Source organism: Paucihalobacter sp. (assembly GCF_036825875.1).
GTDB lineage: Bacteria > Bacteroidota > Bacteroidia > Flavobacteriales > Flavobacteriaceae > Paucihalobacter.
The window spans coordinates 1-57671 of record NZ_DAISXK010000002.1 but is presented as its reverse complement, the minus strand read 5'-3'; the positions used below and the strand labels follow the sequence as shown (position 1 = coordinate 57671).

Genomic DNA, 57671 nt, shown 5'->3' with positions numbered 1-57671 from the left:
AACGACTATTGCATTGCTTTCTCTTGGTATAGCGTTTCGCAGTCCACCACCTTTTATTTCGGAAATTCTCAGTCCAAAATTTTCAAAAGCATCAAATAATAAACGGTTCATAATTTTATTGGCATTCCCAAAACCCTTGTGAATATCCATTCCAGAGTGACCACCTTGTAGTCCTTTTACACTGATAGTATAGCCAATTTGAGAATTGTCCGTAGCTTCTTGTTGATAAGTTCTTTCGGCAGTTACGTCAATGCCACCAGCGCAACCAACCCCTATTTCATCATCTTCTTCCGTATCAAGATTTAGCAAAATACTTCCGTTGAGCAATCCGCCTTTTAAACCTTTTGCACCGGTCATACCGGTTTCTTCATCTATAGTCAACAAAGCTTCAATTGCAGGATGTACAATACTATCACTATCTAGAATTGCCATGATAGTCGCAACTCCCAAACCATTATCGGCACCTAAGGTGGTTCCCTTCGCCTTTACCCAATCGCCTTCGATGCGCATTTCAATCCCTTGCTTATCAAAATCAAAATTGGTATCGTTATTTTTTTGGTGCACCATATCTAAATGCGATTGTATCACAACGGTTGCACGATCTTCCATACCTTTGGTAGCTGGTTTTTTTATGATGACATTTCCAACACTGTCAACTATGGTTTCCAATCCTAAATTTTCTCCGAAAGACTTCATAAATGCAATAACGCGTTCTTCTTTTTTTGAAGGTCTTGGCACCGCATTTAAATCGGCAAATTTGTTCCAAAGTGCTTTGGGTTCTAGTTCTCTTACAGTCATGTGCTATTTGTTTTATTTGGTTTTACAAAGGTAAGTATTTGCCAATAGGTGACTGAATTAATCCTAGACATTTTATAAAACCAAATTAATTTTGACAAAGCTGTTTCATGTCGATTTATTTATTTTTACCAAAACTAAAACCGAGCGCAAAATCTAAAATGTTCACAAAAAAACAACTTTTAGCATTGTCATTAATTCTACAAATTTTTTTGGTGAAATTGCTCAGGTTTTATCCAGAATTTGTAGAATCTATTTACAGTAATGGTATTTTTAAAATCAGTTCAAAGTTATTGCATTGGGTTTTTGGTTGGATACCGTTTTCGGCTGGTGATGTGATGTACACCATATTGGGAATATTTGCGGTAAAGTGGTTATATCATAACAGACAGAAATTAATTATGAATCCCTTTGGTTGGCTTACTGATGTGGTCGCAACTTTAGCGGTTATTTATGCTGCATTTCATTTGTTGTGGGCATTTAATTATCATCGGCTTCCATTACACGAAAATCTCAGCCTTAATACAGATTATAGTACAGAGGAATTAATTGAAGTTACCAATTACCTCATCCAACAAACCAACTGTTACCAAGAACAACTTGCGCTTAACGACACACTTGCTGTTGATTTCACCATGTCAAAATCAACTTTATTGTCGATGGTTCCAGATGGGTTTGCGGCAATTAGAAAAACTTATCCACATTTAAAATATGAAGTTCCCAGTTTAAAAACTTCGTTATACAGTGTGCCACTCACTTATATGGGTTTTTCAGGCTATTTAAATCCGTTTACCAACGAAGCACAAGTAGATTATTTGTTGCCAAAGTTTAGATTTCCAACAACGGCAAGTCATGAGGTAGCGCATCAATTAGGCTATGCTGCCGAAAACGAGGCCAATTTTATCAGTTATCTAGCCACCACAAATCATCCTGATACTTATTTTAAATATTCGGGTTATGCATTTGCGCTTGGTCATTGTCTTAACGATTTGTTTTTAAGAAATCCCGATGCCTACGAAACTATCATTTCCAACTTAAATCGTGGCGTTCGAAAAAACTATCAAGAAGTACGCGATTTCTGGGATTCTTACAAAAATCCAACCGAAGCCTTATTTAAAAGTAGTTACAACCAATTTTTAAAGGCGAATAGCCAATCTAAAGGCATTGAATCCTACAGTTATGTGGTGGCCCTTATTGTGAACTACAATCAGACTTACATTTTAAAAACGTTAAAATAGCGTCAACAAATCCATGCTTTTGGTGGTTATTTCTATCTTTAAGCTTCTAACATTTAAACTAATTCAACACATGATGAAACAATTTTCATTTATCTTGTTGTTATGTTGCCATTTAACATTTTTCGGACAGGAATATTTCCCGAAGAATGACGGTGTAAGTAACAGCAATAACAATTACACAGCATTCACCAATGCCACCATTTACTTAAATGCCACTCAAAAAATTGAAAAAGGCACTTTACTAATTCGAGATGGCAGAGTCTTACAAGTTGGCGCTTCGGTTAATCTACCAGCCAACACTCAAGTAATAGACCTCGAAGGTCATTTTATTTATCCAGCATTTATAGACGCCTACAGCGATTTTGGAATCTCAAAACCGCAGCGTACCGCAGGCTTTGGACGTTCGCCTCAATATGATGCAACACGATCAGGTTATTATTGGAACGATCATATAATGACCGAGGTAAATGCAGTGGACCATTTCAAATTCGATTCAAAAAAAGCAAAAGAATTAATTGAAGCAGGATTTGCTGCGGTAGGCACGCATCACCACGATGGGATTGCCCGTGGATCGGGAATGGTAGTTACCTTAACTGAAGCGGGCACTGATAGCGAACGAATTTTGCAAAAAAAAGCCACTCAACATTTTTCTTTTTCAAGAAGTGTGGTAAAAAGCCAAGCTTACCCAAGTTCAACCATGGGAACACTGGCATTGCTGCGTCAAATGTATAATGATGCAAAGTGGTACGAACAAGGCAACGCCAAAACCAAGGATTTAGCTCTAGAAGCACTGAATGCAAATAAAGGTTTACCAACAATTTTTGAATCTAAAGATAAATTGAACAACCTGCGAGCCGATAAAATTGGAGACTTATTCAAAATTCAATATATTATAGTGGGTAGCGGCTTTGAATATGAAAACATCAAAGATGTAAAAGCTACCAACGCTACCTTTATCATTCCGCTAAATTTTCCTGACGCTTATGATGTGTCAAACCCATATCAAGCCGACTATGTTTCGCTATCTGATATGCGTCGTTGGAATCAAGCACCAAGCAACCCAAAAGTTTTGGCAGATAATGGTGTAAAGTTTGCGTTTACCGCACACGATTTAAAATCACCAAAAGAAATCATTGCTAAAATTCAAAAAGCCATTCTATATGGCTTAACCGAGCAACAAGCCTTAGAGGCCTTAACTTCGGTGCCTTCACAAATATTAAAAAATGACAAAATTGGTAATTTAAATGTGAATTCGCACGCTAATTTTCTCATCACCTCAGGATCTATTTTTGATAACAAAACCAGTATTTATGAAAACTGGGTTCAAGGCAATAAGCATGTTGTGAACGACAGAAATCAGAAAGATATACGAGGTACTTACAATTTATTAGTCGGTGGCACCAATTATAAAATGGATGTTTCAGGCGAAGTGGGCAAACCGAAAGTGGAAATTTCTCAAGACACTTTAAAATACAAATCGAATCTAGCCTACTCAAATAATTGGATAGAACTTGGATTTACAAAAGATGATGCTACGTACAGAATGACAGGCATTGTCACCAACGATTCTGAAAATATCAAAGGAAAACTTATCCTTCCAAATGGTACTGAAAGTAATTTTAGCGCAACTAAAACTGATAGTTTTGAAGCTAAAGACACTAAAAAAGAAGACAAGGATATTCCTGAAGTTATGCCACTCACCTATCCAAATTTACCATACGGAAATGCTTCACTGCCCAAACCAAAAGATATGCTATTTAAAAATGCAACTGTTTGGACTGGAGAAGCCAATGGTATTTTAGAAAACACCGATGTTTTGGTTAAAAACGGTAAAATATCTAAAATAGGCAAAAACCTTTCAGACGCAGGTGCAACTGTTGTCGATGCCACAGGACAGCATCTTACAGCTGGCATTATTGATGAGCACTCACATTTGGCTTTATCGTCTGTTAACGAAGGTGGTCATAATTCATCGGCTGAAGTAAAAATGGAAGATGTTGTAGACCCTGACGATATTGGTGTATATCGCGCACTTGCTGGTGGCGTTACCTCAGCGCAATTATTGCATGGTTCCGCTAATCCGATTGGTGGTCGTTCGGCAATTGTAAAATTTAAATGGGGCGAATCAGCGGATAATATGATTTATAAAAATTCACCAAAATTCATAAAGTTTGCCCTCGGTGAAAACGTAAAACAATCTAATTGGGGCAATACTGAAACCGTTCGGTTTCCTCAAACCAGAATGGGCGTTGAACAAGTTTATATAGATTATTTCCAACGCGCCAAAGAATACGAAGCACAAAAGAAAAGTGGTAAACCATTCCGTTTTGATGAAGAAATGGAAACTTTGGTTGAAATTTTAAATGGTGAAAGATATATTAGTTGCCATTCGTATGTACAAAGCGAAATAAACATGTTGATGAAAGTGGCTGAGTCTTTTAATTTCAAAGTCAATACATTCACGCATATTCTTGAAGGCTACAAGGTTGCTGATATTATGAAAGAACACGGCGTTGTTGGCGCTGGCACCTTCAGTGATTGGTGGGCTTATAAATATGAAGTAAATGATGCCATCCCTTACAATGCGGCCATTATGAATAATGTAGGCTTAACCGTTGCAATTAATAGCGACGATGGCGAAATGATTAGACGACTAAATCAAGAAGCCGCAAAAACAATTAAATATGGCAATGTTAGCGAAGAAGAGGCCTGGAAAATGGTCACTATCAATCCAGCAAAAATGCTTCATATTGACGATCGTGTAGGTAGTATTAAAGAAGGAAAGGATGCAGATTTGGTCCTTTGGAATGACAATCCATTGTCCTTGTATGCCAAGCCTCTTAAAACAATGATTGAAGGAGCAGTTTATTTTGATTTAGAGGAAGATTTGAAAAAACGTTCTGCAATTAAAGAAGAACGAAATACAATAATCAAGCAAATGCTAGACGCTAAAAATGGTGGCGGAAAAACCCAAGCACCCAATAAACGAGCCGAGAGAGATTTCCACTGTGATACAGATCATTTATTGGAAGGTTTTCATTTACACGACTAATTAAAACACATAAACAATGACATCAATAATTCATAAAATAATTATAACAGCGCTACTCATTGTTAGCTCGAGTCTTTTTGCTCAGCAAACACCAGCAGCCAAACAAGCTGACGCCATTTCCATAACAGGTGTAACCGCACATATCGGAAACGGTTCCGTAATTGAAAACGCCACCATCATTTTCGAAAATGGAATCATTACAGAAATTGGAACCAACATCTCAACTAAAGGAACCGTTATTAATGCGAATGGCAAACACGTTTATCCTGGCTTTATAGTGGTAAACAGCACACTTGGTTTAGGTGAAGTTGACGCAGTTCGTGCCAGTATGGACGTAAACGAATTGGGAAATATTTCACCAAACATCAGAAGTTTAATTGCCTACAATGCCGAAAGTCGGGTGGTTGAAAGTATGCGTCCAAACGGCGTTTTATTAGGGCAAATTGTGCCACGTGGTGGCAGATTGAGTGGCACTTCGTCGGTAGTTCAGTTTGATGCTTGGAACTGGGAAGATGCCGAAGTTAAAGTAGACGATGCCCTTCATATGAATTGGCCAAACGGGTTTACTCGCGGTCGTTGGTGGTTAGACGAGCCAAGCGGATTTCAACCTAACAAATCCTACGCTGAAGACATAGAGAAATTCAAGGAATTTTTTGTACAAGCACAAATCTTTGCCAAAGCAACACCAACTGAAAATAACCTAGCTTTTGAAGCGGTACAGGGTCTTTTTGACGGTTCTAAAAAATTATTTGTAAGTGCCGATAGCGAGAAAGAAATCATTGACGCCATTACTTTCATAAAAGAAATCGGGATTAAGAATGTCGTTTTAGTTGGTGGTTATCATGCTTACAAAATAATCGATTTTTTAAAATCAAATAATATTCCCGTTGTAGTTGGAAGAACGCAAAGCACACCCAATTTTGAAGATGACGACTACGATTTACCGTATAAATTACCAAAACTATTGCACGATGCTGGTCTATTGGTGACCATCGATCCAGGTGGCCGTATGGAACGTATGAACACAAGAAACTTGCCTTTTTACGCAGGTCAGGTAGTTGGTCAAGGCATGGAAAAAGAAGATGCTCTTAAAATGATAACCAGTAACGCCGCAAAAATTTTAGGAATTGATGACAAGTTTGGCACCCTAGAAGTTGGCAAAAGCGCCACACTTTTTATAGCAAATGGTGATGCCTTAGATATGCGTGGAAATATAATTTCACATGCTTTTATTGATGGTAGAGCTATTTCATTGGAGAGTCATCATACCACATTATATAAACGCTATTCCGATAAATTCAATTCGGAAAATTAGTTTAAAGGTGAATTAATTAGAAAGTCTGCTTTCAAATAGGAAGCAGACTTTTTTATTGTACGAATACACTGCCTTTAACAGGATGAAATAAACTTGGATTTGCGGTTTCGGAAGTAATACTAACATCAAAAAACTCCACTTTATTTTTAGGTTTTTGAGGTTTGTTATTTTTAGTTTCGTACCAAACTAGAGTCTTCGGCAATTTTAAACCGTTCGTGGTTTGCCAGTTTTCATATTTTATGAAGTGCCATTCTGTGCTTCTTTTCCTATCGAAATAGGTTACGGTATAACCCAACCATGCCATTTCAAATGTTTTCTTATTGTAGTAAATTATGTACTCGTCTTGTGGCGATGTTCCAACACTTCGGCTAAAACCAATATGTAGTGTGCCATAGGTTTCAAATTCTAAAGTAGTGTCTTTTCTTTCAGTATAAAAAACACCCGGATCTGAAATCACAAATGGCATCGCATAAAAATAAAACATCAAATTATAATAAAAACTTGCGTTGCCATTAAAATTGTCATTATCATCCTTAATCCAAGTATTTTCACCATCAAATCCAAGCGAATATTCCGAGCTTTCTACAATTGCTTTGCGCGATTTTAAGTCTGTTGTATGTGTTTCTGTGATATCAGATTTATCTATGGAAAATTTTACTGTATTCATAGAATTCCAAGTATTTAATCCACCATGTGAGTTAAAAATATTTTGAAGCACAGTTGGATATCTACTTGTTGACTCGGTTGAATTAGTTGCTGTAGTTTGGTTTTCTTTTGATTTTTCTTCACATGAAACAAAGCCAAGAAATAATAACAACATCACTAAATTTTTAATCATAATTGAAGAATCTGGGATTTTTTTATAAAGGTATTTATTAAGTTGGTGATTTCCTATTAACATTCAAAAGTTGTGAACAGGATAAAAATCGAAAACAATAAAATATCGCATGAATCAAATATCTTTGTACCTCATATAACGCAATTTTTTTAACAGCTATCAGTTTTAAACAAATATGATTAAAAAAATAACCAGTTCGCAAAACCCTTTTGTTAAATCCCTTATTCAATTAAAAGACAAGTCGAGAACACGCAAAAATACCGGTATGTTTTTAATTGAAGGAAAGCGTGAGTTATCACTGGCTATTCGCGGAGGTTATAAGATAAAGACATTACTGTTCAATCCTGATTTATTTTCAGAAGCTGAAGCTTTGTCTTTTCAACATTACCAAATAAATATCATTGAAATTACGAGTGAAGTATTTCAAAAAATTGCACATCGCGGAACTACTGAAGGCGTTTTGGCAATTGCCGAAATTAAACCACATACTTTAGATACAATTGAATTTAAAACAGATTCCCCGTTAATTTTGGTGGCCGAAGCACCTGAAAAACCAGGAAACATTGGCGCCTTACTGCGCACTGCCGATGCTGCTGCCGTTGATGCCGTTATTATAACCAATCCGAAAACCGATTTATACAATCCAAATATTGTAAGAAGCAGCGTTGGATGCCTTTTCACCAATCAGATTGCCACTGGCACGACACAAGAGGTTATAAGTTTTTTACAAAAACATCAAGTTTCAATTTTTTGTGCCGCTTTACAAACTTCGGAGTTGTATACCGATCAGGATTTTACCCAATCTTGCGCCATTATAGTTGGCACTGAAGATGAAGGTTTAAGTGATGATTGGCTACAGCATTCAACAAAAAATATTGTGATCCCCATGCAAGGTGAAATTGATTCCATGAACGTTTCCGTTGCTGCGGGAATTTTAATTTTTGAAGCCAAACGCCAACGTAATTTTAAATAATTTGTTATGACAGCAAATACGCTTTTCTATGTAATTATTGCCATTATTAGCATCAACTTTATCATTGATAAAATTTTAGATGCGCTAAATGCCAAACATTATAAAGATGAAATCCCACATGAACTAAAAGATGTTTACGAGCTAGATGCCTACGAAAAATCGATGGAATACAAATTGGTAAATTACAAATTTGGTGTTTGGAGCTCCTTATTTTCTTTTGTTTTAACCATAGCTTTTTTAGTTCTCGACGGATTTGAATATGTTGATAAAGTTGCCCGAAGTTACAGCGATAATGCTATTGTGGTTGCACTAATTTTCTTTGGGATTATTATGATAGCGAGTGATATTATTTCAACACCATTCAGCTATTACAGAACCTTTGTAATTGAAGAACGCTTTGGATTTAACAAAACCACCAAACGCACTTTTATTACCGATAAGTTAAAAAGTTTGCTAATGATGGTGGTTATAGGTGGCGGCATTCTAGCGTTAATCGTTTGGTTTTATCAAAGCACGCAAGAACATTTTTGGCTCTACACCTGGGCTGTTATTATAGCCTTTACCATTGTAATGAATATGTTTTACGCCAAACTAATTGTGCCGCTTTTCAACAAACAAACACCACTAGAAAATGGTAGTTTACGAGATAATATTTCGGATTACGCGGCTTCAGTTGGATTTAGTTTAAAAAATATTTTTGTTATTGATGGCTCAAAACGCAGTACCAAAGCCAATGCTTATTTCTCAGGTTTCGGCAGAGAAAAGCGAATTACCTTATACGATACCTTAGTTAATGATTTAAATGAAGAAGAAATTGTAGCCGTTTTAGCACATGAAGTTGGTCATTACAAACGAAAACACATCATTTTCAACCTTTTTACTTCAATTATTTTAACAGGACTAACCTTATATATTTTATCAATTTTTGTTTCAAATCCAATACTGTCAAATGCCATTGGTGTAAGTATTCCCAGTTTTCATGCTGGTTTAATCGCCTTTGGGTTATTGTACAGTCCAATATCTGAAATAACTGGATTAATAATGAATTACATATCTCGAGTATTTGAATACCAAGCCGATAACTATGCCAAGTCAACTTACAAAGCCGAACCGCTTATTTCGGGCTTAAAAAAACTATCAAAAAACAGTTTAAGCAATCTTACGCCACATCCGGCCTATGTTTTTATGCACTATTCCCATCCTACACTTTTAGAACGCGTTCAAAACCTCAAAAATTAAATAAAATAAGCACGTTGGCACATTTCAAAAACTTTAAAACTGTTGTGCATTAATTTTGTTTGCCGTACCTTAGATTTATGACCGAAGTTGATTTAGAACAAGAAAATGCCAAAATTGCAAAAGCCTACAAAGAGCTTTTAAAAGTTAGTTATCGCACACTTACTACCGACGATAAAAAACTTATTAGAGCAGCCTTTGATGTGGCTGTAGATGCACATAAAAATCAACGGCGCAAATCTGGCGAAGCCTATATTTTTCACCCAATAGCAGTTGCAAAAATTGTTGCCAAAGAAATTGGGCTGGATGCCATTTCAATTGCAGCCGCTTTGCTACATGATGTGGTTGAAGACAATGATGATTACAACCTATCGGATATTGAGCGACTTTTTGGTGAAACCGTCGCCAAAATCGTCGATGGACTTACAAAAATTTCGCGCTTAGACAAAGGTACAGATGTGTCGATGCAAGCAGAGAATTTTAGAAAAATGCTTCTCACGCTAAACGACGATGTTAGGGTAATTATCATCAAAATTGCCGACCGTTTGCACAACATGCAAACCATGGAGTCTATGCGCTCCGATAAGCAGGTAAAAATTGCTTCAGAAACACTGTATATATACGCACCTTTAGCCCACAAAATTGGACTTTACAATATTAAAATAGAACTTGAAGATTTAGGATTAAAATATACCGAACCAGAAGTATATTACGATATTCTAAATAGAATGCAAGAAAGCAAGGAGGAGCAAGATGCTTATATTCAAGATTTTTCACGCGTTATTGTGGATTCACTTAATAAAGAAGGATTGAACTACGAAATAAAAGGGCGTCCAAAATCCATTTATTCCATTCGGCAAAAAATGCTCAAGCAAGGTGTTTCTTTTGATGAAGTTTACGACAAATTCGCAGTGCGAATTATTTATAAATCTGATGCCTCAAACGAAAAATTTCTCGCTTGGAAAATCTATTCGATAGTCACCGATCATTTTACGCCAAACCCTGTGCGATTACGGGATTGGATTTCTTCGCCAAAATCAACCGGATATGAAGCATTACACATTACTGTAGTTGGTCCTAAAAGTCGTTGGGTCGAGGTACAAGTAAGAAGTGAACGTATGAACGAAATAGCCGAAAAAGGCTATGCTGCTCATTTCAAATACAAACAAGGTACCACGGGTAAACAAGAACAAGAGGAAGATGTTTTAGACAACTGGATTGACAAGCTTCAAGTTGCCTTAGAAAACAATGAAACCAATGCTGTTGATTTTGTTGAGCAATTTAAACTGAACTTATATTCCAAAGAGATATTTGTATTTTCGCCAAAAGGCGACTTAACGTCTTTGCCAAAGGGCGCGACACCTTTAGATTTTGCCTTTAGCGTTCACACAGAGGTTGGTTTAAAAACGCGCGGTGCCAAAGTAAATGGCAAGCTAGTACCGTTGAGTTATGTTTTACAAAGTGGCGACCGTGTAGAAATATTGACCTCAGAAAACGCCAAACCCAACGCCAACTGGTTAGATTATGCGACTACCGCTCGCGCTCGCAGCAAAATAAAATCTTCATTAAACGCCGATAAAAAAGATATTGCCGAAGATGGCAAAGAAATATTGCGCCGTAAACTTAAATCACTCAAAATTATTTTGAATGAAAAATCGGTGAACGAAATGGTGACGTATTTTAAATTGAGTACCTCGCAAGATTTATTTTACAGAGTTGGAAACGGCAGTATAGATAACACCATGCTAAAGTCATTTGTAGCATCACGTAGCAGTGCCTTTGTTAGTTATCTAAAAAGTAAAATATCCCGCAAGCCAGAAGTTCCAAAAGATATTGATAGAGATGAAATTACATCCAAATATGATATGCTTGTTTTTGGCAAGGATGAACAAAAATTAGACTATAAAATCGCTAATTGTTGTAACCCAATTCCTGGTGATGAAGTTTTTGGATTTTTAACCATCAACGAAGGTATAAAAGTTCATAAAAAAACTTGTCCAAATGCGCTAAGCCTGCAATCTAACTATGCCTATAGAATTATGCAGGCCAAATGGATTGATTCTTCTCAACAAGAATACACTTCACAAATAACACTTTCTGGTATTGATAATTTAGGGCTGGTTAATGAAATCACAAAATTGATTTCTCAAAACATGCATGTTAATATGAAAAGTTTAAGCTTCGACAGTGATGATGGCGTATTTAACGGTAAAATTACCGTGGTGGTAAAAAATATAAATATGCTTAAAAAACTAATCGATAATTTGAAAAAAATTAATGGAATTCATAAGGTAACACGCGTATAAAAAAAGTGTAAATTTGCACCACAATTATGAGTGAAAAAACAAAGCATAGCAATCAAGAAATAGTAAAAAATGTTTTTACCAAATTTCTAGAAGCCAACGGCCATCGGAAAACACCAGAACGTTACGCCATTCTTCAGGAGATATATGATAGTAATGAGCATTTTGATATAGAGTCACTCTACATCAATATGAAAAACAAAAACTATCGTGTAAGTCGTGCAACCCTTTACAACACCATAGAACTTCTTTTAGATTGCGCTTTAGTGCGAAAACATCAGTTTGGACAAAGTCAAGCGCATTACGAAAAATCATATTTCGATAAACAACACGACCATGTCATACTTACAGACACGGGCGAGGTAATGGAATTTTGCGACCCTCGTATTCAGTCGATCAAAAAAACCATAGAAGAAGTATTCGATATTGAAATCAACAACCATTCACTCTACTTTTACGGAACTAGAAAAACAACCAAATAACTTAAATTTAACATGGCAGTAGATTTACTACTAGGTTTACAATGGGGAGACGAAGGCAAAGGAAAAATTGTTGACGTTTTCACCTCTAAATACGATATTATCGCACGCTTTCAAGGCGGCCCAAATGCAGGTCACACCCTAGTCTTTAACGGACAAAAACACGTGCTACACACCATCCCTTCTGGAATATTTCACGACAATACCATCAATATTGTCGGCAATGGCGTAGTAATAGATCCTGTTATTTTCAAAAAAGAACTTGAAAAACTTGACGCACAAAAGGTACCCTATCAAAAGTCCTTGATGATTTCAAGAAAAGCCCACATTATTCTGCCTACGCATCGATTGCTAGATGCTGCTAGCGAAACCTCCAAAGGAAAGGCAAAAATAGGTTCAACTCTTAAAGGAATCGGTCCAACCTACATGGATAAAACAGGACGAAATGGTATAAGAGTTGGAGATTTAGAACTTGCCGATTGGAAGTTGAAATACCGTGCCTTAGCCAATAAGCACGAAGCTTTGATTGCATTCTACAATGTAGACGTACAATATAATTTAGACGAACTGGAAGCTGAGTTTTTTGAAGCAGTAAAAACATTAAAATCACTTCAATTCATAGACTCCGAAGAATATATTTACCAAGCCCAACAACAAGGGAAAAGCATTTTAGCCGAAGGCGCTCAGGGTTCGTTATTGGATATTGATTTTGGCACCTATCCATTTGTTACTTCATCTAATACGACAGCTGCAGGTGCTTGTACAGGGTTAGGTATACCGCCAAGTGCAATTGGTGACGTATTTGGAATTTTTAAAGCCTACACCACAAGAGTTGGTTCTGGCCCATTTCCTACCGAACTTTTTGACGAATATGGAGAAACCATGGGACGTGTTGGTAACGAATTTGGAGCTACCACAGGACGCGCGAGACGTTGCGGCTGGTTAGATTTAGTGGCTTTAAAATACGCTTGCCAAATTAATGGCGTTACCCAACTCATCATGATGAAAGGCGATGTGCTTTCTGGCTTTGACAAGTTGAAGGTTTGTACGGCTTATAAATACAAAGGTGACATCATTACCCATTTACCTTACAATATTGAAGCAGAAAACATCGAACCTATATACAGCGAATTTAAAGGTTGGCAAGCCGATCTTACTGGTATGAGCAAAGGAGAAGAGTTACCAAAAGAACTTAACGACTACATTGCCTTTTTGGAGCAAGAATTAAATATTCCGATAACCATTGTATCTGTAGGTCCAGACCGAAAACAAACCATTGTTAGGTAAGTAAATAACTGCAATAAGTCTGTTAAAAAATATGTTAATCTATAATTTTAGATACATATAGAAGTTATTCTAAAAAAAGTGCTGCTTTTGAAACACGTCAGAATTTTAATTTCCATTTTTTTATTGCTCGTTGTGTTCAAAACGAATGCACAAGAACAAAAGCGCATAAAAATTATGTATTCTGGTTTTGCGGTCACTAGTCCAGAGCTTGGCGAAGGCGTTCGAGAATTCCGAAGAGATAATTCACAGCAAGTTCATTTCATACACGAAGGTGTTAATTTATACTGCGACAAAGCCTTATATTACGAAAATGAAGATTTTATTGAAGCCTTCAGCAACGTAAATATGCAACAAGGCGACACGATAAATATGACTTCAAAATATGCCGAATACAGCGGTAAAACACAGCTGGCCTTTGCAAGAGGCGATGTTGTTTTAACCGAACCACAGTCGGTACTTACAACAGACAAGCTTTATTTTGACAGAACTAAGCAACAAGCTTATTACACAACTGGAGGAAGAGTGGTAAGAGATACCTCTGGAACCATAACTAGCACGATTGGTAGATACTATATGTCCACGAAAAAATATCAATTTGTGGACAATGTTGTTTTGGTAAATCCTGAATATGTTTTAAAAACAAACCGTTTAGATTTTTTTACTGAAAATGGTCATGCTTATATGTATGGTCCATCAACCATTGTTGGAGAAACTAGCACCATTTATTGCGAACGCGGCTTTTACAACACCAATAATGATACGGGTTATTTTATAAAAAACTCAAGAATAGATTACGATAACAGAGTGGTTGTAGGTGATAGTATTTATTTCAACAGAAATACGAGTTTTGCCTCTGCAACCAACAATATCACTGTAACAGATACCATCAACAACAGTATTGTTAGAGGACATTACGCCGAAGTTTTCAGAGAAAAAGATTCCGTCTTTATCACCAAACGTGCTTTGGCCATTTCGGTTCAGGAGAATGACTCCATTTACATGCGCAGTGACACGTTAATGCTTACCGGGCCTGAGGAGCATAGAATTACGCGTGCCTTTTACAATGTGAGAATTTTTAAGAGCGATCTTTCTGGCAAAGCCGATTCGGTTCATGTTGACCATAAAAAAGGATTAACTCAAATGATTAACCTTAAACGATTCTCATCAGGTGATGCATTTAGCACGGCGCGCAAACCTATTTTATGGAATATGGGAAACCAAATGACGGGCGACACCATTCATCTTATTTCAAATGTTGAAACCGAAAAACTAGATTCTTTAAAGGTGTTCAACAATGCGTTTTTGATTAGTAAAGACAGTTTAAGTGACGGTTATAATCAAATAAAAGGACAGATTCTGATTGGTTTATTTAGAGAGAATGAACTTTATAACGTTGATATTATTAAAAACGCTGAAGTAATTTATTACGCCTATAACGACGAAAATGAATTGGTTGGAATAGATAAGTCAAAATCCGCTACTATCAACATTCAAATTGAGGATAGTGAGATTACAGAAATAAGCAAGTTGAAACAAATTGATGGGATGATTTATCCAGAGGAAGATTTCCCCAAAAACGCGCGGATTTTTCGAGGATTTGACTGGCGAGGAGACGAACAACCCATGAGTGTTGAGGATTTATTTAAGGACGATCCACCTTTAATTTTACCAGTGATTCGAGGTTTAGATGAATATATTCCGCAGGAAGAATTTTTTGATGAAGCTTTAATGGAACGTGTTGAAGCCACCAAAAAAGATAAAGACGACACCACAAGCAAAGCAGCAAGGCATATACCTACAAAAGAAACAGATACTGTTTTAAAGCAGGAGAAAGTTCAGCCTAAGATAAGTAATAAAAAAGACTGATTTTAAGTTACAATGCAGCAAGATTTTTTTCAATACCAAGCACAAACTACGCCGCATCCGTTGGCCATGGAAATTTCCCATGCTGAAGGCTCTTATATTTATGACATTCACAACAATAAATATTTAGACTTTGTGGCTGGGGTTTCGGCTTGTAGCTTAGGCCATAAACATCCCAGAGTTGTAGAAGCCATTAAAGCTCAATTGGACAAATATTTACATGTGATGGTTTATGGTGAATATATACAAGAATCAGCTTTAAAGCTCAGCAAACTATTAGCCCAACACCTACCAAAAAACCTCAGCACAACCTACCTTACCAATTCAGGTACAGAAGCTATTGATGGTGCCATAAAACTAGCAAAACGTGTTACAGGTAGAGGCGAAATTATTGCGGCGCATCACGCTTACCACGGAAGTACCATCGGAGCCTTAAGTATTATGGGATTTGAAGAACGCAAACGCGCCTTTAGACCCTTAATGCCAGATGTTCGGTTTATCGGGTTTAATAATTTAGAAGATATTCAACAAATCACAAGCAAAACAGCAGGTGTTGTTTTAGAAACCATTCAAGGTGGTGCTGGTTTTATAGAACCTCAAAATGATTATCTCAACAAAGTGCAAGCGCAATGTAACAAAGTTGGCGCTTTACTTATTCTAGATGAAATTCAGCCGGGTATTGGGAGAACAGGAAAGTTATTTGGATTTGAACATTTTAATTGCATTCCAGATGTGGTTGTAACTGGCAAAGGACTTGGTGGCGGCATGCCTATTGGCGCCTTTACCGCTTCAAAAGAACATATGATGCAGTTAAGCAGTGAGCCTAAATTAGGTCATATTACAACCTTTGGTGGGCATCCAGTTATTGCAGCGGCAGCATTGGCAACCTTACAAGAAATTACAGAAACCAATCTAATCGAGCAGACTTTAGAAAAAGAGCAATTAATTAAAAAACATCTTGTACATCCGTTAATTTCGGAAATTAGAGGACGTGGATTAATGTTGGCTGCCATTACAAGTTCGGCGGACATAACCAATCAAATGGTATTAAAATGTCAGGACAAAGGACTCATTCTATTTTGGTTGTTGTACGAGCCAAAAGCCATTAGAATTACACCACCTTTAACTATATCAAACGATGAAATAATTGAAGGCTGTAACATAATGACATCAGTTTTAGATGAAATTTTTAACTCAAGTTCTTAATTAACTAGATTTAACTTCAGTATAGATCAATTTAAAATACTGTTTTTCAATATATAACACCTGTTAATTAAATTGTTGAAAACATTAACATTAGAAAAGCCTTTAATCGAAATAGAACCTTAATTTTATTTCAACCACAAATACAATGTGCTTATGGAGTTTGGTCACGAAGACGAACACTACAATTTATCGCTCAACAAATTTGAATCCATGCTTAAAACGAATAATGTTTTATTCTTTGATTCAGAGGAATTTGAAAACATTATTCACCATTACTTAGAATTAGGCAAAGTCGGTTTAGCCAAAAAAGCCTTAAAACTTGGTTTGGAACAACATCCAGCCTCTGTTAACCTGCAATTGTTTCAGGTAGAAATGTACGTGATGACCGATGATTTTGACAAAGCGAATAAGTTATTAGATAAGCTGTATGAATTAGAGCCCAATAACGAAGAAATCTTTATTCAAAAAGCCAATGTATTATCTAAACAAGATGAACATTTAAAGGCTATCGACGCATTAAAAATCGCTTTACAAATTACCGATGCTCCTGAAGAAAACATCGATCTTTACGGGCTTATAGGGATGGAATATCTTTTCCTAGACGATTATGATAATGCTCGGCATTATTTCACCCAATGCATTGCCTTAGATCCTGAAGATTATTCTGCACTATACAATATTATTTATTGTTACGACTTCGCCGAAAAAAGTGAAGAAGCTATTATATTTTTAAATACTTATTTAGATCAAAATCCTTACAGTGAAGTTGCTTGGCATCAGTTAGGGCGACAATATTTCAATAAAAAGGCTTACGTAAAAGCACTAGCAGCCTTTGATTTTGCCATAATTTCCGACGACACCTTTGTGGGTGCTTATTTAGAAAAGGGAAAAGTACTTGAAAAACAACGCAAATATCTCGAAGCTATTGAAAATTATAAATTTACACTAGCCTTAGACGAGCCATCATCTTTTGCATTATTGCGTATCGGTCACTGTTATCAAAAAATGGAGCAAAACGATTTAGCGCTCCATTACTTTTACAAAACGGTTCATGAAGACCCGCTATTAGATAAAGGCTGGATTGCCATTACAAAATACTATATCAAACTCAAAAATTATCAAAAAGCACTTTATTACATCAATAAAGCTGTAAATATCGATTCTGAAAATGTATTTTACTGGAAAGTTTATGCGCAAATTAACCACCGATTAAAATTCTATGAAGAAGCAGAACGCGGTTACAAACGCACACTAGAATTAGGCAATTACGAAATAGAAACATGGATTGCCCGCGCCGATATCTTAATTCAGTTAGGCGAATATGAGGCCTCCGTATACAACTTGGAACAAGCAGCCGAATTTTATCCAGAAAATGCTGAAATAAATTTTAGGATGGCAGGTTTATTTTTTACGCTTTCTGATTTTTACAAGGGCGAATACCACTTCAACAATGCCATAAAAGAAAATGCTGATTACCAATTTATTTTAGACGAGCTGTTTCCAAATCTATCTAATAATCCGTTAATCCGCGATATTATTTCAAAAACTAAAAAGGCTTAGTTGTAATTTATCTACCTTTATCGCAAAAGAAAACAGTTTTAAATGCACAGACGTTTAATTGATTATTTTGTGGTCACCCTTAAAGGTATTGCCATGGGAGCTGCCGACGTAGTTCCAGGAGTTTCTGGAGGCACAATTGCTTTTATTTCAGGAATATATGAAGAACTTATTGAAAGCATAGAGAAAGTCAATCTAGATGCTTTTAAAGTATTGCGACAATCGGGTTTTAAAGCAGCTTGGCATAGTCTTAATGGAAATTTTTTAGCCTCGCTTTTTTTAGGAATTGCTATTAGTATTTTTTCATTAGCCAAAATTATAAAGTGGCTTCTTCTTAACGAAGCTGTATTACTTTGGTCGTTCTTTTTTGGATTGGTAGTTGCCAGTATTATCTTTATTGGCAAACAAATTAAAGGCTCTAATATAGCAGTAATATTGGCAATTATGTCAAGCAGCATACTTTCTTACTATATCACCTTAGCCGAACCTTTTGCGTCTCCGGATAGCAATATTTACTTAATTTTTTGTGGCTTTCTGGCTATCATCGCGATGATCTTACCTGGAGTTTCAGGTGCCTTTATTTTATTAATTTTAGGAGCTTATCAAATTGCGATTGAAACCATAAATAATTTAATTGAAGGTATCGTCACATTTAATTCTGACCTATTTTTTGATGCTTTGGTAAAATTTCTAATGATTGGTTTAGGCGCCATTATTGGGTTAAAATTATTTTCAAAAGTCTTGAACTGGATGTTTAAACATCATAAAAACTTAACCTTAGCCATATTAACTGGGTTTATGATAGGTTCCTTAAATAAAATATGGCCCTGGAAAAACGTGCTGACATGGCGATTAAATTCCGACGGCATCAAGATACCTCTATTAGAAAAAAGTATAATGCCTAGTGAATTTGAAGGCGATTCAAAAATTGTTTTGGCCCTAATCTTTATGGTTATTGGATTTTTAACTATTTTCATCTTAGAAAAATTAGGTTCCAAACGTCCTTAAATATGCAACAAACACGGTCATTCTCAGATAAGCTATTTTTAGTGATTAAGGGGATTGCCATGGGTGCTGCCAACAAAGTTCCAGGGGTTTCAGGTGGTGTGGTGGCTTTTGTAGCTGGATTTTACGAAGAATTTATATACTCACTTCAAAAAGTAAATAAAAAGGCATTTAAATTATTGATTAACGGTCGATTTAAAAGCTTTTTTCAATACACTAACGGGCGATTCTTAGGGCTTTTATTTTTCGGTATGGTCGTGAGTTATTTTAGTGTATCAAAAGTTTTAGATTACTTCTTAATTCGTTACGAGCTTTATGTTTGGAGTTTATTTTTCGGAATGATTCTAGGCTCGATTCACTACATCAACAAAGAATTTAAAATTTGGTATTTAAAAACAAGAATTGCTCTTATTATTGGAATAGCCCTAGGAGTTGGTATTAGTTTTTTAAATCCTGCCACAGAAAACGATAATCTCATATTTGTGTTTTTCTGCGGTATTGTAAGTGTTTCTGGAATGACCTTACCTGGATTTTCAGGTTCTTTCATTCTAATCCTTTTAGGAAACTATGTTTTGCTGTTGGTAAACTCAGTCAATGCTTTATTTGATACCATGGCAGACATCGTGCAACTAGATTTCAATTTCTTAAACAATGCTGAGAGAATGCGGCTTTTGCAAGTATTAGTGGTTTTCACACTCGGTTCTGTTGCTGGTTTGGTAACGTTCTCGCATTTTTTAACTTACATTCTTAAACACTATCGTAAAATAACTTTAGCCACCATTATTGGTTTTATTGTTGGCTCATTAGGTGTGGTTTGGCCATGGAAAAAGACTATTTACAAAACCTCAGAAACGGGTGAATACATTTTGGATCCCGACGGTGCAAAAATTATTGAAAACTTCCAACGCTTTTTACCTGAATTAAATTTAGAAACTTTAATGGCGGTAGTATATATTATAATAGGAATATTAACGGTACTAACCTTAGAATGGTACGGCCAAAAAACCCTTAAAACACATGCCTGAATTTGGATTAATAGGTAAAAACATAGCCTATTCATTTTCGAAAACTTACTTTAATGAAAAATTCAAAACTGAAAATCTACCAGATGTTTATCTCAATTACGACATTCAGCATATAGAAGAAATAAACGCAATTGTAACAAACAATTCCAAGCTCAAAGGTTTAAATGTCACTATTCCTTACAAAGAGACGGTTATACCACATTTAGATAAACTGTCTAAAACAGCCTTAAAAATTGGCGCTGTAAACACCATCAAAATTTCCAAAAACGGAAAATTAAAAGGTTATAATACCGATTATTACGGCTTTAAAAAATCTCTAATATCAATTTTAAAACCGCAACATAACAAAGCCCTAATTTTAGGTACTGGTGGCGCTTCGAAAGCAATAGCTTATGCTTTGCACTCGCTGGAAATTCCTTACAGCTTTGTTTCCAGAAATTATTCGGAAAAAGTGAATTTTGTATATCAAAATTTAACACAGCAAATAATTGAACAACATACCATTATTATTAATTGTACGCCCTTGGGCACTCATCCGAATATTACGCAATGTCCAGATATACCGTACGAATTCATTTCTGAAAAACACTTACTCTTCGATTTAATCTACAATCCATCAGAAACATTATTCCTATCAAAAGGCAAAGAACATGGCGCTCAAATCATGAATGGATTACCGATGCTTCAATTTCAAGCAGAAAAAGCTTGGGAAATTTGGAATAAGTGATTATTTCGGGTTAATAAAAGCCTTTGTTTTGAAATTCAACAATCTAATAGTATCTTTATCAATTCAACATATAAACACATTGAAAAATGTTAGAGAATGACAACCTGCAAAATGCAGATGGACACAAAGAAGATAAGCTTAACGATTTGGTTCACACAGAAAAAGAATCGGTTGAAGAACCTATTCCTACTTCTGAATTAGTAGAAGAAACAAGTCCAGAAACTATTGAAAACTCCAAAGATAAAACAGTCGAAATTACTGAAGAAGTCGCTCCTATAATTTCGAATAACGACGATGAAATAACAGCTGAAAATCATGACGATGACGATGACCATGATCTAGATGGCGACAACGATGACGATGCCATAACCAACGCAAGCGACAAAGAATTAAACCATGTAGATTCTATTGAGGCATCTAATGCAGAAGATGCGGAAGACGAATCTAATAACGAACGTCACGAACTTCAAGAAAAAGATTACCATACACTTTCAATGGATGAATTGGTAAACGAATTTGAAGGATTAATTGCCAGCAGAAAAATTCAAACCATTAAAAAACATGTTGACGATATTCGTAATGAATTTAACCAAAAATATAAAGAGCTTTTTGAAGAAAAAAAGGAAGAATTTATAAACGATGGTGGTAACGAAATTGATTTTTACTACACTAGCGACGTTAAAAAACGTTTCAATTCGGTTTATAAAGACTACAAAAATAAGCTGAATGCTTATTACAAAACTTTAGAAAACAATCTTAAGGCCAACCTTGAAAACCGACTTCAAATTATTGAAGAAATTAAAGGTTTGATTAACGTTGAAGAAAATATCAACACCACTTACAAACACTTTAAGGATTTACAAGAACAATGGCGTAATGCCGGACCTATTCCGCGTGATAATTACAACAATACTTGGAATACGTATCACCATCACGTTGAAATATTCTACGATTTTCTGCATCTTAATCGGGATTTACGCGACATGGATTTCAAGCATAATCTTGAAGAAAAACTCAAAATTATTGCCAGAGCCGAAGAACTCGCCCAAGACAATGACGTGCACCGTGCTTTTAGAGAATTACAGTTGTTACACAAGATTTGGAAAGAAGAATTAGGCCCTGTGGATCGCGAATACCGCGAAGATATTTGGAATAAATTTAGCGACGCTACCAAAATAATTCACGATAAACGCCAAAGTTATTACGAGGATTTAGATAAATCGTTTGAAGGTAATTTAGCTATTAAAAAGGAAATTATTGCTAAAATTGAAGCCATTGCCAACGATAAGAATGGCAATCATAACAGCTGGCAACAAAAAATCAAAGAAATAGCCGTACTTAGGGAAGCATTTTTTAAAGCAGGAAAAGTTCCCAAAGCGAATAATCAAGAAACTTGGGATAAATTTAAATCGGCCGTTAGGAATTTTAACCGTTCCAAGAATGCTTTTTACAAAAACTTGAAGAAGGACCAATACGATAATCTTCAAAAAAAGTTAGATCTTATAAAGGTTGCTGAAGACAATAAAGATAGTGACGACTTTGAAACGGTAACACCTTTAATGAAACAAATCCAAAATAGTTGGAAAGACATTGGTCATGTACCAAAAAAAGACAGCAATAAGGCTTGGAAACAATTTAAAAGTGCCTGTAATTATTATTTTGACAGATTACACAAAGAACGAAAATCTGCCGATAAAGAATTATACGAAGCCTTTGATAAGAAAAACGAGTTATTGAACACCCTAAAATCTTTTGAGTTTTCAGACAAACCTACGGACGACATTAAAGCGGTAAAGGCTATTATCGAATCGTGGAAATCGTTAGGTCATGTGCCTCAAAACAAGCGTTTTATTGAAGGCAAGTTTAATAAAACATTAGACGGTGTTTTTGACAAACTGAAAGTTGACAAACAAAAAGTTGAAATGATTAAGTTTGAAAACAAGCTAGAAGCATTGTCCAACCCAGATGATACACGTGCTCTAGATAATGAGCGCATTTTTATCAGAAAAAAAATTGATGAGATTAAATCTGAAATCAATCAATTAGAAAATAACCTGATGTTTTTCTCTAATGTAGATTCTGATAATCCTTTAGTAAAAGATGTTCACAAAAACATAGCCAAGCAAAAACAGATACTGCAAACTTGGAAAGATAAACTATCAAAAATCAAAGATTTATACTAACTAAAAACCCTGTTTGAAATTCAAACAGGGTTTTATAAAGTGCTATTAATCAATCAATCCTTAAACCGCTTAAAATACAAGAAAGATTGCCAACTAAATTACAAAAGCAAAACAGTTGTTGTTAATACCTAGATATACGAAAGGAAATTGATTTTGGATTTTAAATTTTTTTCGCTTCTTCCCAAAACACATCCATTTCGGCAAGCGTCATTTCTTTTAAGCTCTTATTTAGGGATTTAGATTTCTTTTCAAGGTATTGAAAACGTTTAATAAATTTTTTATTGGTACGCTCTAATGCATTTTCAGGATTAACTTTTAAAAACCTTGCGTAGTTTACAAGCGAAAACAAAACATCACCTAATTCATTTTCAATAGCATTGATGTTGCCATTATTAACTTCGTGTTGTAGCTCATTAAGTTCTTCCTGAACCTTTTCCCAAACCTGATTAGGTTCCTCCCAATCAAAACCAACACCAGCAACTTTATCTTGAATACGATTGGCTTTAACAACCGCCGGTAAACTTTTTGGTACACCTTCTAAAACGCTATTTTTGCCTTCCTTTAGCTTGAGTTGTTCCCAATTTCGTTTAACGTCTTCTTCGTTTTCGACTTTTACATCGCCGTAAATGTGTGGATGTCTCGAAATGAGTTTATCGCAAATACTATTGCAAACATCGGCCATATCAAAACTGTTGGTTTCGCTACCAATTTTGGCGTAAAAAACAATGTGTAGCAACACATCGCCCAATTCCTTTTTGACCTCATCTAAATCTTTGTCTAAAATGGCATCACCCAACTCATAAACCTCTTCAATCGTGAGATGACGCAATGTGTCCATAGTTTGCTTTTGGTCCCATGGACATTGTGCTCGCAACTCATCCATGATTATTAACAAACGGTTGAAAGCCTTGAGCTGTTCAGATTTATCGGTCATATACTAATTTATTTATTCTTCTTCATCAGAAGCAACAACGTCATCCGCATTTGGTAAAAGGTTATTTTTCTGAAGGATGTTATACCATTGAATCACCTTTTTAATATCGGATGCGTAAACGCGATCTTCGTCATAATCGGATAAAATTTCGAAAAAATATTCTTCAAGCGCATCTTTACTGTCTTTATGCGACACAGAAGTACCTTGACCATTTTCCTTTTCCTTTATAAGCTGAAGCACTTCGCTTAAGGGCTTCTCTTCGGTTAAAGTATAGATAGCAATTTCGCTTAAAATACTCACGTTACTGTGAACAGTGACATTCAAACGTTTGTTGTCTAACAAAGACTCTACAATGGCCCCATTACGCGTTTGGGTAATAATTTTAAACAATCCAGGTTTACCTGAAATAGACATGATTTTATCTAAGCTCATTATATTCTATGGTTTTGAGGTGAAAAGTTAAAAAAACTTCTGCTATTATCTTCTTTTTTTTAATAATGGGAATCGCATGCGATAATCCACCGATATATTACCTTTTGCAATGTTTGCCAAACGACCTTTAATGATACGTTTTTTAAAGGAAGAAAGTTTATCGGTAAATAAAATTCCTTCAATATGATCGTATTCATGTTGGATAACACGCGCTATCAAGCCGTTAAAAGTTTCAGTATGAATATTAAAATTTTCGTCTTGATATTTAATAGTAATTGTTGGTTTTCTAAACACATCTTCGCGCACATCGGGAATACTTAAACAGCCTTCGTTAAAAGCCCATTCGTCCCCAATTTCTTCAATAATTTCAGCATTAATAAAAACACGCTTAAAACCTTTCAATTGAAGTTGCTCTTCTTTTGAATAATCCTCATCTTCAGAAAAAGGAGTTGTATCAACCACAAATAACCTAATAGCTAGGCCAACTTGAGGTGCCGCTAAACCAACACCGAAGGCACCATACATGGTTTCAAACATATTATTAATCAAAGCTTCTAAATCAGGATAATTTTCTACAATTGGGGCTGCCTTTTTCTTTAAAACAACATCACCGTAGGCAACAATAGGTAAAATCATATTTTTAATTTTAGCCACAAAAATACAATTCTTCTACTATTACATCATCATAAGGAAATAAAAAAAGCGCCTATTAAAAAGTGCCTTTAGCTGTTTAAATATCGAATACATTATTTATTAATGATCACTTTTTTACTTATAGATGTTAAGTCGGTCTCAAGTTTTAACAAGTAAACACCATTACTAAAGCTAGATACATTAATACTGCTTGTATTTAAATTATCTACCGTTTTATTGTAAACTAATTTTCCTGTGATACTGTAAATCTTTATAGTACCAGATATAGATGAACCTAAACTGACATTTAAAGTATTTCCGCCATTTATAGGATTTGGATATAATTTTAAGGTTTTTAAAGCCACATCCATTTGAGCAGAAGATAAGGTTTGATTGGTGAGATTACCATCGGTATATTCGCATGTACCAAAACCAAAATCAGCCGTAAACGGGCTAAAAGTAGTTAAAGGACTTCCGGAAGAAAGATTGTAAACTGAAAAAACATCACCACAATCGCCTAACGAAAAAACCGAAGCACCAACCGAAACTTGACTTGGTCTATCAACACAATCGGAAGTTCCAGAATCATAAAAGAAATACAACGCCGAACCGTTGGTAAAACCAGTAGGAGGACAAAACTGTGCATGTAAGTTAGACTGATATAAAAGTCCTGTTAACAATAAGAAATAAATGTAAAATTGTTTCATAGATTTAGGGGTTTACAATTAACACATTCGAAATTAGTGACCAAGATAATAAACAGATACTTTGCATCGATTAAAGGTTGCTTTTATTCGATGTAATGCTCGGTTTAAAGCCCATATCCGATGAAAGGCCTACTTAAAATACACTTAAAATTTGAATATTAACGTGACGATAGATAACTTTGAAGTATAATTGTAGCACTAATTTGGTCAATTAAAGCTTTGTTTTGACGTTTCCTTTTACTCAAACCTCCATGAATCATAGATTGAAAAGCCATCTTGGATGTAAAGCGTTCGTCCACATCAATAACAGGTATTTCTGGAAACGATTTATTCAATAAAATTTTAAAATTGGCGACTGCCTCACTGCTGTCAGTAGTGGTATTTTGGAGCGATTTTGGTAATCCAACAACAAAGGTTTCAACTTGCTCGTTTGACAAATAGTCCTTCAAAAAAATGACAAATTTTTTGGGTTCTACAGTCGCCAAACCAGAAGCGATAATTTGCATGGGATCTGTAACAGCAATGCCTATGCGTTTGGTACCAAAATCAAAAGCCATAATACGTTTCATAATGCTAAAGTACAAAAAACGCCTTCAGAATATTTATAGTGATTATGTTAATTTCGAATCTTGAAACTATCCAACATTAATTTTTTTAATTTTAAATTCTTGATTTTGCATAGTTCAAACAGTGATAGCATCAAATGGTCAGACTCGTTTTTTTGGAAAATATTAGTAAAAATCACCTTGACCTCACTATTTATAAAATTATATTTGCACCATAATTGAATTTTATGACCACACTGCAACAAACCATAGAAAACGCTTGGAACGACCGAGCCTTACTTCAACAGGGAGATACCATCGCAAGCATAAGAGAAGTTATAAACCAATTAGACTTAGGAAAACTGCGTGTTGCAGAGCCTACAAGTACTGGATGGCAAGTGAACGAATGGGTTAAAAAAGCCGTGGTTTTATATTTTCCTATTCAAAAAATGGAAACTTTTGAAGTCGGTATTTTTGAATACCATGATAAAATTCCCTTAAAACGCGGTTACGCTGAAAAAGGAATACGAGTGGTTCCTCACGCTGTGGCTCGTCATGGCGCCTACATTTCTAAAGGTGTGATTATGATGCCGAGTTATGTTAATATTGGAGCCTTTGTAGATGAAGGAACTATGGTAGATACCTGGGCAACCGTGGGCAGTTGTGCACAGATTGGAAAAAACGTGCACCTTTCGGGCGGCGTTGGAATTGGTGGCGTTTTAGAACCACTTCAAGCTGCACCTGTTATTATTGAAGATAATGCTTTTATAGGGTCGAGATGTATAGTAGTTGAAGGTGTTAGAGTAGAAACCGAAGCCGTTTTGGGAGCTAATGTAGTTTTAACGGCCTCCACCAAAATTATTGATGTTACAGGCGACACACCCACTGAAACTAAAGGTTTGGTACCAGCACGATCAGTTGTGATACCAGGAAGCTATACCAAAAGTTTCCCTGCTGGTGAGTATCAGGTACCCTGTGCTTTAATAATAGGAAAACGCAAAGCATCAACCGACCTGAAAACCTCATTAAATGATGCATTACGAGAATATAATGTAGCTGTTTAGATTGTATTTATTCGTTTCTAAATCTGATGATAATCACGTTAGTTAACCATATTTGAAAATTTTAATTATACAACAAAAAATGATTGGTGATGTGCTAACTTCAAGCATTTTGTTTGAAGCTATTAAACATCAATATCCAAATGCCCAATTACATTATGTTATAAATGACCACACCTATCCTGTAGTACAAGGGCATCCTTACATAGGCAAATTTCATTTTTTCACCAAAGAACACCGTGGTAATATTTTCAAGCTTCTTCAATTTGTCTTTGCTATACGAAGGGAACGATTTGATGTAATTATCGATGTTTATTCAAAGTTATCAAGTAATTTAATGACGTTGTTTTCATCAGCCCAGATTAAAATTTCCAAACAAAAATGGTACACATCATTTATTTATAACTATACCTTTAGGGAGTTACGGCATGCCAATACCAACGCAGGTATCGCTATAGAAAATCGTTTACAATTATTGCAACCAATAAACATTGATTTCGCTAAAGCGGTTAAACCAAAAATCTACCTTACTCAAGCTGAAAAAAATAGCGCTAAAAATTTTCTAGAAGATAAGGGTATCAACTTTGACGATCCAATTTTTATGATCAGCGTTTTAGGAAGCGGTTTTAATAAAACTTACCCATTTGCTTATATGGCAGAAGTAATTGATAACATTGCCGCACAATTTCCCAAAAGTCAGATTTTATTTAATTATATCCCTTCTCAAAGGGAGCAAGCCAAATCCATATTCGATTTGTGTAAATCAGGCACTCAACATAATATACACTTTAATATCTTCGGCAATAGCATCAGAGAATTTTTAGCTATTTCCAGTTATTGCAAGGCTTTAATTGGAAACGAAGGCGGCGCAATTAATATGGCAAAGGCTTTAGATATAAAAACTTTCGCAATTTATTCTCCTTGGATTTCTAAAGAGGTATGGAGTGTTTTTGAGGATGGAAAGCACCACGTTTCCGTTCACTTAAAAGATTTTAAACCTAATCTGTTCAAAAATGATGACGCAAAATCAGTTAAAAAGAATGCGTTAATGTATTACAAGGAATTTTCACCAAATTTAATGATTCCTAAACTGAAGGAGTTTTTAAAAAATATTTAAGCTTCTATTTTTCAATTCCGTAAAGTGTTCTTTTAATGTTTTGGTGTTTGGTAGTAGTTCTTATTTGCTTATTTTTTTCAATCATTTCAGGTTTAACATACCCACGGGCATGATCTAAATGCAAACATATAGCACTATATCTCAACTGCTTAGCCTTTATGCCGCTGTTAAAAAGTCGTTCACCCAATTCTCTATCTTCTCCACCGTATTGCATACGCTCATCATAACCATTCGCCGAGAGAATATCTGATTTCCATCCTGATGAATTATGACCATTCCATGTAGCTTTAGTTGGGGTTACTGCATTTAAAAATTCCTGTTTAAATCCTTTCGCGGTGATTTTATTGTTTTTGAATGAAGATTTTAATCCATGTTGTTTCAACCAGTCTATATCAAAACAAATTTGGCTTTCTATTTCCTTTCTACCAATTATCTTACTAATTTTCATTGGTAACTTAAAGTAACCTCCTGATAAAAAATAACCTTGTTCCTTATTCTCTGCGTGAATTTGAAGAAAATCCTTTCGCGCGATACAATCACCATCTGTATAAACTAAATAATCACCTTTACTAGCTACTGTAGCTTTATTGAGAATGATAGTTTTCTGAAAGCCATTATCCTCATGCCAAACATGCTGAATGGGATATGAAACATCTTTTTGAATTTGATCAATAAGCAATTTTGTGGCTTCACCTGATCCATCATCTGCTATAACGACTTCAAAATTTTTAAAGGTTTGATGTTCATAACTCCAAAGCACCTTTTCTAGCCATTCAGGCTGATTGTAAGTACTGATAATAACTGATAAATCAATTGTATTCATTGATGCAAAAATAACTATTTTTACACAATCGCTAAGTAACTATGATTAAACTATCAGCAGTAATTATAACCTATAATGAAGCCAAAAATATCAAAAGATGTTTAGCTTCGTTAATAGGTGTTGCAGATGAAATTATTGTAGTCGACTCCTACTCTACCGATAATACGAAAGCCATTTGCCAAAGCTTTGAGCTTACCTTTCTTGAACAGGAATTTCTAGGTTACGTCGAACAGAAAAATTTCGCACTCAAACGCGCTAGTCATAACTATATCGTGTCTTTAGATGCAGATGAGGCACTTTCTGAAACTTTAAAAAAAAGCATTCTAAAACTTAAAAACAATTGGGAATGCGATGGCTACTACTGCAATAGATTTAACAATTTTTGCGGTCAATGGATCAAACATTCCGATTGGTATCCCAATAAAAAAATTCGGGTTTTTGACCGAACTAAAGCCTTTTGGGATGGTCATTTAATACACGAATCTATTACATTTAAAAACAAATCGCCCAAGCTTGGCCATTTAAAAGGTGATATTTTACACTATACCTATCAAAGCTACTCCGAATTCAATTTAAAAACTGAACATTTTTCAAACTTAAGCGCACAGTCTTATTTTGAGCTCGGAAAGAAAGCACCTGTCTGGAAAATTGTAGCTAATCCTTTGTGGGCATTTTTTAAAGCCTATGTTCTAAGACTTGGTTTCTTAGATGGTTTTAACGGATTTGTAATTTGTGTACAAACAGCCAACATTACATTTCTTAAATATTCTAAACTGAAAGAATTGCATAAAAACAATACAACTTAGTTATCGTTTCCAAAATTTAAACTTCTTTTTCAAAGCAATTTTTCGGTGATACTTCTTTTGAAAGTCCTCAGTGTAATGCCACATAAGTGTGAATATTTTTTCGTAAGCGATGCCGGAGCATTTTGAATATTCATCGCTCATTACCTCAACCATAGACCGTTTTGGGGTTAATCGCGATAAGTTTTTCATGCGCAATTCAAAGGACATAGTGTCGTGAAAATTCATTCGGTTTAAATCCACTAAGAAAAATTGATAGTCACTATGTTCACCTTGTTTAATAAGTGTATTTCCCGGCGAATGGTCTTTAAATTCAATACCCTTTTGATGAAGGTCAAATGAAAACTTGGTAAACTGGCGTAAAATGCTATCGTTACTTGGATACTCAGGAATTTCAACCAACTCCCTAAAGGTCAAATCACAATCCAGATGTTGGCTAACATAATAGCTGTCTTGAAGTCCGAGCCAATTAAAATTTTCCAAATACATAATCGGTTCAGGTGTGCCAATTCCTTTACTTTCCAGAATTTTAGCATATTCAAAAGAGCGTCGCGCCTTAGATTTTCTGAAATATTTGTAGGCGACTTTATTGATAAAGTTAGGAACTTTGAAGGATTTGATGTTGATAGTGAAGCCATCAACTTCATACAGTTTAATCTTGTTACGGTCACCATTACCAAACAAAACTCCTTTTGTTTCAAAATGCTTTATGGCATCAAGAACCTTCTTTTCTGAAATATTACATTGATGATTAAAAATATAGTTCATGACTTTTTAACTCGGGCAACAGTAGCGTATTGCAGCACTCTAATATCCATATGCGTAAAAAGCAGTAGAATGTTTAATAATATCGGCTTTAAGGATTTTGTTTTGTTAATTGGTTCGTGCTTTAAAATGTTAAAACCTAAATTTTCGTACATCCTTATAATGCTTTTACTTGTGAAAAATCGCAAATGTGTCTTATCCATGGTTCCATGGTCTTCATATTTCCAATCCTTACCGAAAACAACTTTAGCAAAAGTTCTATAAAAGCGCACATTGGGAATCGAACTTATCACCACACCTGTAGCTGATAATTTCGATTTTATAATTTCCAAAACAGAATAAGGATCAGCCAAATGTTCTATGACATCGTTGAAAAATATAACATCAAAATAATTATTGGGCAACTCTTCTAAAAAGTCTTCGCATGGCCCTGTGAACACTTTATCCAAAACCGTTGACGCGATTTCTGCCTCATCCTTCATGAGCTCGATACCCCATACTTCAGCCGATTCTTGTGTTTTAACAATAGATGCAAAAGCTCCGTTGCCGCAACCAACATCTAAAACTCTCCTTGGAGTCAACGGCAAAAACGCAAGCATTTCCTTCCGAACATTGTCGTAATACCCGGATGGCTTGTCTTTATAATATTTCAAATGAAAAGATTAAATAGGGTTAGGTGCTAAAGTTCAAAAATATAAAAAAAATGATAACTTGCTTCTTAATTGAACAGTTATAAAAGCTAAGACATTCATTTAATTCTGAGTCTAAATTTTCAATGGAACTTTGTGCTTGTTTAATTCTTAAATAATTATTTTTAACCAATGAAACCACACCCAACCTGCACCCTAGTTACACCAACCTATAATTGGCCCGAAGCCTTAGAGCTTTTGCTTTTAAGTGTTTTAAATCAAACTGTATTACCCAATGAAGTGATAATAGCCGACGATGGTTCAAAAAAAGAAACACGTCAATTAATTGAAAACTTTCAACAGAAATTTCCAATACCACTTATTCACATTTGGCATGAGGACCTTGAAAACCGAAAGCCAAGAATTATGAATCAAGCCATTGCAAAAGCCAAGTTCGATTATATTGTTGAAATTGATGGGGATATTATTATGCATAAAAACTTTATCGAAGACCATTTAAATTTCTCTGAAAAAGGTCACTACTTGTATGGATCTAGAGTTAATATTCAAAAAAAAAATATACCTAAAATTTTTAATCAGAAAAAAATACATTTCGGATTTTTTAGTGAAGGAATTAAAAAAAGAGGTCGTACACTTCATATACCCTTTTTAATGCGTTTCGCTAAAACATCAAACACAAGATCTACAAAATTAAGAGGTTGTAATATGTCTTTTTGGCGTGACGACTTCATTAAAATAAATGGTTTTAACGAAAATTTAGTTGGATGGGGTATTGATGATTCTGAAATGATACAGCGTCTTCACAATATTGGCATTCAGGGCAAACGACTTAAACATGCCGGAATTGTATATCACATTTATCATCCCGAACAATCTAAAAGTCATATTGAACTCAATTTAGAAATTGAAAAAAAAACCACCCATAAAAAAATCACCTATATTGAAAAAGGTGTCAATCAATTTCTATAATCCATGAGTGATGTAGCCGTTATTTTAATTAATTACAATTCAAGTCATCATACGATTAGTTGCGTTGAATCCATTTTTTCAAAAACTAATACTAAGCTTCATTTTGAAATAATAATCACCGACAACTGCTCCGAAACAGAAGATTTTAACACCCTAAAAAAATTTGTAAACAAACAGAGTAATCCTAAATTAAAACTGTATCGAAGTCCTACAAATACAGGTTTTGGCGGTGGTAATATGCATGGTTATCAATACACAAATGCACCATATGTAGCTTTTGTAAATAACGATACTCTTTTTCTAAATGATTGCTTATCAATCTTAAAAAAATATCTAGAAACAGATGACGCTATAGGTGTTGTTGGTGGCCAAGCTTTCAAAGAAAATGGTGATTTCATGATTTCTTTAGATCATTTTGCTTCTCCAATGCGTGAAATTTTAGGACGTTCGTTTTTGGAATTCATCAATCCAAAAAAATATCCCAAACGAAAAAAAGCTTACCTAAAACCGATTACAGTTAATTTTGTACCGGGAAGTTTTATGATGCTTCGTCGTAAGGATTTCGAATCAGTAGGCGGTTTTGACCGACAAATTTTCTTGTATTACGAAGAAACCGATTTATGTTTGCGCTTGAAAAAAATCAATAAATCGGCTGTTTTAGTCCCTGAGGCAAAATTTACACACTTACATGGCGCTAGTACCGGAAAATCCATTCCTATTAAAAAAGAGCTGAAAATTTCATTATTATATATTATGAAAAAACATTATGGAAATTGGGGTTATTTTTCGGTGTTTGCTTTTCTATTAATTAAATATGGGATGAGTAGTATCATTAAATCGAAAAACAGACCGTTATTTAGCTTAATTTTAAAAGGTGCTCCAATGAGTGAGTCTTTGCAATACAAACAATCGTTAAAAGAAGTTTAATCTTCCAAATTTTTCAATAAATGACTTTACATACTGAAATTCAACAAGCCTTAAACATCCTCAAAAACGGTGGCACCATTCTATATCCTACCGATACCGTGTATGGGATTGGTTGTGATGCAACTAATTACGAAGCTATTGAAAAAATATTTCAAATAAAAAAAAGAGAGGAAAGCAAAGCGCTTATTTGTTTAGTTTCTGATTTTAAAATGTTGGAGCAATACATATCGAATGTTCCAGATTTGGCATATAATATTTTAAAATATGCCAAAAAACCAACTACCATTATTTACGATCAACCTGTTCACATTGCTGAAAACTTGGTGGCGGCGGACAACACTCTAGCCATAAGAGTAGTTGACCGTGGTTTTGCACACCAATTAATTAGGAAATTAAAAAGGCCAATTGTATCAACTTCTGCAAATATTTCGGGGAAACCTACACCAAAACATTTCAGTGAAATTAGCGGTAGTATTTTAAAAGGTGTAGACTATGTTGTAAATTTGCCAAACGAAAACGGCAATGCCGATCCATCCTCTATAATTAGATTGGGAAATGACGGTACCGTTAAGGTGATACGGTAATAAATTGATGAATTACAAAACAGCATTACAACATCCCATTTTTTCAAAAATATCTGAAGCGGCGGCATCCTTACAACTTGATGCTTATGCGATTGGTGGTTTTGTACGTGATTTTATTTTAGAACGCGGTGATGCCAAAGACATTGACATTGTAGCAATTGGCAGCGGTATAGAACTGGCTAAAAAAGTAGCGTCGTTATTACCAAATAAACCGAAGGTGAAAGTTTTTAAAACATACGGCACAGCCATGTTGCGTTACCAAGATATCGAAATTGAATTTGTAGGTGCGCGCAAAGAATCATATATCGAAAACAGCCGCAATCCTATTGTTGAAAACGGCACCCTTGAAGACGATCAAAATCGCAGAGATTTTACCATAAATGCCATGGCGATTAGCTTAAACCAGGAACGCTACGGAGATATACTCGATCCGTTTAACGGTATTGATGATTTACGAAATAAAATAATAAAAACCCCGCTTAATCCTGACATTACTTACAGCGATGATCCACTAAGAATGTTACGCGCCATTCGATTTGCAACGCAACTTAACTTCACAATTGAAGCCGAATCCTTGGCCTCCATTTCAAAAAATCATCAGAGGATAACTATTATAACCAACGAACGGATTGTAACTGAATTGCATAAAATAATGGAAAGCGAACAACCGTCAAAAGGCTTTTTATTATTAGAAAAAACAGGATTGCTAAAACACATTTTACCAGAACTTATAGCTTTAAAAGGTATTGAAGAAATTGAAGGACAACGCCATAAAGATAACTTCTACCATACCTTAGAAGTGCTTGATAATATTTCCAATCATACCGATAACCTTTGGTTGCGTTGGGCTGCATTATTACACGATATTGGCAAAGCGCCTACCAAAAAATTTCATAAAACAATTGGATGGACCTTTCACGGTCATGAATTTGAAGGCTCAAAAATGGTTTACAAATTATTCAAAAGACTAAAAATGCCTTTGAATGACAAAATGAAATATGTTCAAAAATTGGTATTTATGAGTTCCAGACCCATTGCTCTGGCCGATTATGTCACCGACTCAGCAGTACGCAGACTTGTTTTTGATGCTGGTGATTTTGTTGATGATTTAATGACGCTTTGCGAGGCAGATATCACGACGAAAAATCCAAAGAAGTTTAAAAAATACCATCACAATTTTCAATTGGTAAGGGAAAAAATTGAAGAAGTTGAAGCCCGGGATCACATCAGAAATTTTCAGCCACCAATAAGTGGCGAAGATATAATGACCACCTTTAACTTAAGTCCATCACGTGAAATCGGTATTATAAAAGAACGCATTAAAGAAGCTGTTTTAGAGGGTGAAATTCCCAACCAATACGAAGCGGCTTACGAGATGATGCTCAAGGAAGGTGAAAAATTAGGTTTAAAAGTTGCAACCAAATCATGATTAAAAAATTCAGAAAAACCGCCAAAATAGCCTTAGTGCTTATTTATTTTGTGATTATTGCCGGGGCTGTAGTAAGAATGACCGGCTCAGGAATGGGATGCCCGGATTGGCCAAAATGCTTTGGTTATTATATTCCACCAACCGAAGCTTCGGAGCTTGAGTTTAAACCAAATTACACCTATAAAAAAGGAATTGTCATTATTGTAGATGAAGCGCTTAAAGTGGCCAAGAAAGACTTTGTTTCTGGCACAACTTTAAACGATGAAAATTGGACGGATTTCACAGCCCACGATTATGCCATATACAATCCTTTACATACTTGGGTAGAATATATTAACCGCCTTATCGGCGCACTTTCAGGAATACCCATTCTTATCTTTACCATCATGTCTATTTGGCTTTGGAAAGATAATAAATGGTTGCTTCCACTGAGTGTTATAACCGTTTTTGCCATGGGTTTTCAGGCATGGCTAGGTAAAACCGTCGTGGATTCTAATTTGGCGCCTTTTAAAATAACCATTCATATGGTAATGGCCTTGGTAATTGTGTTTATCATATTGTATTTAATTTACGCCTCCAAAACAAGCTTCAAAAATCAAATAGCAGACAAAACTTTTCAATGGGCACTAATAGCGGCCACAGTTCTTACTTTAGTTCAAATAGTTTTAGGCACACAGGTAAGACAATATGTTGATGAACAAGTTAAAGAAATTGGCTATATCAAAAGTGAGTGGCTAGCCGAGCCAACCTTAAATTTTTATATTCATCGTTCATTATCCATTTTAGTATTAATTTTAAATGGATGGCTATTTTTAAGAAACCGAAAATTACAACTCGGATACCAAAAAATTAGTTTAGTAATGTGGTGTATTGCCTTAGAAATACTGACCGGAATTGCTATGTACTATTTTGATTTTCCTTTTTCAACACAGCCTTTACATTTGGTAATTGCTGCAATTATGATAGGCATACAATTCTATTTAATTCTTGAAAGCAGCAAGCTAAATCAAAGGCAAACGCAAGTCTCTTCAACTTAATTAGTATCTTTGTTACGTAAAATTAAACTAACATGATTTACAGATTTAGAGTGGTATTAGATAACGATACCGATGAAGACGTATTTAGAGATATCGAAATAAGAGAAACGGATTCTCTTGAGGATTTACACAATTGTATTGCCCAAAGTTTCGGCTTTGATGGCTTGGAAATGGCATCATTTTTTTTAAGTGACGATGCGTGGAATCAAGGCGAAGAAATACCTATGTTAGATTTAGGTGACGATGCCGCCGAACGAACCATGAGTTCCACAATCATCAAAGAAATAATTCACGAAGTACAAACCAAACTCATTTATGTTTACGATTTTTTAAGTATGTGGACATTTTATGTTGAATTGGCCGAAATAGTTGAAGAAGCCAAAGGAACAGATTACCCTAATCTGATGTTTGTACACGGACAATTACCCGACACAGCGCCTGAAAAAAAATTTGAGGCTGAAAATCTAGAAGATTTTAATGATGAATTTGAGGATGGTTTAGATATAGACGATTATGATAGTTTAGACTTCGACGAACACTGGAATTAAAAGAATTCTATTTTTTGACTTTTAAAGCTGTTTCCCGCAATCCAATGGGGATATTTACTTCGTTTTCAACGCTTGTATATTTACACTTTCATAGTTACGCGTTAAATACTCTAAGGCTCTTTTCAATATGTCGCCCATTGTTTTACAGCGCATAAATTTTTGATCTAAGGTGTAATCGAAAATACTTTTCTTAAGTGATTCAATATGTCCATCATAAGAAATACTATCGTTGGTCATACAGTTTAGCAGTTTATCTATTCTACCTTGAAAGCTTTTAAGTCGTTTCACTAAAATAGAGCGTTCTTCAATTTTATATTGGTCAACTGAAAACTTTTTAAAGCTTTCCTGCACTAATTCAACCATTTTAAAATTTTCTTTAAAAAATTGTGGTCTATAAATGTTAAACTTGCCTTCAAAGGATTGCTGATCAAAATCAATGGCCCGAATTTTATAAACCACATGGTCAAAATCATGGGTTGGAACAATTACATAATTATAAGAACGCATATCGCCCAAAAGACGAATCATACACCGTTCGTTGAATTTTACAAACTCCTTCGCAATTTGAGATTTTTCCGATTTAGTGCATTTTGGCAGATAGTTTTTTATAAAATCATCACCTGGAATGCCAGCAATATGTTCTTCAATAAGCGTATCCTTATAGACCAAAAAATTTAAATTATAAGGCGACAGCATATGTTCTAATTCTAAACCATAAATACGAGACGCATCGGCCCTTTTTACATAAAAATAGGTGAAGTTATCGTTTAAAATATTACGAATTTTTATTCTGAAAGGTTTTGAATTTCCAAAAGTACAGTAATCAACCGCATCTACATTTAGAAACGGAATGGTAGTATCGTTTCCATCGGAATGCAAAATTGTATAAACTTTCTTTAACGATAAATCAATTTCCTGGCGTTCATGTTCATCGAAATATACCCGTATCCATAGCGTGTCCACATCATTTCTATCATAAACTGTAACTGAACCTTGAAATCGCAGCAAATCATCGTAAAATATTGGTATTTTAATATTTCTGTTATACCGCGACAGATACCCATGTAACTTATCGGTAATGGGATAAGATGGTTTTTTTTTCGAAATTTTTAAATCTTGCATAACATTATTCTTACTCAAATTTAAGGTTTTTATTGCTATCCTTGTAACAATATCTGTTTAGCTTCGTCATATTAAATAATTAACCAAAACACTACTGAAGTGTTATAATTAAACTGACTTCATTTTGGAAACCATTCTAACCATCAATAATTTAACAAAAAATTTTGGCAAAATAACCGCGGTAAAAGACTTAAGTTTTACCATTAATAAAGGCAATGTTTACGGCATTCTCGGCCCGAATGGCAGCGGCAAATCTACAACACTCGGTATTGTTTTAAATGTTGTAAATAAAACTTCTGGAGATTTCAGTTGGTTTAACGGCACTGTTTCAACCCATAATGCATTAAAAAAAGTTGGCGCAATTATAGAACGACCTAATTTTTATCCGTACATGACGGCTGCTGAAAACTTAAAATTGGTTTGTAAAATAAAAGGTGTCAATCCAGATGAAATCAACAAAAAACTAGAAATCGTCGGGCTTTTAGACAGAAAACACAGTAAATTTCAAACTTTTTCCTTGGGTATGAAACAGCGATTAGCGATTGCTTCTGCCCTATTAAACAATCCCGAAATTTTAATTTTAGATGAACCAACAAACGGATTAGATCCGCAGGGTATTCACCAAATTCGACAAATTATAAAAGATATTGCTGCCAATGGAACTACCATTTTGTTAGCGTCGCATTTATTAGATGAAGTTGAAAAAGTTTGCAGCCATGTGGTAGTATTGCGTCATGGTGTAAAATTATACTCAGGTCGTGTTGATGAAATGATAAGCAGTCATGGGTTTTTTGAACTGAAATGTACGGAACAAGATAAAATGATTTCGATTTTAAAACACGACGAAAACTTCAATAAAATTAAAGTTGAGAACGAACTTGTTACGGTATTTTTAAACGCACCAATAGAAGCTTCAACCTTTAACAAAATGATGTTTGATAAAGGCATTACACTTTCGCATTTGATAAAACGAAAAGAAAGTCTTGAAGAACAATTTTTACAACTTACCGACAACCAAGCTAACTAATTTAGGCTACATTATGATTCGTTTATTGCAATTAGAATTACAGAAACTTTTATTGAGCCGTATTAATAAAGTGCTGATCTTTATATCGTTTATTTTACCACTATTTATTTTACTATTATCATCGTTTAAAATTAATTTCTTCGGATTGTTTATTATTGAATTAGGCGAACTCGGTGTTTTCAATTTTCCGATGATTTGGCATATCACAACTTTTTTTGCATCTCAATTCAAGTTTTTCTTTGCTATTGTGGTTGTGAGTATGATTGGAAACGAGTACAGCAATCGCACCTTAAAACAGAATCTTATTGACGGTTTGAGTAAAAAAGAATTTATTCTTTCTAAGTTCTATACGATTGTATTTTTCTCGTTGGTATCTACGGTAATTATATTTATTTTATCGCTTTGCATTGGATTGTATTATTCCAGTTACAACGAAATTGGTATTATTTTTAGAGACACCGCATATATTCTAGCCTATTTTGTGAAGCTTGTTGGCTTTTTTAGCTTGTGTTTATTCTTTGGGATGCTCGTGAAACGATCGGCATTTGCCTTGGCCTTTTTATTTATTCTTTACATTCTTGAATGGATTACCTTCGGAATTATCGCCTGGAAATCCGACATGAGTTTTGCCGAAAAAATTCAAAATTTCTTCCCACTTAAATCTATGTATAAACTTATAGACCAACCATTTCAACGTATAGCCATGACTAAGTTTCCTGATAAAACCGAGATGGCATATGACTTTGCCGTGCACTGGTATGAAATTATTATTGTTTTAGGTTGGACTGCCGTTTTTGTGTTTTTGTCTTACAGATTATTAAAAAAGCGAGATTTATAATATCTTTGGTAGCTGTTGCTACAGCGAATGAAAAAGATATTATTTACCATTATTTTATTAGTGGGCCTTACAAGTTTAGCCCAAAACGAAGCCTCTAATTGGTATTTTGGCCAACGTGCTGGTTTAAGATTTAACCAAGCCACCGACCAAGTTACTGCACTAACCAATGGCCAGCTAAGTACACTTGAAGGCTGTACATCTATATCCGATACCGCAGGTAATTTACTTTTTTACTCCGATGGCCGCACTGTATGGAACAGAAACCACCAACGTATGCCCAATGCAAACGAAGCCGTCGGAACAGGTTTGTTTGGTGATGAATCTAGCACATCTTCGGGCTTAATTGTACCAAAACCACAGGATGCCAATTTCTTTTATTTATTTACTGTTGATGAGCCACACCATTTTAATACAGCCGCATTTCCAAATCAATCAGCCGGTGATGGTGTGAATAACGGGTTGCGATATTCCTTAGTTGATATGTCATTACAAGGTGGTTTGGGTGATGTGGTACCTTCTGAAAAAAACGTAGCGCTTATAACCTACGACCCAAATGTTCCTATTCAAGTCGATTATAAATGTTCAGAAAAAATAACTGCGGTTAAAGCAGATGATTGCACCTCTTTTTGGGTATTATCACATTTTGGGTCCAATTTTTACGCCTTTAAAATTGATGAAAATGGCGTTACTACAGATCCAGTAATTTCAACCGTAACACCTTTTGTTCCTTTTGCTGGTTACCGCCGAAATGCATTGGGCTATTTAAAAGCGTCGCCGGACGGCACAAAACTTGGAGTTGCACATTATGGTTTTTCCACCCAAACTGGTGTAGATGGTCCAGGTGGTGTTTATCTCTATGATTTTGATAACGATACAGGAATTGTTTCTAATCCGTTAGAAGTTTATTCTCCGCAAAACAATAACAGTCCGTACGGTGTTGAATTTTCATCTGAAAACCGAAAGTTATACGCCACCGTTGGCTTGGGCATTGACGGAAATGGCGCAAGTCAAGTAATTCAATGGGATTTAGAAGCTGCCAATATTCCAGCAAGCGCTCAAATAATTCACACATCAAACTCTATGAGTGCAGGTGCCTTGCAATTAGGTATCAACAAGAAAATTTACCGTGCTCAATTAAGTTTTACGGGCAACAATGCCGTTGCGCGGTATTTAGGTGTCATCAATAATCCCGAAGCAAATGGCAACGCAGCTGGATATAATGAACAAGGTGTACTTTTAGACGTGAATGGTACAGGCCAAAATCTAAGTAGAATTGGTTTACCTCCATTTATTCAGTCGCTTTTCAACTCTCAAATAGATATTATTAGAAATGGTATTAGCACCACCGAACTTTTACTGTGCGATGGCAGCGTTTTTACTTTACAAGCTGATGATTTGCCTGGTGCAGATTACACATGGTTTAAAGACGATGTTGAGATCCCTGATGAGATAAGTGCAACGCTTACCGTTGATACGTCTGGTTTTTACGAAGTATTTATTGAGCCAAATAATGGCGAATGTCCTATTGAAGGTGAAGCGGTGGTTAATATTTCTGAAGTGCCAACTATTGCCAACCAACCATCTGATGTAAACGTTTGCAGCAGTACGGAAACGGCAAACTTTAACTTAAGAACCAAAGATGCTGAAATTTTGGGACCTTTAGATTCAAGCATTTATGAGGTTTTGTACTTTACCGACTTGCAATCCGCCATCGATAATATAAATCCGTTAATGACGGATTTTTCCAATACCGTGAACCCACAAGAAATTTTTGTAAGAGTTCAAAATATCAATAATCCCGATTGTTATGACACCACAAGTTTTAATTTTGAAGTGTTTATCACACCAACAATCCAAGGCGAAACGACTGTAGAAATTTGTGACAATCTAAACGACCCTACTGACGGTTTTGCAGTCTTCAATTTGAATGCATTCAATTCAAATTTATTAGGTACTCAAAGCGAAGCAACTTACGCGGTTAGTTACCACCTTAACCAAACAGATGCCGATGCCAATGTGAATTCAATCAATTCCAACTTCAACAATACAACAGCTTTTAACCAAACTATTTTTGTTCGAATTACCAATAATAATAACTCAGAATGTTTTATTACTGCACCATTTAATCTGGTAATAAATCCAGCTCCCGAAGCCATAAATGCCACCATATTTCAATGCGACGAAGATGGAATTCCCGATGGTTTTACCCTTTTTAATATCAACGAAATATTTAATGATATAACCAATAATGAAAGCAACCGTACTGTAGATTATTTTTTATCTATTTCCGATGCTGAAAATAACACAAACGCCATTAATGGTGACGCTTTTTATAATTTTGAAAATCCACAACTAGTTTATGCTTTAGTTACAGACACGCAAACCAGTTGCACCAATATTGCAGAGGTCTCATTAGAAGTAAGTGCAACTTCGGCTAACGACGCACAATTAACTGCCTGTGATGATGATGGTGAAGAAGATGGCTTCTACACCTTTACTTTATCCGATGCTAATGAACAAGTTTTATCAGGATTGCCAGCTGGTTTGGATATTGCCTATTTTGAAACCTTAGATGATGCACTTTTAGAACAAAATCAACTCCCTAATAATTACACCAACAGTACTGCTTTTAATCACACAATTTTTGTGCGCGTTGAAAACGACAATGCCTGTTTTGGTATTAACGAAGTTACCTTAAGTGTCTTCAGATTACCACAAATTGAAACCGAGTTTGAAACGCTTTACTGCTTAAATTTCTTCCCAGAAACCATTACTTTAGATGGCGGTGTGCTTAACGAGCTTCCTAACAATTTCTTTTACAATTGGTCTACTGGCGCAACAACTATGCAAATTCAAGTGAATGAACCTGGTACTTATACTGTGCGCGTTACCAACACCAACGGTTGTTTCAAAGACCGAACTATTACCGTTATGGCCTCAAATATCGCAACGATTGAAAATTTTGAAGTCACCGATTTAACCCAAGACAATAGTATCACCGTTTTAGTAAGTGGTGAAGGCGATTACGAATTTTCCATAGATAATTCGAATGGTCTATACCAAGACAGTAACACCTTTAATAATTTACAACCTGGCATTTATACCATTTTTGTACGCGATAAAAATAATTGTGGTATTGTGGATGAAATGGTTTCTGTAATCGGTTTTCCAAAATATTTCACCCCAAATAACGACGGTTACAATGATTTTTGGCAAATAAAAGGCGTAAGCAGAAACTTTCAGCCCAACACCATTATTTATATTTTTGACCGCTATGGTAAATTATTAGCCGAATTAGACCCACTTGGTTCGGGTTGGGACGGTACTTTTAATGGCAAAGTAATGCCTACTAACGATTACTGGTTTTCAGTTACTTTAGAAGATGGACGCAAGGCTAAAGGGCATTTTACGTTGAAACGATAAATTAATTTTTGTAACTTCGAGTGCACAATAAGCCTACCATGAAGAAGTACCTCTTCAATGTTTCAATGCTCTTTATAGTTTTGAATTTTAATTCATTCTATGCTCAGGACGTAAGTCTTTTCCAACAATTTAACGGACGCTTTGATTACACCGCCATTGGCAATACTATGAATACGTCGGAAAATGGGCCTTTTTCGGTTTGTGAAATTTTAACCTCATCTTCAGCAAATTTAAACCTCAACGAGAATCAAACAGTAATTGCTGCCTATCTGTATTGGGCTGGTTCAGGCGAAGGTGATTTTGAAGTGAATTTAAACGATAGTACCATTTCAGCTGAGCGCACATTTAGTAATAGCCTCGACGCCAATCGCATATTTTTCGCTGCCTTTGCTGATGTCACCAATTTAATCCTAGAACAAGGAAACGGAATCTACACCTTATCAGAATTAGACTTAACTGAAGTAATTGCTCCGTACTGTCCCACCGGTACAAATTTCGCAGGTTGGGCCATAATTATTGTTTTTGAAGATGATAATTTACCATTGAATCAAGTGAATGTATATGACGGACTTCAAAGTGTACCAACAAGCTTAAATATTACTTTAGCAAACTTAAATGTATTAGATAACGAAGGTGCAAAAATAGGCTTCCTTGCTTGGGAAGGCGATGCAGCAATAGCTGTAAATGAAACTTTGAGTATTAACGGAATTCCGATTAGCAATCCACCCTTAAATCCTGTAAACAACGCTTTTAACAGCACCAATAGTTTTACGAATTCCACCGAATTATGGAATATGGATATTGATTTCTACAATATTCAAAACCTAATTAATATTGGCGATACTTCGGCAACTATTCAACTCACTTCGGGTCAGGATTTTGTCATGATAAATAACGTTATAACTGTACTGAACAGCCAGTTACCCGACGCCACCATTCAACTTATTGAGTATGATGTAGAATGTAATAGTTTTGAAATTGAACTTGTTTACGAAGTCTTTAACTCAAACAGCACGGATATTTTACCAGCCAATACGCCAATTGCATTTTATGCCAATAACACTTTAGTCGGTCAAAGTTCAACGCAGAATAATTTGAATATTGACAGTTCTGAAACCGCATCCATCATCCTTCAAATTCCTGAGAATCTTGCTCCTGAATTTGTACTTACAATTGCCGTTGATGATAATGGATCCGGTGAAGGTATTGTTACCGAACTTAACGAAGAAAATAATGCATTTACTATTAATATCGAATTGTTGCTGCCGCCTGACATTGTTTCTTTGCCAGAAATTACCGCTTGTAATGAAGGATTTGAAATTGCAACCTTCAATTTATTTGATTTAATTGAAACATTGCCAGATCAGAATGACGAAAACTATAGCTTTTTTGAAACGCTTGAAGATTTAAATAGTAACGTAAATATCATTAGCAATCCTACCCAATATAATAACAATACTAATCCACAACCCATTTACATAAAACAAATAACTGACGCATGTTTTGAAGTTTTCCAGTCCGAATTACAGATTGAAAACTGCCCACCTAGAATACCCGAAGGATTTTCACCTAATAATGATGGGTTAAACGATTGGTTTAATATACAAGGTTTATATAATGTTTTTATCAACCACGAATTGCTTATTTATAACCGGTATGGAACTTTAATATTTTTGGGAGACAATTCAGCGCCTTGGGACGGCATTCCGAACCGAGGTATAAATGGAATTGGAAATTTGGTACCAACGGGCAGCTATTACTACATCCTAAAACTAAATGATCCAGACTTTAGAAACCCGTCAGGTTGGGTGACTATTAGTTATTGATATTAGTTTTCATTTTTATTTAATCATCCGCGCTAAAACAGGATAGCTTTTCATTTGATTCTGAATCAGATTTCAATTGAACGTACCCAACTTCTAGTTACTTTTAATTTAAATAATTAATATTCAATATGGAGGCCTATATAAACGGATAAACACTGATTATAAGCGTAGAAAACTATACCCATAATTTCGTCATGAGAATTAAATGTTAAAATAATATGTATTTTATCGATGTTATTTGCTTTTTATCTAATTAAGGCCTACTTTCGTTGTGATTTTGAATAGAAGCCTTGTTTTATTGCCTCAAAGCTTTTTGCTATTTAATATATAACTGAAACTTAATGAAATTTAATCATCGCTCCCTCACCCTTTTACTGTGCTGTATCAGCATAATTTGTGGTGCGCAACAAATTGCGATTAATGATAATTTCACTGTTGAAGAATTAATTCAAAATCAGTTGATCTCAGGATGTGTTGAAGTTTCAAACATTTCGTCACCCATAAATGGTAGCCTTGATGGTTTTAATAGCTTCGGCTATTTTGAACGTGCAGGTTCTAATTTTCCTTTTCAAAATGGGATAGTACTTGCTACTGGCAATGTGTTATCTGGAGGAAATACTCAAAATACACAAATTTTAAACGAGGGAACTCCAGCTTGGGGAACCGATCTGGATTTAGAACAAACACTTGGAATTACGGGAACCCTAAACGCGACTTCCATAGAGTTTGAATTTATTTCAACCGCCAATCAAATATCGTTTAATTACATTTTAGCTTCGGAAGAATATTTTGCAAATTTTCCTTGTGATTATGCCGATGGCTTTGCTTTCTTGATTAGGTTAGCTGGAACAAATGATCCTTACACCAATATTGCATTAGTTCCAAACACAAACATTCCCGTAAATACCAGTACAATACACGATGAAATTGTAGGTTTTTGTCCAGAAGAAAACAGCCAGTTTTTTGAAGGATATAATTTAGGTCACACCAATTATAACGGAAGAACTACGATATTAACCGCTTCGGCAAGCATAACGCCCAACGTTGCCTACCAAATTAAATTAGTAATTGCCGATCAAGATGACGAAAATTATGATTCTGCCGTATTTATAGAAGGGAATAGTTTTAACTCAACCGTCGATTTGGGTGAAGATTTTTCAACCTGTGCGGATACTGTTCAACTTAACGGGGATATTCAGAATCCAGCTGCAACCTATAGCTGGTTCTTTAACGATGTACTTATTACTGGAGCAAATCAAGCAAATTTGAACATTATTGAATCAGGAAACTATCGGGTTGAAATTGAAATTCCATTTGCCAATTCTGTTTGTTTCATTGAGGATGCTATAAACGTAACCTTAAGTAGCACCCAAACAGCGACTTCTATTTCGGATTTTGAAATTTGCGATGATTCGAGTGGTGATGGTATAGAAATTTTCGATTTAACTATTAAAGATACAGAAGTTTTGGCATCGGTGCCTTCGTCTAATTACCAAATATCTTATCATTTAACTAGCGATGATGCTGAAAACGATATAAATCAAATTAATAACCCAATTCAAAACTCGACCAATCCGCAATCTATTTTTGTAAGAATTGAAGATATAGATTCTGGTTGTCTGGCATTTACCTCATTTAATCTAGTAGTAAACGCCTTACCAAATATAAGTTCACCAACCGATTTATTAGTTTGTGACGATGCCAATGCTGACGGCGTAACGCAAATAGATTTAACGCAAAAGGACGAAGAAATAACAAACAACCAGCCCATTCTAGTGGTTAGTTATCACAATACTCAAACTGATGCTGAAACAGGAAGCAACGCAATCGCAATGCCTTATGTGAACACGTCTATGAACGAACAGGTATTTGTGCGCGTCGTTAATTCAGCCACTGGTTGTATGAGCACGACTACGCTCAATATTTCGGTACTGCCTAATCCTGTTGTTAATTCGGCAAATTTATATATTGACGCTTGCGATCCTGATCATGACGGATTTGCCAACTTTAACTTAAATGACATTACCGACGAAGTTTTACAAGGCCTCACCAATGTAAACGTATCTTTTTATGAGACCTTTGAAGACGCATTTGTAGGCGAAAACCGCATCTCAAATCCATCCAACTACGAAAATACTGTTATCGATGAACAGGAACTTTACATTCGTGTTGAAGACAATGATACGAGCTGTGCAACAATCGTATCTTTTGAAATTCATACAAACTTACTCTTAACAGGAACTCTAATTAGAGATTTTTCGAGATGCGATATTGATAATGATGGTGTAGAGAATTTTAGTTTCAATAACATAGCTAATGTTATTATAAATGATATACCTGATGTAACTGTAACATTCTATTTAACTCAAGAAGACCGAGACAATCGAATAAACCCAATAAATGGAAATATTCCATTTACCCCAACCCAAAACCCACAAACAATTTTTATAGAACTTAGCAGTCCCACTTGTACGGAATATGACAGCATACAGTTAATTATTGTACCGATTATAGAATTTGAATCAATCGGTACGGTAGATTATTGTGATACAGACCAAGATGGTTTCACTTCTATTGAATTATCAAGCTTTAATGCGCTCATCACAGATGGCCAAACTGGTTTCAGCGTGTTTTATTTTGCAACGGAGGAAGATGCCAATAATAACACGAATCAACTTCCTAACTTTTACACCAATATTTCAAATCCGCAAACACTTTACACGAGAATTCGATTTAACCAAACTGGATGTGCCGCTATTAATGAATTTACAGTAAACATCTTGCCAGCGCCGTTAACCAATCAACCAGCAGACATAATAATTTGTGACGATGATTTTGATGGAATTTCAATCGTAAATTTGAACAATACCATTACCGAATTGGTTATCAGTACCAACGAACGCGATATCACGTTTCATAATAATTTGCAAGATGCGGAGTCCAATTCAAATCCCATAGCCAATCCAGAAAGTTTTCAAACCAGCTCAACTACTGTATTTTCTAGAGTTGAAAACAGTGTTACAGGATGTTTTTCTACTGAACCAATAAGAATCATTATAAATACTTTACCGCAATTCACTACCATAAGTAATTATAGAATTTGCGAGGATAACAGTGATGGATTTGGCGATTTCTTTTTTAATTCAAAGGACAATGAAATTCTAAATGGTCAATCTGGAAAAAGGGTGTTGTATTTCACAAATCAAAACGATGCTGACAATAGAGCCAATATAATAGATAAAACCATTGCCTATCAAAACATCACCAATCCTCAAACGATTTTTGTTCGTGTAGAAAATCTGACAGACATCGATTGTTATGGAACTTCAAATTTCACCATTGAAGTCGGCACCAATCCAGAATTTAACGAACCAACAGATTGGTTTGTTTGCGACGATGCATCTAATGATGGTCGTGAAAATTTCGATTTAAATCTTAAGGTTTCCGAAATAGCTGAAGGTATAAACGACAACCTAAACATTACATTTCACCTTAATCAATTTGATGCGGTCAATAATCAAAATGCTGTTAATAATCAATTCAGCAACACTGTAAATCCCCAACAACTTTTTGCACGCATTGACAACGGTACAATTTGCGTTTCGATCACAACTTTTACGATCAATGTAATTCAGGCACCAGAAGTTAACCAGGCTGATCCTTTGGTTAGCTGTGATAACGATTATGATGGAATCGTACAATTTGATTTGACTGATGCTGCAAATGACATTCTTGACGTGCGCCAAGATAACATTGAAACAGCGTATTTTGAAAATTTGGCTGATTTAGAGGCCGACCTTAACCCTATTTCTGACCCTAGAAATTATACTAATTTAAGCAATCCACAAATAGTTTATTTTAAGGTAACCAATACCATCTCTAATTGTTATTTAGCAATCCCGATTGAACTAGAAGTTAATCTACCACCAATTATAAACACATTTGAAGTTTATGACATCTGCGACAATGTTGACCAAACCTTTAATGTAAATGACATAAACGATGTAATAATAAACAACACAAATAATGTAGAAATGTCTTATTTCACATCGCTTAATGATGCGGAAAATCAAACTAACGCCATTCAAAATAATTACATGTATCAAACGGCGAACGATATACTTTATGCTAGAGTTCAACATTCAATAACGCAGTGTTTTATAATTTATCCGTTTGAATTAAACGTCAATCCATTACCGATTGCCAACCAACCTGAAGATCTAGAATCTTGCGATGATGATTATGACGGTTTCTTGTTTTTTGATTTGTCACAACAAACTCAAACCATTTTGGGAAGTCAAAACCCCAATAATTTCTCAGTTACTTATTATCTAAATAATACGGATGCAGAAAATTCAAATAACAATTTAAATAACAATTTCGAAGCCCGAGATATGGATGTTATTTTCGCACGGGTTGAAAACACCAGTACAGGTTGTTTTGAAATCACGCAGTTCACGATTATTATCAACCCTTTACCAGTGGTTGAAATTCCAAATCAAGTTATATGTCTTGAAATTGGTATGGTTACTGTAAGCGCGAATACCAACAATCCAGATGATAGTTATGTTTGGTCTACAGGCGAAACAACTCCTGAAATTGATATTTCGGAGATTGGTGACTACGCTGTAACCGTTACTAGTATTTTTGGTTGCGAGACCACGGTCGCATTCAACGTTATAGAGTCTCAGCCGGCAAACATTGAAGTTGTTGAAATTATTGACTTTTCCGATCCCAACAATATTACTATAACCGTAACAGGTATTGGCAATTACGCCTATGCCTTAGATAGTGGCGCGCCTCAAGAATCTAACGTTTTTGAGAATGTTACTTTAGGATATCACACCATCACCATCATAGATTTAAATGGTTGCTCGGCTGTGGATCGTGAAGTGGTCGTTATTGACGCCCCAAAATTTTTTACTCCAAATAACGACGGATATTTTGACACATGGCATATATCAGGCGTTGAAACCCTACCTGGCACCATCGTTAATATATTTGATCGTTACGGCAAACTGCTAAAAACCTTAAATTCTAGTTCTTCGGGCTGGGATGGCAATTATAACGGACAGCGCATGCCAACGAACGATTACTGGTTTGTGGCAGATGTTGTAAGAGGCAATATTCAATTTCAAGTAAAAGGACATTTTGCGTTAAAGCGATAAAATCAACTGCGTAATTTCTGTTTCCGTCTTTAACATTTATTTCAGCATTCAAATAACTTGCTAATTGTATCTTTGCAAACGGGTTTAGGTTACAATATGAAGCAAATTCTTTTCTATTTTTTTTGTTGGTTTTCTATTCTTGGTTGGAGCCAAAATATATCTGTTGAAAGTCAGACATATACACCACAGCAACTGATTGAGGATATCTTGATTGACAGCAATTGCATAACTAATGTACAGGTTGTAAATGTTATCGGCGGCAATTTTTCTGATGGTGATACGAGTTTTGGCTATTTTGAAGGAAATGGCTCCAATTTTCCTTTTGAACGTGGAATTGTATTATCAACTGGAAGACTTTCCAATGTTCCTGGACCAAATGATAATCTAAGTGATGATGATGCACCCGGCTGGGTTGGCGATGACGAGTTAGAGTTTTATCTGGGATTAGACAATACTCATAACGCTACGATTATTGAATTTGAGTTTTCAGCAGTCGCTTCCCAAATAAGCTTTAAATATTTATTTGCTTCGGAAGAATATCAGGAAAATAATCCCAACACTTGTATTTTTTCGGATTTGTTTGCCTTTCTAATTCGACCCATTAACGACCAACTTTACACGAATATAGCGGTTGTCCCAGGGACCGATATACCTATCAAAGTCACAAACGTATTACCCGAAATTCCCAATGGCTGTCCAGCACAAAACGAATTTTATTTCGACCAATTCAACGATGTAAATGCACCCATTAATTTTAACGGACAAACAAAAGTTTTAACAGCAACCGCCGATGTGATTCCTAACGAAACGTATCGAGTTAAACTTGTTATCGCAGATCATATTAACTACCGCTTTGACTCAGCTGTGTTCTTTGAAGCTGGTAGTTTTCAATTGTCAACGGATTTAGGATTAAATCGATTACTTTCAACAGGAAATGCACTTTGTGGAATCGAAACATTCACCATAAACGCAACAGAACCTGGAACAAATCAATACCAATGGTTTAAGGACGGTGTTGAATTAGAAGGCGAAACCAATGCTATTCTAACTATTGATGAACCCGGAACTTATAATGTCGAAATTTTATTGGATAATAATTGTGAGTCTTTCGGAGAAATAATTGTTGAATACGACGCAATTCCTGAGGTGTTTGATACAGTATTAACCGAATGCGATTTTAATCAAGACGGAATAACCATTTATAATTTATTCAACGCCCAAACCGAAATTACCAATGACAATCAAAATCTAGTGATTTCGAATTTCTTTCTTTCTGAAAATGATGCTGAGCTAAATACCAACCCAATAAATACTCCATTTGAATTTGAAAACACCAGTCCGTTTCAAAATGTATTTGCAAGAGTATTTAGTCAATCTGGCTGTTTTAATATTGCACAAGTACAACTTCAAATCAATAATAATGCTATAACTATTCCAGAGGTAACTGCTTGTGATAGTAATAACCTTGAAGGTTTCACTACTTTCAATCTTACCAGCGTGAGAAACTCCATCTCAAATCAAATTCCCGAAGATGCCACCTTAACATTTCATGAAACGGCCGTGGATGCTCAAACTAGAAGGAATGCTATTTCTCTAAATTATCAAAATATTGAAGCATATAATCAAACTATCTATGTAAACATTCGTTCAAACAATCAGTGTTTTAGTGTTTCAAGTTTAAATTTAAGAGTGTTGCCGCCACCTCAACTTGCTAATGATGAGACTGTGATTTATTGCTTGAATTCATTCCCCGAAACCATCACACTTTTTGGAGGTGTGATTAACGACATTCCAAATAATTATTATTACGAATGGTCTTTTAATGGTACACTTACAGATGTAACTACTACCTTCAATAATATCAACGCTGTCGGAACATACACCGTTTTTGTGACCAATACTAATGGATGTAGTAATTCCAGAACAATTACCGTATTGCCTTCCGACGTCGCATTCATAGACAGTATTAATATTTCTCAGGCAACGGATAACAATACAGTTACCGTAGAGGTTTCAGGCGATGGAGATTATGAATTTGCTTTAGATAGCAGCAATGGATTTTATCAGGATAGCCATGTTTTCAACAATGTGAGTCCTGGATTTCATGATGTTTTTGTGCGTGATAAAAACGGCTGTGGTATTGTTGAACAAAGAATTGCCGTCTTAGGATTTCCTAAATTTTTCACTCCAAACAACGATGGTTTTCATGATTTTTGGCAGGTATATGGTGTGGATTCAGAATTTAATACTGGTATAGATATAAAAATATTTGACCGTTATGGAAAATTAATTAAACAAATGACGGACATCAATAACGCTTGGGATGGAAGTCTTAACGGCAAACCCATGCCTACTAATGATTATTGGTATTTGGCAACATTAACAGATGGCACAACTTATCGTGGCCATTTCACTTTAAAAAGATAAGGTTTCAAGAAATAACGCGTTTTAATTAAATAGTCATTTTTTTAAAGTTCGAAACTGAACTAAATTTGCATTATGCGATTTAAAATTAAATCAGAATTTAGCCCTACAGGCGATCAGCCACAAGCGATCAACAAATTAGCGCAAGCTATTGCTGGCGGCGAACGTTATCAAACATTATTGGGCGTCACTGGTTCTGGTAAAACCTTTACTGTCGCAAATGTTATTGAAAAAGTACAACGCCCTACTTTAGTCTTAGCTCACAATAAAACCTTGGCCGCGCAATTGTATTCAGAGTTCAAACAATTTTTTCCTGAAAATGCAGTAGAATATTTCGTTTCATACTACGATTATTATCAACCCGAAGCTTATATACCAACTTCTGGAGTTTACATTGAAAAAGATTTATCCATCAATGAAGAAATCGAAAAATTAAGACTTAGCACTACGTCGTCACTTCTTTCAGGAAGAAGAGATGTTATTGTAATAGCTTCTGTCTCCTGTTTATACGGTATTGGAAATCCTGTGGAATTTCAAAAAAACGTCATCACTCTAGAACGTGATCAAGTTATTTCGAGAACCAAATTATTACATCGTTTGGTTCAAAGTTTGTACTCACGGACTGAAGCTCAATTTAATAATGGCAATTTCAGAATAAAAGGTGACACTGTTGATGTGTTTCCTGGTTATGCTGATAATGCTTTCAGAATACATTTTTTTGGCGATGAAATTGAAGAAATTGAAGCCTTTGACGTGCAAACCAATGAAATCATTGAATCGTACGACAGGCTGAATATTTATCCAGCCAATATGTTTGTGACCTCGCCCGATGTGTTGCAAAATGCAATTGTAGAAATTCAAGATGATTTAGTAAAACAGCACGATTATTTTAAAGACATTGGCAAACATCTAGAAGCCAAACGACTTAAAGAGCGTACCGAATTTGACTTAGAAATGATTCGGGAGTTAGGCTATTGCTCAGGCATTGAAAACTATTCGCGATACCTCGATGGACGATCACCTGGCACACGTCCGTTTTGCCTCTTGGATTATTTTCCAGAAGACTATTTAATGGTGGTAGACGAAAGCCATGTTACCATTTCACAAGTTCACGCCATGTACGGCGGAGACAGAAGTAGAAAAGAAAACCTTGTAGAGTATGGTTTTAGATTGCCAGCTGCCATGGATAACAGACCTCTTAAATTTGAAGAATTTGAGGCTCTTCAAAATCAGGTTATTTATGTTAGTGCGACACCAGCAGATTACGAATTGCAAAAAACAGATGGCGTTTTTGTAGAACAAGTTATTAGACCCACTGGACTTTTAGATCCAGTGATTGAGGTGCGTCCTAGCCTTAATCAAATTGATGATTTAATTGAAGAAATTCAACAAAGAGTTGAAAAAGACGAACGCACACTTGTAACAACACTTACCAAAAGAATGGCTGAGGAATTGGTGAAATATCTCACCCGAGTGGCTATACGATGTCGCTATATTCACAGCGATGTTGATACCTTAGAACGTGTTGAAATAATGCAAGACTTGCGTAAAGGAATATTTGATGTGCTTGTTGGTGTTAATTTACTTCGTGAAGGTTTGGATTTGCCAGAAGTTTCATTGGTCGCTATTCTCGATGCTGATAAAGAAGGATTTTTAAGATCTAACCGTTCATTAACCCAAACCGTTGGGCGTGCGGCGCGACACCTTAACGGAAAAGCCATTATGTATGCTGATAAAATAACCAATAGCATGCAAAAAACTATAAACGAAACCAACTACCGACGAGACAAGCAAATTGCCTATAATCTTGCAAATAATATCACGCCAACAGCGCTTAATAAAAGTTTAGATAGTTCCTTGGCTAGAAATTCGGTAAGCACCTATTATTATCAGCAAGAAGCTAGTAAAGCGGCTGAACCAGAATCTAAATATCTTACTAAAAGTGAGTTAGAAAAAGCTATAAGAGATAAACGAAAACAAATGGAACAGGCAGCAAAAGCACTTGATTTTATGGAAGCAGCGCGGTTTAGAGATGAAATTACAGCCTATCAAGATAAGCTAGAAAAACTTAAGATAGCCTGATTTTAAAATTATTATCGAAATTAATTATATTGTAATTTAAAGATATCAATCAAAAAATCTGCAGGAACAATTTTATTAGGAAAACTTTCCATAAGATCTAACACTCGATTTATAGACTCATGACTTAATCCCATACGCAACCCAAAGTTGTGTAATTTCACCAACTCCTTAGGTGTGATTTCCTTATTTAAATTCATCAATAGCACCAATCTATGAAATTGAACAATGCGTTCGCTATGCGATTTTAAATGCATATAGGTCACAGGATGTTCAAACAAATAGTCAAAATCTTCTTGCGAAACTTCGAGTTGCTTTGCAACGCCCAAAAGAAATCTATATTCAATAGATTTAATGGATTCATCTAATCTTGCGAATGCAATCATCTCCGAAAGCAAACTCAATTTTTCTAGTCTATTTATCATAACTGGAGGAATCGTTATTTATGGTTACTAAATTAGCTAGAATAGATAAATTGTTGTCGTCGAATAATTGTAACTTGTCGAAAACTTTTAAGTATTTAGTCGATTTAATTAAACTTTCATCTCAAGCATAATGGGAAAAACAAGCGTTTTTTGTCATATTTTCTTACTTTTCGTTTTGCTCATAGGACTCATTTCTTATTCGCAAAGTACTGCATCACAACAGATTGAAATATTCCGTATACAAGCACCTCAACTTGACAGCGATAAGCAAATCTGGGTATATAAACCTATAAATTATCAAAATTCTAGAAACGCTTATAAAGTCATCTATATGCACGATGCTCAGAACTTATTTGACCGTGAAACTTCGTTCGCCGGTGAATGGAAAATTGATGAAATTCTAGATAGTATTTATAACCAACAAACCATAATCGTAGGTATAGAACATGGCAACGAAAAACGACTTGATGAACTCACGCCTTTTCATCATGAAAAATATGGTGGAGGAAAAGGTGATATATATCTTGAATTTATTGTGAAAACTTTAAAACCTTATATTGATAAGAATTATAGAACCATTTCCGCACCCGAACACACCAGCATTATGGGATCATCCTTAGGTGGTTTATTGTCATTTTATGCAGTTTTAAAATATCCTGATGTGTTTGGAAATGCCGGTATATTTTCGCCATCTTTTTGGTATACCGACGATATATACAGTTTTGCACAGGCCTCCGAAATACCAAAAACTCAAAAATTCTATTTTGTGATTGGAACTGAAGAAAGTGAAACAGCCGTTGCTGAACAACAAAAAATGGTAGATTTGCTTTTAAACAAAGGAGTTAACGAAAACCAAATTCGAAATAAAATTGTAAATGGTGGCAAACACAATGAAGACTTTTGGAATAAAGAATTTCTAGAGGCCTATCTTTGGTTAGTAGAAAAAAAATAAAAAGACAAAAATTAATACCTAACCTATTTAGCATGACAAATAACGATATTTTCAAAAAACTAAGAGTCGCCCTTAAACTTCGCGATGATGAAATAGTCAAAATTTTAGAATTGGTAGATTTTAGGATTTCTAAGAGCGAACTTGGTGCTTTCTTTAGAAACGAAGACCATCCTAAATATATGGAATGTGGAGATCAAGTGCTACGGAATTTTCTTAACGGATTAATCATACATTTACGAGGACCGATGCCAAAAAATGAGAAAAAGTAGGCTTATATTACCATATTCATAAAAATTAATTGTCACTTCTTTTATTTGACAAACATGTTTAAATTGCCGCTTATATATTGAACTTTTATGTTTGAAACCGATAAAAAATTAAAAAACAATGATGTACTTTCATCCAATGAAATTACTTCACTAAACCATAAGTACAGAAAACTGACAGCTACCCAACGCATCAATGAACTTTACAAAGATTTCAATCAAGACGATGTGATGCTCACAAGTTCATTTGCAGCCACCTCGGCTTTTCTATTAAAGTTAGTGTCAGATGTTAACTCGAGTCAAACTGTCTTCTTCATTGACACAGGCTACCACTTTGATGATACCTTAGCATACAAAGAGCAATTGAGTACTCAGTATGGTTTAAATGTTAAATCTATTAGTGCTTTAAAAGAAGAACATGATTTCACAACTAAAGACCAAACCTGGTTAAAAAACCCAGATTTTTGTTGTTCTATAAATAAGGTAAAACCCTTGGATGCCATAAAGAAAAATTACAAAGTCTGGATGTCTGGTCTAATGAAATGGCAAAGTGACCACAGAGCAACGCTCGATATTTTTGAAGAACGCAACGGCATTTTAAAATTTTATCCGCTGCTTGATATCAGTAAACAAACACGTGATGCTTTTATTAAAGAACATAATTTACCATTTCATCCGTTAGTGGCTAAAGGTTATAATTCTATTGGTTGTAAACACTGCACCGTTCCTGGTGATGATAGAAATGGTAGATGGAACAACCACCCAAAGACAGAATGTGGATTGCATTTGTAAAAATTAAGCAGAAATATAAATGGCAATTACTAAAACGAATGAATTCTCAGTCTATTTAATTGTATTTTTTGAATGAAGGGATTACTTCGTGATCCTGAAGATGGATCGTTGCTCGCCAAAATCCTTTAAAGCTGCGCTTTTTGGTATTTTTTGTTTTAAAAACCATTTGAGCAAGCTCATGGTTTTTAAAACACAAAATCCCCTTCACTACGTGAAAAGGATTTTGGCGGTCGGGGTGGCAGGATTCGAACCTGCGACCTCCTGCTCCCAAAGCAGGCGCGAT

At 35.3% G+C, this 57671-nt stretch carries 46 protein-coding genes (1 of these 46 running past the window's edge); 34 read left to right on the top strand and 12 right to left on the bottom strand.

From position 1 onward, the window contains the following. Positions 1–798, bottom strand: the 5' portion of a protein-coding gene (locus V7Z48_RS01220; protein ID WP_334111563.1) for an aminoacyl-histidine dipeptidase. It extends 657 nt beyond the left edge of the window; the window shows 798 of its 1455 coding nt (coding positions 1–798); its start codon is at positions 796–798; the stop codon falls past the left edge of the window. Between the two features lie 158 nt (positions 799–956). Here V7Z48_RS01220 and V7Z48_RS01215 point away from each other — a divergent pair, with 158 nt between their 5' ends. From V7Z48_RS01215 to V7Z48_RS01205, 3 genes are all read left to right on the top strand, one after another. Then, on the top strand, positions 957–2033 hold the full coding sequence (locus tag V7Z48_RS01215; RefSeq protein ID WP_334111562.1) for a DUF3810 domain-containing protein: 1077 nt from the start codon (positions 957–959) through the stop codon (positions 2031–2033). 70 nt (positions 2034–2103) lie between these two features. Beyond that, a complete protein-coding gene (locus V7Z48_RS01210; protein ID WP_334111561.1) occupies positions 2104–5085 on the top strand; it encodes an amidohydrolase family protein in 2982 nt (993 codons plus the stop codon). A gap of 16 nt (positions 5086–5101) precedes the next feature. After that, positions 5102–6400 (top strand): amidohydrolase family protein, encoded by a 1299-nt coding sequence (locus tag V7Z48_RS01205; protein ID WP_334111560.1) that lies wholly within the window; start codon positions 5102–5104, stop codon positions 6398–6400. Positions 6401–6452: 52 nt separating this feature from the next. Here the strand turns inward: V7Z48_RS01205 and V7Z48_RS01200 are convergent, their stop codons facing one another. Next, complete coding sequence (locus tag V7Z48_RS01200) at positions 6453–7238, bottom strand: DUF6503 family protein (protein WP_334111559.1); 786 nt, start codon at positions 7236–7238, stop codon at positions 6453–6455. Positions 7239–7413: 175 nt separating this feature from the next. Between V7Z48_RS01200 and V7Z48_RS01195 the strand changes: the two genes are divergently transcribed. From V7Z48_RS01195 to V7Z48_RS01140, 12 genes are all read left to right on the top strand, one after another. Beyond that, positions 7414–8211, top strand: coding sequence for a TrmH family RNA methyltransferase (locus tag V7Z48_RS01195; protein WP_334111558.1), 798 nt, complete (start codon positions 7414–7416; stop codon positions 8209–8211). A gap of 6 nt (positions 8212–8217) precedes the next feature. Next, positions 8218–9450, top strand: a complete 1233-nt coding sequence (locus tag V7Z48_RS01190) for a M48 family metallopeptidase (RefSeq protein ID WP_334111557.1) — start codon at positions 8218–8220, stop codon at positions 9448–9450. 77 nt (positions 9451–9527) lie between these two features. Continuing rightward, positions 9528–11753, top strand: a complete 2226-nt coding sequence (locus V7Z48_RS01185; protein WP_334111556.1) for a RelA/SpoT family protein — start codon at positions 9528–9530, stop codon at positions 11751–11753. Between the two features lie 26 nt (positions 11754–11779). Continuing rightward, positions 11780–12232, top strand: coding sequence for a Fur family transcriptional regulator (locus tag V7Z48_RS01180; protein ID WP_334111555.1), 453 nt, complete (start codon positions 11780–11782; stop codon positions 12230–12232). Positions 12233–12244: 12 nt separating this feature from the next. Continuing rightward, on the top strand, positions 12245–13516 hold the full coding sequence (locus V7Z48_RS01175) for an adenylosuccinate synthase (protein ID WP_334111554.1): 1272 nt from the start codon (positions 12245–12247) through the stop codon (positions 13514–13516). A 132-nt stretch (positions 13517–13648) separates the two neighbouring features. Then, positions 13649–15382 (top strand): OstA-like protein, encoded by a 1734-nt coding sequence (locus V7Z48_RS01170; protein ID WP_334111553.1) that lies wholly within the window; start codon positions 13649–13651, stop codon positions 15380–15382. 12 nt (positions 15383–15394) lie between these two features. Further along, complete coding sequence (locus V7Z48_RS01165; protein WP_334111552.1) at positions 15395–16585, top strand: aspartate aminotransferase family protein; 1191 nt, start codon at positions 15395–15397, stop codon at positions 16583–16585. A gap of 153 nt (positions 16586–16738) precedes the next feature. Continuing rightward, positions 16739–18145, top strand: coding sequence for a tetratricopeptide repeat protein (locus V7Z48_RS01160; protein WP_334111551.1), 1407 nt, complete (start codon positions 16739–16741; stop codon positions 18143–18145). Positions 18146–18187: 42 nt separating this feature from the next. Further along, positions 18188–19150: a DUF368 domain-containing protein gene (locus V7Z48_RS01155; protein WP_334111550.1), complete on the top strand. Its 963-nt coding sequence runs from the start codon at positions 18188–18190 to the stop codon at positions 19148–19150. Between the two features lie 2 nt (positions 19151–19152). Beyond that, positions 19153–20172, top strand: a complete 1020-nt coding sequence (locus V7Z48_RS01150; RefSeq protein ID WP_334111549.1) for a DUF368 domain-containing protein — start codon at positions 19153–19155, stop codon at positions 20170–20172. Next, complete coding sequence (locus V7Z48_RS01145; protein ID WP_334111548.1) at positions 20165–20899, top strand: shikimate dehydrogenase family protein; 735 nt, start codon at positions 20165–20167, stop codon at positions 20897–20899. Before V7Z48_RS01150 ends, V7Z48_RS01145 begins: the two co-directional genes overlap by 8 nt. 86 nt (positions 20900–20985) lie before the next feature. Beyond that, positions 20986–23082 (top strand): DUF349 domain-containing protein, encoded by a 2097-nt coding sequence (locus V7Z48_RS01140; RefSeq protein WP_334111547.1) that lies wholly within the window; start codon positions 20986–20988, stop codon positions 23080–23082. Positions 23083–23242: 160 nt separating this feature from the next. Here V7Z48_RS01140 and mazG read toward each other — a convergent pair whose 3' ends face one another. The 5 genes from mazG to ruvX form a co-directional block, all read right to left on the bottom strand. After that, positions 23243–24016, bottom strand: coding sequence for a nucleoside triphosphate pyrophosphohydrolase (gene mazG / locus V7Z48_RS01135; protein WP_334111546.1), 774 nt, complete (start codon positions 24014–24016; stop codon positions 23243–23245). A gap of 12 nt (positions 24017–24028) precedes the next feature. Next, entirely contained in the window at positions 24029–24448 is a 420-nt protein-coding gene (locus V7Z48_RS01130) for a DUF5606 family protein (protein WP_334111545.1), read from the bottom strand. A 45-nt stretch (positions 24449–24493) separates the two neighbouring features. Then, the gene (gene def, locus V7Z48_RS01125) at positions 24494–25084 is read right to left on the bottom strand and encodes a peptide deformylase (protein WP_334111544.1); all 591 of its coding nucleotides are present in this window, start codon (positions 25082–25084) and stop codon (positions 24494–24496) included. A 110-nt stretch (positions 25085–25194) separates the two neighbouring features. Continuing rightward, entirely contained in the window at positions 25195–25788 is a 594-nt protein-coding gene (locus tag V7Z48_RS01120) for a T9SS type A sorting domain-containing protein (RefSeq protein WP_334111543.1), read from the bottom strand. A 158-nt stretch (positions 25789–25946) separates the two neighbouring features. Next, positions 25947–26357 carry a Holliday junction resolvase RuvX gene (gene ruvX, locus V7Z48_RS01115; protein ID WP_334111542.1) on the bottom strand — a complete coding sequence of 137 codons (411 nt, stop codon included), beginning with the start codon at positions 26355–26357 and terminating at the stop codon, positions 25947–25949. 224 nt (positions 26358–26581) lie between these two features. Between ruvX and V7Z48_RS01110 the strand changes: the two genes are divergently transcribed. Further along, a complete protein-coding gene (locus V7Z48_RS01110) occupies positions 26582–27397 on the top strand; it encodes a 2,3,4,5-tetrahydropyridine-2,6-dicarboxylate N-succinyltransferase (RefSeq protein ID WP_334111541.1) in 816 nt (271 codons plus the stop codon). A gap of 52 nt (positions 27398–27449) precedes the next feature. Beyond that, entirely contained in the window at positions 27450–28511 is a 1062-nt protein-coding gene (locus tag V7Z48_RS01105) for a glycosyltransferase family 9 protein (protein WP_334111540.1), read from the top strand. Positions 28512–28515: 4 nt separating this feature from the next. Here V7Z48_RS01105 and V7Z48_RS01100 read toward each other — a convergent pair whose 3' ends face one another. Further along, entirely contained in the window at positions 28516–29334 is an 819-nt protein-coding gene (locus V7Z48_RS01100) for a glycosyltransferase family 2 protein (protein WP_334111539.1), read from the bottom strand. Positions 29335–29375: 41 nt separating this feature from the next. On the opposite strand from V7Z48_RS01100, the gene V7Z48_RS01095 reads away from it, so the two are divergent. Next, complete coding sequence (locus V7Z48_RS01095) at positions 29376–30140, top strand: glycosyltransferase family 2 protein (RefSeq protein ID WP_334111538.1); 765 nt, start codon at positions 29376–29378, stop codon at positions 30138–30140. Here the strand turns inward: V7Z48_RS01095 and V7Z48_RS01090 are convergent, their stop codons facing one another. Beyond that, positions 30141–30905, bottom strand: a complete 765-nt coding sequence (locus V7Z48_RS01090) for a lipopolysaccharide kinase InaA family protein (RefSeq protein ID WP_334111537.1) — start codon at positions 30903–30905, stop codon at positions 30141–30143. Next, a complete protein-coding gene (locus tag V7Z48_RS01085) occupies positions 30902–31555 on the bottom strand; it encodes a class I SAM-dependent methyltransferase (RefSeq protein ID WP_334111536.1) in 654 nt (217 codons plus the stop codon). The genes V7Z48_RS01090 and V7Z48_RS01085 overlap by 4 nt, the downstream gene beginning before the upstream one ends. A gap of 168 nt (positions 31556–31723) precedes the next feature. Here V7Z48_RS01085 and V7Z48_RS01080 point away from each other — a divergent pair, with 168 nt between their 5' ends. Genes V7Z48_RS01080 through V7Z48_RS01055 form a run of 6 tightly spaced genes read left to right on the top strand, consistent with a single transcriptional unit; the run spans position 31724 to position 37046 of the window. Further along, positions 31724–32521, top strand: coding sequence for a glycosyltransferase family 2 protein (locus tag V7Z48_RS01080; protein ID WP_334111535.1), 798 nt, complete (start codon positions 31724–31726; stop codon positions 32519–32521). A 3-nt stretch (positions 32522–32524) separates the two neighbouring features. Beyond that, complete coding sequence (locus tag V7Z48_RS01075; RefSeq protein WP_334111534.1) at positions 32525–33448, top strand: glycosyltransferase family 2 protein; 924 nt, start codon at positions 32525–32527, stop codon at positions 33446–33448. Positions 33449–33468: 20 nt separating this feature from the next. Beyond that, a complete protein-coding gene (locus V7Z48_RS01070) occupies positions 33469–34032 on the top strand; it encodes an L-threonylcarbamoyladenylate synthase (protein WP_334111533.1) in 564 nt (187 codons plus the stop codon). Between the two features lie 7 nt (positions 34033–34039). Further along, positions 34040–35461 carry a CCA tRNA nucleotidyltransferase gene (locus V7Z48_RS01065; RefSeq protein ID WP_334111532.1) on the top strand — a complete coding sequence of 474 codons (1422 nt, stop codon included), beginning with the start codon at positions 34040–34042 and terminating at the stop codon, positions 35459–35461. After that, positions 35458–36498 carry a COX15/CtaA family protein gene (locus tag V7Z48_RS01060; RefSeq protein ID WP_334111531.1) on the top strand — a complete coding sequence of 347 codons (1041 nt, stop codon included), beginning with the start codon at positions 35458–35460 and terminating at the stop codon, positions 36496–36498. The genes V7Z48_RS01065 and V7Z48_RS01060 overlap by 4 nt, the downstream gene beginning before the upstream one ends. Positions 36499–36530: 32 nt before the next feature. Continuing rightward, on the top strand, positions 36531–37046 hold the full coding sequence (locus tag V7Z48_RS01055; protein WP_334111530.1) for an IS1096 element passenger TnpR family protein: 516 nt from the start codon (positions 36531–36533) through the stop codon (positions 37044–37046). Between the two features lie 54 nt (positions 37047–37100). Here the strand turns inward: V7Z48_RS01055 and V7Z48_RS01050 are convergent, their stop codons facing one another. Then, entirely contained in the window at positions 37101–38168 is a 1068-nt protein-coding gene (locus V7Z48_RS01050; RefSeq protein WP_334111614.1) for a hypothetical protein, read from the bottom strand. 124 nt (positions 38169–38292) lie between these two features. On the opposite strand from V7Z48_RS01050, the gene V7Z48_RS01045 reads away from it, so the two are divergent. From V7Z48_RS01045 to uvrB, 7 genes are all read left to right on the top strand, one after another. Then, positions 38293–39195: an ABC transporter ATP-binding protein gene (locus V7Z48_RS01045; RefSeq protein WP_334111529.1), complete on the top strand. Its 903-nt coding sequence runs from the start codon at positions 38293–38295 to the stop codon at positions 39193–39195. Positions 39196–39208: 13 nt separating this feature from the next. After that, positions 39209–40033 (top strand): ABC transporter permease, encoded by an 825-nt coding sequence (locus V7Z48_RS01040; protein ID WP_334111528.1) that lies wholly within the window; start codon positions 39209–39211, stop codon positions 40031–40033. 27 nt (positions 40034–40060) lie between these two features. Continuing rightward, complete coding sequence (locus V7Z48_RS01035) at positions 40061–43456, top strand: T9SS type B sorting domain-containing protein (protein WP_334111527.1); 3396 nt, start codon at positions 40061–40063, stop codon at positions 43454–43456. Between the two features lie 38 nt (positions 43457–43494). Continuing rightward, entirely contained in the window at positions 43495–45282 is a 1788-nt protein-coding gene (locus V7Z48_RS01030; RefSeq protein ID WP_334111526.1) for a gliding motility-associated C-terminal domain-containing protein, read from the top strand. A 341-nt stretch (positions 45283–45623) separates the two neighbouring features. Further along, positions 45624–50450 carry a T9SS type B sorting domain-containing protein gene (locus tag V7Z48_RS01025; protein ID WP_334111525.1) on the top strand — a complete coding sequence of 1609 codons (4827 nt, stop codon included), beginning with the start codon at positions 45624–45626 and terminating at the stop codon, positions 50448–50450. Between the two features lie 96 nt (positions 50451–50546). Next, positions 50547–52877 (top strand): T9SS type B sorting domain-containing protein, encoded by a 2331-nt coding sequence (locus tag V7Z48_RS01020; protein WP_334111524.1) that lies wholly within the window; start codon positions 50547–50549, stop codon positions 52875–52877. A 72-nt stretch (positions 52878–52949) separates the two neighbouring features. Continuing rightward, positions 52950–54956, top strand: a complete 2007-nt coding sequence (gene uvrB / locus V7Z48_RS01015) for an excinuclease ABC subunit UvrB (protein WP_334111523.1) — start codon at positions 52950–52952, stop codon at positions 54954–54956. Positions 54957–54976: 20 nt separating this feature from the next. On the opposite strand, the gene V7Z48_RS01010 is transcribed toward uvrB, so the two are convergent. Beyond that, complete coding sequence (locus tag V7Z48_RS01010) at positions 54977–55378, bottom strand: TerB family tellurite resistance protein (protein ID WP_334111522.1); 402 nt, start codon at positions 55376–55378, stop codon at positions 54977–54979. 175 nt (positions 55379–55553) lie between these two features. On the opposite strand from V7Z48_RS01010, the gene V7Z48_RS01005 reads away from it, so the two are divergent. The 3 genes from V7Z48_RS01005 to V7Z48_RS00995 all read left to right on the top strand — a co-directional run bounded on the left by V7Z48_RS01005 (position 55554) and on the right by V7Z48_RS00995 (position 57388). After that, positions 55554–56330: an alpha/beta hydrolase gene (locus V7Z48_RS01005; RefSeq protein ID WP_334111521.1), complete on the top strand. Its 777-nt coding sequence runs from the start codon at positions 55554–55556 to the stop codon at positions 56328–56330. 32 nt (positions 56331–56362) lie between these two features. Then, positions 56363–56599, top strand: a complete 237-nt coding sequence (locus V7Z48_RS01000; RefSeq protein ID WP_334111520.1) for a DUF1456 family protein — start codon at positions 56363–56365, stop codon at positions 56597–56599. Positions 56600–56686: 87 nt separating this feature from the next. Beyond that, positions 56687–57388: a phosphoadenylyl-sulfate reductase gene (locus V7Z48_RS00995; RefSeq protein WP_334111519.1), complete on the top strand. Its 702-nt coding sequence runs from the start codon at positions 56687–56689 to the stop codon at positions 57386–57388. Positions 57389–57671 lie beyond the last annotated feature (283 nt).

What these genes read in the sequence shown, in the direction of transcription:
- V7Z48_RS01215 (WP_334111562.1), top strand. Translation starts at nt 957, where the DNA reads ATGTTCACAAAAAAACAACTTTTAGCATTGTCATTAATTCTACAAATT.
- V7Z48_RS01210 (WP_334111561.1), top strand. Translation starts at nt 2,104, where the DNA reads ATGATGAAACAATTTTCATTTATCTTGTTGTTATGTTGCCATTTAACA.
- V7Z48_RS01205 (WP_334111560.1), top strand. Translation starts at nt 5,102, where the DNA reads ATGACATCAATAATTCATAAAATAATTATAACAGCGCTACTCATTGTT.
- V7Z48_RS01200 (WP_334111559.1), bottom strand. Translation starts at nt 7,238, where the DNA reads ATGATTAAAAATTTAGTGATGTTGTTATTATTTCTTGGCTTTGTTTCA.
- V7Z48_RS01195 (WP_334111558.1), top strand. Translation starts at nt 7,414, where the DNA reads ATGATTAAAAAAATAACCAGTTCGCAAAACCCTTTTGTTAAATCCCTT.
- V7Z48_RS01190 (WP_334111557.1), top strand. Translation starts at nt 8,218, where the DNA reads ATGACAGCAAATACGCTTTTCTATGTAATTATTGCCATTATTAGCATC.
- V7Z48_RS01185 (WP_334111556.1), top strand. Translation starts at nt 9,528, where the DNA reads ATGACCGAAGTTGATTTAGAACAAGAAAATGCCAAAATTGCAAAAGCC.
- V7Z48_RS01180 (WP_334111555.1), top strand. Translation starts at nt 11,780, where the DNA reads ATGAGTGAAAAAACAAAGCATAGCAATCAAGAAATAGTAAAAAATGTT.
- V7Z48_RS01175 (WP_334111554.1), top strand. Translation starts at nt 12,245, where the DNA reads ATGGCAGTAGATTTACTACTAGGTTTACAATGGGGAGACGAAGGCAAA.
- V7Z48_RS01165 (WP_334111552.1), top strand. Translation starts at nt 15,395, where the DNA reads ATGCAGCAAGATTTTTTTCAATACCAAGCACAAACTACGCCGCATCCG.
- V7Z48_RS01160 (WP_334111551.1), top strand. Translation starts at nt 16,739, where the DNA reads ATGGAGTTTGGTCACGAAGACGAACACTACAATTTATCGCTCAACAAA.
- V7Z48_RS01155 (WP_334111550.1), top strand. Translation starts at nt 18,188, where the DNA reads ATGCACAGACGTTTAATTGATTATTTTGTGGTCACCCTTAAAGGTATT.
- V7Z48_RS01150 (WP_334111549.1), top strand. Translation starts at nt 19,153, where the DNA reads ATGCAACAAACACGGTCATTCTCAGATAAGCTATTTTTAGTGATTAAG.
- V7Z48_RS01145 (WP_334111548.1), top strand. Translation starts at nt 20,165, where the DNA reads ATGCCTGAATTTGGATTAATAGGTAAAAACATAGCCTATTCATTTTCG.
- V7Z48_RS01140 (WP_334111547.1), top strand. Translation starts at nt 20,986, where the DNA reads ATGTTAGAGAATGACAACCTGCAAAATGCAGATGGACACAAAGAAGAT.
- mazG (WP_334111546.1), bottom strand. Translation starts at nt 24,016, where the DNA reads ATGACCGATAAATCTGAACAGCTCAAGGCTTTCAACCGTTTGTTAATA.
- V7Z48_RS01130 (WP_334111545.1), bottom strand. Translation starts at nt 24,448, where the DNA reads ATGAGCTTAGATAAAATCATGTCTATTTCAGGTAAACCTGGATTGTTT.
- def (WP_334111544.1), bottom strand. Translation starts at nt 25,084, where the DNA reads ATGATTTTACCTATTGTTGCCTACGGTGATGTTGTTTTAAAGAAAAAG.
- V7Z48_RS01120 (WP_334111543.1), bottom strand. Translation starts at nt 25,788, where the DNA reads ATGAAACAATTTTACATTTATTTCTTATTGTTAACAGGACTTTTATAT.
- ruvX (WP_334111542.1), bottom strand. Translation starts at nt 26,357, where the DNA reads ATGAAACGTATTATGGCTTTTGATTTTGGTACCAAACGCATAGGCATT.
- V7Z48_RS01110 (WP_334111541.1), top strand. Translation starts at nt 26,582, where the DNA reads ATGACCACACTGCAACAAACCATAGAAAACGCTTGGAACGACCGAGCC.
- V7Z48_RS01100 (WP_334111539.1), bottom strand. Translation starts at nt 29,334, where the DNA reads ATGAATACAATTGATTTATCAGTTATTATCAGTACTTACAATCAGCCT.
- V7Z48_RS01095 (WP_334111538.1), top strand. Translation starts at nt 29,376, where the DNA reads ATGATTAAACTATCAGCAGTAATTATAACCTATAATGAAGCCAAAAAT.
- V7Z48_RS01090 (WP_334111537.1), bottom strand. Translation starts at nt 30,905, where the DNA reads ATGAACTATATTTTTAATCATCAATGTAATATTTCAGAAAAGAAGGTT.
- V7Z48_RS01080 (WP_334111535.1), top strand. Translation starts at nt 31,724, where the DNA reads ATGAAACCACACCCAACCTGCACCCTAGTTACACCAACCTATAATTGG.
- V7Z48_RS01075 (WP_334111534.1), top strand. Translation starts at nt 32,525, where the DNA reads ATGAGTGATGTAGCCGTTATTTTAATTAATTACAATTCAAGTCATCAT.
- V7Z48_RS01070 (WP_334111533.1), top strand. Translation starts at nt 33,469, where the DNA reads ATGACTTTACATACTGAAATTCAACAAGCCTTAAACATCCTCAAAAAC.
- V7Z48_RS01065 (WP_334111532.1), top strand. Translation starts at nt 34,040, where the DNA reads ATGAATTACAAAACAGCATTACAACATCCCATTTTTTCAAAAATATCT.
- V7Z48_RS01060 (WP_334111531.1), top strand. Translation starts at nt 35,458, where the DNA reads ATGATTAAAAAATTCAGAAAAACCGCCAAAATAGCCTTAGTGCTTATT.
- V7Z48_RS01055 (WP_334111530.1), top strand. Translation starts at nt 36,531, where the DNA reads ATGATTTACAGATTTAGAGTGGTATTAGATAACGATACCGATGAAGAC.
- V7Z48_RS01050 (WP_334111614.1), bottom strand. Translation starts at nt 38,168, where the DNA reads ATGCAAGATTTAAAAATTTCGAAAAAAAAACCATCTTATCCCATTACC.
- V7Z48_RS01040 (WP_334111528.1), top strand. Translation starts at nt 39,209, where the DNA reads ATGATTCGTTTATTGCAATTAGAATTACAGAAACTTTTATTGAGCCGT.
- V7Z48_RS01035 (WP_334111527.1), top strand. Translation starts at nt 40,061, where the DNA reads ATGAAAAAGATATTATTTACCATTATTTTATTAGTGGGCCTTACAAGT.
- V7Z48_RS01030 (WP_334111526.1), top strand. Translation starts at nt 43,495, where the DNA reads ATGAAGAAGTACCTCTTCAATGTTTCAATGCTCTTTATAGTTTTGAAT.
- V7Z48_RS01025 (WP_334111525.1), top strand. Translation starts at nt 45,624, where the DNA reads ATGAAATTTAATCATCGCTCCCTCACCCTTTTACTGTGCTGTATCAGC.
- V7Z48_RS01020 (WP_334111524.1), top strand. Translation starts at nt 50,547, where the DNA reads ATGAAGCAAATTCTTTTCTATTTTTTTTGTTGGTTTTCTATTCTTGGT.
- uvrB (WP_334111523.1), top strand. Translation starts at nt 52,950, where the DNA reads ATGCGATTTAAAATTAAATCAGAATTTAGCCCTACAGGCGATCAGCCA.
- V7Z48_RS01010 (WP_334111522.1), bottom strand. Translation starts at nt 55,378, where the DNA reads ATGATAAATAGACTAGAAAAATTGAGTTTGCTTTCGGAGATGATTGCA.
- V7Z48_RS01000 (WP_334111520.1), top strand. Translation starts at nt 56,363, where the DNA reads ATGACAAATAACGATATTTTCAAAAAACTAAGAGTCGCCCTTAAACTT.
- V7Z48_RS00995 (WP_334111519.1), top strand. Translation starts at nt 56,687, where the DNA reads ATGTTTGAAACCGATAAAAAATTAAAAAACAATGATGTACTTTCATCC.